The following is a 57671-nucleotide window of genomic DNA, read 5'->3' as shown; positions in this document are numbered from 1 at the left end:
TGTGATGATGTGATGATGTGATGATGTGATGATGTGATGATTAAATTTAAAATTAGCACTGAAACCTACAAAAAATTTATTTTCAGGATTTAACCTGTTAAAATTCACTAGAGTTAACAATCAGTATTTCTTATACCTTCTAGGCTATTTCACGTTCCAGGGCTAGAAAATGTGTAGTTTTGTCTGTGGCAAGCGGGATCACACTAATTTCACAATTATATGGAGTGGAATTTTTTTTATAATTCAGCAGCACTTCTTTAAATGGCAAATTACGTGATAATTGCTTTCTAATTCTTTTTAAAGCGGCTGGATCTGTATCTTTTCCCTGGAGAAATTTTGGATTTTTGTGCATCGCATAATTCTTGCTATAACCGGTCATCTCGGTAAAACCATCATTAACCCATTGTATCTCGTTTTTACTATCGGTAAGTATAAGCGCTTCAAAATCTTTATTTACAAACAGCTCATCTATCTCATTCTTCCACTGGTATTTCTTTGCAATCTCTTTAAAAGCATCAATACTATTTTGGCGTTTTTGCGCTTGTTGCAGCTCGTGAAAATTTTCAATATGAACATTCCAACTCTCTAAAGGCATTATGCTTACAGATGATGCTAAAAATTCCTTCTTCACCTTCTGGTAATTCTTCTTGCTTAAAGAATCAAGATAGATATCCAAACTCATCATCTGTGTCATATTTTTTTTCATCAAGACTACTTTAACTTTCAGATGCAAAGCTACAATAAATTAGACAGGCTGTTTTTTAGAAGAATTAATCACGTCATTTTTAACAACAAAACGGCCATTTATAGGATTATTTCAAATGAGAATAACCTTTTCTATTTGTAATATTGGCAAAAGATTAATGCGTTTAGCTCTAGTTCAGCACTGCCTTGATAATATCCTCGTTTGTCATTCAGAATCTTTCGTCTTTAGCCTTACGAAACAAAGAATCCTTATTCAAAGAGAACAGATTCCTCCTACTTCGGAATGACAGATCATTCCAGCAGTAATAGCTTGATTAAACTACAACCCTGCATTTTAATAGACCATTTTCTCTTATTCAAAATTACGCATCGCTTTTTTCCACCAACGTTTAAAATTGCGGGTAGGATTAGATTTTTCTACGTAGCCTTTTGAGTAGCGGTTGTAGCCATAGCCGTAGCCGTAGCCATAACCGTAACCATAGCCATAACCGTAACCATATTTCGCGCGGTGTACAAAGTGATTTAAGACAAAACTGATGTTTTTAATCTCACCTTTGTGGTATTTTTCATTAATAGACTCCAGCATCCCGCGTTTTGTGTAATCCTGCCTAATTAAATAAATATTGGCATCGGCATATTTTACCAGGTTCAAAGCATCGGCCACCATACCTATTGGTGGGGTATCGAGTATAATATAATCGTAGCGTTCTTTTAATTCCTCCATCAACTTATCCATTTGTTCATTAATCAATAATTCTGAAGGATTTGGTGGCACGGGACCAGCCGTAATCACGTCTAAATATGGAATTTTGCTCTCCTGAATAATCTCATCGGCATTGGCCTGAGCTATTAAATAATTCACCACGCCCAGGTCATTGTTTAGCTGAAAATCATCAAAAATCTTAGGCTTCCTTAAATCGACACCTACCAATACCGTTTTTCGCTGACTTAGCGCGAAGACTGTAGCCAGGTTCATGGCGCAAAAGGTTTTTCCTTCCCCTGAAACTGAAGAAGTGATTAAAAGCGTCTTGGATCCCGAAACTCCTTGTTTTTTGTACATAAACTGAAGACTGGAACGCAACCCTCTAAAACCTTCTGAAACTGAAGATTTAGGATTATTGTAAACCACAAGGTTAGAATCGGTTTTACTTTTTCCTATCATTCCCAGAATCGGAATTGGTGATAAACGCGTCACTTCCTGGGCGTTGTGAATATTGGTATTCAGAAAAACCAATAGAAAAACAAAAGTAAGCGGAATCATACCACCTACCATTACCGCCATCACATAATTTAACTGGGTATTTGGCCCAATTTTCCCGCCACCGGTATCTTTAGCCGAATCTATTACCATCACATCACTTACATTGGCCGCTTTAATAAGGCCTGCCTCGCTCCTTTTTTCCAGGAACATATTATAAGATTTTTCATTGAGGCTATAGCGACGTTGAATTTTAAGTAAATCCTGTTCTTCCTGTGGCAACTTACTAATTTCAGTTTCCAGCCTGGAAATTTGCCGGCTAATATCCCTTTGCTCTTCCTGCAATAAACCTTTTGAAGATTTAATATTTTCCAACAAAATAGATTTCACCGAATTTATTTGTCGGTCTATATCGTCAAAAACAGGTGAGTTTTCCTTCAGGGAATATTGATAATTACTTCTTTCTTCAGCTAAAGTAATAATTCGCGAAACCCCGCTCGCAATACTCCCTTCAGATATTCCAGCAACCGAGGGCGCGGGCACATTAGAATAATCGGTGCGGGTTTCTAAATAGGTCTGCAGCGTTTCGTAATAAGAAAGTTGCCGCCTAATCTCTTCTTTTCTTAAATCTAAAGTAGAAAGCTTATTGGACATCTGCGAACTCTCTGCCGAAATATCCATAATGGCATTTTCATTTCTAAACTGATTAAGCTCTGCTTCTACCAGTTTCAAGGCTTTAGACTGCACCGCCAAACTGGAATCTATAAACCGAATAGTCTTGGTAGCAAAAAGGTTTTTCCGCGCCAGCATATTATCGCTAAGCACTTTTACCGTGCCGTTTAAATAAGCTACAATCCGGTTTTTATTGCCGCCACTTTGATTCAGTTTTAAAACTGAAGAGCCCTGGGATTCAGGGTTCACATTAACATTCCTGTACCGACCAACAGCCGAGTCAAAATTGAGAAAACTTACGTAAAAAGGAGTTCCCGCCTGCAAAGGTTTTTCTACACGCTGAATAGTCCCGTTAAAAAAAGGAAGGTTTACAGTCGTTCCCGTTTTATAATTTTTGCTAAAATCCTTAGGAACAACCTCTTTATAAGTTTTTTCTTTTGAATTGTATTGCTGAAGCTGAAGATTTGCCGGTACCGCTGCCGATAGGTTATAAGTCGCAGAATCTATAAAACTAATCTTCATCGTTACATTAAGCGCCTGGGGCTTGCTGGTATCTGCAATTATTTTAAAGGGCGTGCTTCCATAAGCGTCCACCCGCTGATATTCTCCATCCTTTAATATTTGAATGTAAAACTGAAGCTGTTCTACCACCTCTTCATTATGCGACCGGGACTTTAAAATGGTCATCGCTGTGTTCACCTTGTCTGAAGTTCCGCCCCAATTAAAGGTCAAACTGGTATTACTGGTGAAAAACGGATTTTGATCATCTTTTATGGAAATGGAATTTCCCAGCCTGTATTCCGGTAATTTCCGCACATTATTATAGTAAGCCACTGCGAGACTTATCAAAATTGATAAGACCACCAACTTCCAGTAACTAATAACCTTAAGGATAAACCCCTTAAAATCGAAAGTGGAACCTACATCTGAAATATGATCATCTTCGTGCGCCATTAAATCCTGCTAAATAATAAAATTGTGGTGGTGACAAAAGAAAGTATGGTTACCGCGGTCCTAAAAACCTCCAGTCCCGTAGAACCAAATCCTAAAGCTTTTTGCGGCAACGCGTTTACTAAAATAAGGTCATTGGGCTGAATGTAATAGTATTCACTTTTGGTGGCATCAATACTAGTAAGATCTATCGTGTGAATTTCTTCACCATAGGGATATTGTCTAATGATTTTCACGTGTTCCATATCACCAAATTCATTTATTCCCCCGGCATTGGCTACCGCCTCCATTATGGTCACTTTTTCTTTGTAAATCACCTGGCTACCGGTGCCAATTTCCCCTAAAGTAGTATATCTAATTCCAGCCAGTTTCACGGTCACAAAAATGTTTGCTTCCTCTTTAAAATAATTTTCCAACAGAAGCTTTTCAATTTTCTCCCGCACCTCCCGTTCGGTGTAGCCTAAAACATTTACTGCGCCAAGTGTTGGCACCCTAATATTGCCGTGATCATCTACGGTAAAACCGTCAAAATATACCCTTTCTTCGGTGGTTGCGCTGCTATTTAATTCCCCCACGGGATTAAACATGCCTACCAATTCCTGGTCCAGGGCTTTTACCCTAATACTCAAAAGGTCTCCTGTTTGAATGCGATATGGTTTTTTTAATTGCTGAATTTGAATAATACTATCTAAGGTCTTGTTGTTCTCCTGCAGATAGGTAGTTTTTTTAGTAGAAATACAGGAGGAAAAACTTAGTATTCCTATCAATAGCAGTAAAATGAATTGATATTTTTTCAGCATTTTGCTCTTAATTCCAGATGTAAAGTCAATAAAATCGACGAAGACACAACTTAAACTTTTTTGCGCCCTAAATTTAGAAATATTTAACAAATATAGTTTTTGTAACGAAAACACAAAAGAATTATCACATTACCTAAAGAATTTAGAATGAATATCTATTTACCAGCCTTTGGGTGTGGAAATTTCACTCGTGGAAATCTGTATGATCTGAATTATAAACGTTGTATCTAAAACAAGTCCACAATATTACTTTAAAATGGTATAAGTCCTAAATTTCCGCTTATTTTGCAAAAAAATCAGGACTGTGAATTATTTAAGTGTAGAGAATATTGCGAAGGCATACGGGGAAAGGGTTTTGTTTAAAGAGATTTCCTTTGGTATCAATGAGGGGCAAAAAGTAGGTTTTATTGCTAAAAATGGTACAGGCAAAACTTCACTTCTCAATATCCTGGCAGGATTTGATATCCCAGATGATGGAAAGGTTGTTTACAGAAAAAATATTACCACGGCCTTTCTTCCGCAAGAACCCAACCTGGATCAACATCTCACTATTCAAGAAACTATTTTTTCTTCAGAAAATGAAACCCTGGCAATAATTAACCGCTACGAAAAAGCTTTACAAAATCCTAACGATACAGATGCTTATCAAAAAGCTTTTGAGGAAATGGAAGCTGCCCAGGCCTGGGATTTCGAAACGCAGTACAAACAAATCCTGTCTAAACTAAAACTAGAAGATCTTACTAAAGAAGTAAAATATCTTTCTGGCGGACAAAAAAAACGTTTGGCCCTGGCGGTAATGCTTTTACAAAAGCCAGACTTTATTATTATGGATGAGCCTACCAACCACCTCGATCTGGATATGATAGAGTGGCTGGAAGAGTATTTTAAGAAAGAGAACTTCACAATTTTTATGGTAACTCATGACAGGTATTTCCTGGAGAGGGTTTGCAATGAAATAGTGGAACTGGATCACGGCCAACTCTACACCTATAAAGGAAATTATGGCTACTACCTGGATAAAAAAGATGCTCGTATGGCCATGGAAGCCAGCAATACCGAAAAAGCAAAACAACTCTATAAAAAGGAGCTCGATTGGATGCGCCGACAGCCAAAGGCGCGAACCACCAAATCTAAATCGCGAATAGATGATTTTCAAGATATTAAAGACCGCGCCCATAAGCGCCGGCAGGATCACGAAGTGCAGTTGGAGCTTAATATGGAGCGGCTGGGTAGTAAAGTGGTGGAACTTCACAATATCGGAAAGTCTTATGAAGATAACCAGTTGCTGAAAAACTTTAGCTATAACTTTAAACGCGGTGAACGCATTGGCATAATTGGTAAAAACGGCACCGGTAAGTCCACCTTTTTAAATATTCTAACCGGCAGTATTAATCCCGATGCCGGGAAGGTAGTGATTGGCGAAACCATCAAGTTTGGTTACTACACCCAAAAAGGAATTACTATTAAACCCGGGCAAAAAGTTATAGAAGTAATTAGGGAGTTTGGGGATTATATTCCGCTTAAAAAAGGCCGGCAAATCTCTGCCCAACAGCTGCTGGAACGCTTTTTATTTGACCGTAAAAAACAGTATGATTTTGTTGAAAAACTAAGTGGAGGCGAGAAAAAGCGACTCTATTTATGTACCGTTCTTATCCAGAATCCTAACTTTTTAATTCTCGATGAGCCTACCAACGATCTTGATATTGTAACCCTAAACGTTCTGGAAAGTTTTCTCTTAGATTTTCCCGGTTGCCTGGTGGTAGTTTCTCACGACAGGTATTTTATGGATAAGATTGTAGATCACCTATTTGTTTTTCAGGGTAATGCTGAAGTTCAGGATTTTCCCGGCAATTATTCCGATTATCGCGAGTATGAAGAAACCCTTGCTGAAGCACCGAAAAAACCGGCCAGCCAGACTGAAACGAAAAAAGACTGGAAAAAAGACAGTACTTCGGGTAAACTGAGTTATAGCGAACAAAAAGAATTTGGCAGGTTAGAAAAAGAGATCGCGAAATTAGAAAAGAAAAAAGAAAAGCTTCAGCAAAAATTTTTAGAAGAACTAAACCCCGATGAGATTAAAGAAAACTCTATAAAATTGCAGGAAATTGAGGATGAGATAGAAAACAAAACTGAACGATGGTTTGAATTGGGAGCAGAGATGGAGTAGTGAGTTGTTTGGTGTTTGGTGTTTGGTGTTTGGTGTTTGGTGTTTGGTGTTTGGTGTTTGGTGTTTGGTGTTTGGTGTTTGGAAATCTATTATTTTTAGATTAAATAAAACAAGAAATCATGGGAAAGATTGAAAAATTCGAAGATATCGAAGCCTGGCAATTAGCTAGGATAATCTGTCAAAAAATAAATACTCTTTTCACAAACACTGCTTTAGGTAAGAACTTTGCCCTACGAGATCAAATGGAAAGAAGCTCTGGTTCTATTATGGATAATATCGCGGAAGGATTTGGTCGCGGCGGAAATAAAGAATTCCATAATTTTCTAAGTTTCTCTAAAGGCTCTACTGCTGAATTACGGTCGCAGTTATATCGTGCATTAGATAAATCTTTGATTAATGAAATTCAATTTGATGAGTTGAAATCAGAGTGTCTTAAAACGGAAAATAAAATAGGAGCATTTATGTTCTATCTTAGAAAAACTGAGATGAAAGGACAGAAATTTAAAAAACCTTAAGCTTGACTATCTTAATTTGCCAAAACAAAACGGTTTGCAGTCTCAACAACAAACAACAAACCATAAACAACGAACCGCTTTGCGCATACCACCTTACATAAAATTCCTCTTAAAATCCCAAAACCAGCACGGGTTACACTCGCCATTTGTTTACGATTTGGTGACAAAATGTTTTTATGATAAAAATTATCATCCGGAATACGAGCTTTTGGAAACTTACAGGAAAGAATTGCTTCAGAATAAACAAAAAATAAAAGTGACCGATTTTGGAGCGGGAAGTAAAGTATTTTCTTCTGATACAAGAGCGGTATCGGCGATAGCAAAACACGTGGGAATCCCTAAGAAAAGAGCCCGGTTCTTGTTTAGGCTGGTAAAATACTTAAATTGTCAAAATATTTTGGAGCTCGGCACCTCCCTGGGAATCGGCACCGCGGCTTTGGCAGCAAACAAATGGGTCAATGTTATAAGTTTGGAAGGATGCCCTCAAACAGCCAAAATCGCGCAACAACAATTAGCAAAATTCGGACTTAAAAATGCGAAAGTTAAAATAGGGGAATTCGAAAAGCTGCTTCCCTTGCAACACCAAACAACAAACCGCAAACAACAAACAACAAACAGCCACCCCAAACCCGACAACCCACAACAGAGAACAGAGAACAGACAACCGAGAACACCAAACCACAAACAACAAACCATCCACGACCTCATCTATTTTGACGGAAACCACACCAGAGAAGCAACGCTAGATTACTTTGAAAAACTTTTACCAACCTCCCATAATGACAGCGTGTTTGTATTTGACGATATCCACTGGTCTCCTGGAATGGAAGCTGCCTGGGAAGAAATTAAAGCCCATTTGCAGGTTACGGTAAGTATAGACACCTATTATCTCGGACTTATCTTCTTCAGAAAAGAACAGGCTAAACAGCATTTTAAAATCAGGTTGTAACAAAAAACAGGAACCCACGTCTTATAAGTACAAAATTATTTCTTTATGAGTAAAGTCATTGAAATTAAGCAGATCACCCGCGATTTTCCTTTGGGCAATGAGGTTGTGAAAGTATTAAAAGGAATAGACCTAAATATAGATCGCGGGGAATACGTGGCTATTATGGGACCGTCGGGCTCTGGGAAGTCAACGCTTATGAATTTGTTGGGCTGCCTGGACACTTCAACTTCCGGGAGCTACATTCTTAACGGTAAAGATGTGAGCCAAATGAGCGATGATGAACTTGCCGAAATTAGAAACAAAGAAATTGGTTTTGTATTTCAAACATTTAATCTGTTACCAAGAACTACGGCTTTAGAAAATGTCGCTTTACCCATGATCTATGCCGGCCACAGTAAAAGCGACCGTAATGAACGTGCCCGGGAAGTCCTTACCAATGTGGGATTGGGAGATCGAATGGATCATAAACCCAATCAGCTTTCTGGTGGGCAGCGTCAACGGGTAGCAGTAGGCAGAGCTTTGGTTAATAAGCCATCTATAATCCTGGCCGATGAACCTACCGGAAATCTGGATTCAAAAACTTCAGTAGAAATCATGAAGTTATTTGATGACATACACGCTGCCGGAAACACCGTTATTTTGGTAACACATGAAGAAGACATCGCAGACCATGCCCATAGAATCATTAGACTTCGCGACGGGCTAATAGAAAGCGACGAGCGTAAAGAAATGGTGAGTCGGTAATATTTATACTTCTATCGGGATTAAATAGCTATAATTCAGCTAAACAGGGTAACCTCCATCGATTAAATATATGATACAGGTTTGTCAAAGCACCTCCCCCTGAGTTGGAGAGTCAAGTTACCTAAGCTTATTGTTCTTTTTTGCCCGAATTACCCTTAGCTCGTTCAAAAACTTAATATCGCAGAAGATGTAAAAACCAGGGCTTCAACAAGCCTGTGCTGAATTTATCGAAGTACTCAGCCTAACGTGGAAGTTTCACCCATACGCCCTCCTGAGCCGAAAAGGAACTTCGTTTTCTCTATGACTATACAAAGTTAAATTGGTATTAAAAAATATTTCCTTGGTTTTACCACATTACAATACCATCATACAAACCCTCAAAATATATTTTTGGCAATTGCTTCACTCCAAAACTTTAAAAAACTTCATATTATAGCAGAAACACAAGGCTTTAGACAACAAAAGTAAGATATATTTTCGAATTTTAACATTGTCAAATTTGGCTCACAGCTACTGAAAACGAAGCAAATAGCGGGATTTCCTAAGCATTTCTTAAAAACTAAGCGCATTTTTAAAAATAAAAGCTTGTTTAATTAAGCATTTATTAGCACTTTTGGCAATGGCTAATTCAAACAAATTTTATAATGAGAACAAAGTTTAGTAGTATTCTAACACTTTTATTGGTGTTAGCAGTGCAAATTGTCTTTGCACAAGAACGCACGATTACCGGTACGGTAGTCGATGATGATGGGTTACCCCTTCCGGGCGTAACCGTTTTGGTTAAGGGAACCAATACAGGAACCCAATCAGATTTTGACGGAAATTATTCCATTGCCGCCTCACAGGGCGATGTTTTGGTATTTTCTTTCGTGGGAATGGAAACTGCAGAATATACGGTAGCAAATAACAACATTATAGATGTTACCTTAAAAACCGATTCTGCCCAATTAGACGAAGTAGTAGTGACTGCTCTTGGTATTGAAAGAGAAAAGAAATCTCTTGGTTATGCCACTCAGGAGGTAGAAGGATCTGAGGTATCAGATGTGCCTACCCAAAACTTCGTAAACTCCCTTTCGGGTAAGGTAGCAGGGCTTAAAGTTTCTTCTTCCGGTACGCTTGGTGGATCTTCTAACGTGGTAATTCGTGGTAATTCTTCTTTATCTGGAAATAACCAGGCTTTATTCGTAATAGATGGAACCCCGGTGAGCAATGCCAATAACAACCGGACTGGCCAGTCTGCTGGTAGAGGAGGTTACGATTATGGTAACGCTGCTTCAGATATCAACCCAAACGATATCAAATCTATTAACGTACTTAAAGGAGCGGCCGCAACTGCCCTTTATGGAGCAAGAGCTGCCAATGGTGCAGTTATTATTGAGACTAAGAAGGGTAGCAAAAGCAAAGGAATTGGTGTTTCTGTGAGCTCAACACTTATGACTACCAATGTGGATAACGAAACCCTACCTGAATACCAGGACCAATATGGTGCTGGATATGGCCCATACTACCAGTCAGAAGATGGATATTTCAATCTTTATGATGTAACCGGAGATGGTACCAAGGATTTAACTACACCCTTTACTGAAGATGCTTCTTTTGGTGCGAGATTTGACGGGCAACCTATTTACCAATGGAATTCTATTTATCCACAATTGGACACTTATCAACAAGCTACACCGTGGGAGGCTGCCAAACATACCCCAAATGATATTTGGGAAACAGGCTATACCGCGATTAATTCTATTGCTTTAGATGGTGGTAACGATAAAGGTTCATTCAGGTTGAGCGCAACCAATTTTAACCAACAAGGAAACTTACCAAACAGTAGGATTAAAAGGAATACCCTTAAGTTTAGTGGCTCTCAAGATTTGACTGATAAATTAACTGCGCAAGCTAATATTACTTATACCAAGACTGATGGTAAAGGACGTTATGGAACAGGTTACAGTTCTTTAAACATTATGCAACAATTTAGACAATGGTACCAAACCAACGCAGATATTTATGAGATGAGGGATGCTTATTTTGAAACAGGGGAAAATATCACCTGGAACCCAAATGGTCCAGATAACCTATCTCCTATTTACTCAGATAACCCATATTGGACGCTTTACGAGAATTACGAAACCGACACCCGTAACAGGTACTTTGGTAACGTAAACTTAAATTACGAGATAAATGACGTATTTACTGTGCTAGGACGTTTTTCATTTGATACCTTCGATGAATTACAAGAACAAAGAATTAACGTAGGTAGTGCAGACATCGCTGAGTATCAGAGATACAACAATAGATCTTCTGAATATAACTACGATCTTATTGTTAACTTTAATAAAGATCTTACACCAGATCTTAATTTAGATGGAAACGTTGGTTTTAACCTTCGTAGAAATTCAAGAAATTATATTGATGCGCAAACCAATGGCGGTTTAAATAAAGCTGGTTTTTACGCTTTGAGTAATTCCGCTTCCCCGATTAATCCACCTGATGAGTATGAAAATACGAGAATGTTAGATGGTATTTACGCCAGGGCCGGTTTTGGGTATTTAGACACCTACTATTTAGAAGGAACAATTAGAAGGGACCGTTCTTCTACACTTCCAAAAGATGATAATGTATTTTGGTATCCTTCTGTTTCTGCAAGTGTCTTGCTCTCCAATGTATTTGATGCCAGCTGGTTAAACTTCGCAAAACTTAGAGGTAATTATGCAGAGGTTGGTAATGATACCGATCCTTATCGCGTATTTAATACTTATAATATTTCTGCACCATTTGGAACTGCAGGTTGGGCAAGTAACAATTCCAATCTTAACAATCCAAACCTTGTTCCAGAGCGTATGAAGTCTTATGAAGTTGGACTGGAAGCAAATATCCTGGATAAAAGGATAGGATTTGATGTGTCTTACTATAACTCTCAAACAGAGAATCAAATCACACTTGTACCGGTATCAACCGCCACTGGTTATTCAGTTAAATTATTAAATGCCGGTACGATAGAAAATAAAGGTATTGAAGCCTCTTTAAGGTTAAACCCAATTAGAACTGAAGACTTTAATTGGAATATGACCGTTAACTGGGCAAAAAACAAAAGTGAGGTACTGGAACTTGCAGACGGTATCGATAAGCTTGAGTTAAACAGTTACCAGGGAGGAATTACTGTTAATGCAGCACCTGGGCAACCTTATGGCGCCATTAGAGGTACAGCTTATGTATATGATGATAATGGTAATAAAGTAATTACAGAAAGTGGAACATACGCCAGAACCCCAAATTCTAATTATGATATTGGAAATATCCAACCAGATTGGACCGGAGGTATTTCTAACACCTTTAGTTATAAGAACCTTAGCCTAAGCTTCTTAATTGACGTTCAGGAAGGTGGGGATGTTTTCTCATTAGACACCTGGTATGGTCGTGCTACCGGTCTTTACGAAAGTAGTGTAGGTACAAATGATCTTGGCAATCCAATTAGAAACACCTTAGAAAATGGTGGTGGTGTGATCTTAGATGGTGTACAGGGTGATATCAAATACAATACCGATGGTACTTATGAAGTAACCAATACTTCAGAAAACACTGTAAGGGCAGATGCTTCTAATTCCAACAATCCCTTTGGTTATGCAAGAGATGCTAACGAAGGGCACGTTTACGATGCTTCCTTTGTAAAGCTACGAGAGGTTAACCTTACTTATGATTTTGGAGAAAAAGTATTGGATGCCATTCCATTTACAAGGGCGTCTATCTCTTTGATAGGAAGAAACCTTTGGATTATACACAAAAACATTCCTTACTCAGATCCAGAAGCAGGACTTAGTTCAGGAAACGCTCAAGGTTACCAATCTGGTGCTTATCCGGCAGTACGTGAAATTGGTGCAAGCCTTAAGTTTAACTTTTAATAAAATTGATTATGAAGAAATATATAATAGCTTTAATGGCAGTCGCGACCTTATGGTCCTGCCAAAGCGACGAAGAATATGAGGATCTAAACAGGGATCCCAAGAATCCTACGGAAGTAGCTTCAGACTTTTTGTTTACTGCAGCTACGGTAAGCCTTTCCGATAATATGGCGACACCTAATGTAAACCAGGGTTTATATAGATTTTTAGCCCAGTATTTCACCACGACTACGTATTTGGATGAGCCTAACTATAACTTCTCTTCACGATCAAACCCAGATAGAGTTTGGTCTGAGATTTACAGGGATGTGCTACTTGATCTTCAGGATGCTAAATCAATTGTAATGGAAGAGGATTTGAGCCAGGGAGAGATAGATGCTAGGTTAGGCCAATTGGAAGTAATTGAGGTTTATGCCTGGCACGTACTTGTAGATATGTTTGGAGACATCCCCTACACTGAAGCTTTACAGGCCGAAGAATTTCCTTTACCAAAGTATGACGATGATATGGCAATTTATGAAGATTTAATTAATAGATTAAACGCCGTTGATGCTATGTTATCTGCAGGAAATGGATATACTACTGCCGATGTGGTTTACGGTGGGGATATGGCTAAATGGCAAATGTTTGCGAATTCCCTAAAATTAAGATTGGGAATGCGAATTTCTGATGTTAACCCGGGTCTATCTCAATCTACCGTAGAATCTGCGGTGACCGGTGGAGTATTTACTTCTAATGCAGACAATGCAACAGTAGAATACCAGGGGAATGATCCTTATGGTAACCCACTATGGGAGGATTTAGTACTTAGTGGACGTTCAGACTTTCTTGCATCCAACACTATCATAGATTATATGAATGAGTTAGATGATCCTAGAAGAATGGTGTATTTTGATCAAAATATTGAAGGATATGAAGGTGGAATATACGGAGCTAGTAATAACTATGGTTCTTATACTCATGTTGGGGAAATTTTAAAACAACCAACTCGGGAGGGTATTCTTTTAGATTATGCTGAAGTACGCTTCAATCAATCTAAAGCTGCCGATCTTGGGTATAGCGTAGGTGGAGACGCCGAAACTCATTACAATGCGGCTATTACAGCTTCTATGGAATACTGGGGAGTTGCAGATGGTGAAATTTCTGCTTATTTATCGCAGCCTGCCGTTGTTTACGATGGTTCTGTGGCGCAGTTTGCCAAGCAGTACTGGTTAGCGATGTATGATAATCCTTTCCAGGGATGGTCTGTATGGAGAAAGTATGATGCTCCGGAATTAAATGTTCCAGCAGATCTTGAATCAGATGTGCCATTGCGATATACTTATCCTGTAGATGAAACTAACCTAAATGAGGAAAATTATAAAGCTGCAGCGGAAGCAATTGGCGGTGATGATACTCAAACCCCGGTTTTCTGGGATGCTCAATAGTTATTATAATCATTGATTAAATTATAAATTATTAAAATGAAAAAATATATAAAACCAATAAGCCTTAGCTTAATTATTGCTTTTGGCTTTGCCTCTTGCGAAACCGATGACGACGGTTTCGACAATGACCTAAACGACCTTGGAGGATATGCAACTCTAGTTGATAATTCTATTTCACGTTTTGACAGAAGCTCCGATTTAAACATTAAGCTTTTTACAGGTGAAGGCGTAAGCGTAGAAACCGTGGAAATTGTTCAGGATGGCTCTGTAATCGGGCAAGCTACACTAACAGGAGACAATACGGCAACCTTCAATTCATCTATTCTTGGAGACTATACTTTTCCTGATGAAGACGGAGTTGACCAGGAAACTGGATCATATCCTATAGATATAAAAACAACATATTCTAATGGAAATGTCACCAGCGATGATTTTAGCGTAGCCGTAAATAAAGCAATCTCTTTAGAAGATAATCCTTCTGAAACTACGATGGATTCGCTATCTTCAGTAGAATTGGGATATGATGTTTCCACATTTTCAGCAGGAGTTGACGCAGTGACATTAGAACTTAAAAAGAATTCTGATGGCGAATATATGGATAGTGGTGCTGATCTTTCCACCGATGGTGGATCTGTAGTATTAAACGAAACCGATTATGAAGATCTAGACCTTGCGGTGAATGATACACTGTATTATAGGTTTACAGCTAACAGCGGTAGCCTTATGGATGCGGTATCTTCTCAATTGGTGATTACGCCAAAAGCTTTCCAGAACTCCAATTCTGTAACGCTTTCAAAAGATGCAGGAATGAATCAATTAAACCTTCAAACTGGAACTATTGCTGCCAATGGGACGGAAAATTCTGATATTCGTTATATGACGCCGACTGGTTTCGAAGTAATCGATGGATCTGATGCAAGTTTTGTAAAAGCCGATGATAGTTTCGATATTGAAAACGCTGATGTGCTTTCTACCAAAGCTGCTTTTGAAGATGGAAGCATAATAACCTCAGCTACCAATCTGGAAAATGGAGATGTATTTATCTTCAAAGATACCAGGGAAATTGAAGATGAAGATGGGGAAGTAGAAACCAAAACCTTCTATGGTGTGTTTAAAGTAGGAAATGTTACTTCAGTAAATGGCGATGTTGTTAGTTTTGACATCGAATATTCCGATGGATTCTAAAGTTAGAAATAACTAAAATTATTTTTTTAAAAACCACCCCTAACCGGGTGGTTTTTTATTTTTAGAAACCTGAATTTCTAAAAACAAAACCTACCTTTGCACTATGGAAGAAACCACACGTATTTTTGGGATTAGAACTGTAATAGAAGCTATTCAGGGCGGTAAGAGCATCGATAAAATTTATATTCAAAAAGGTCTTACAGGACCGTTATTTCAGGAATTAAACCGGTTGATTCAGCAAGAGAATTACAGGATTTCTTTTGTACCGGTAGAAAAGCTTAACAAACTGGCTACCGGTAATCACCAGGGCGTTGTGGCTAACATCTCTCCTATTAGTTTTGGCGAACTTGAAACTACTGTTGAAACTATTCTTCAACAAAAAGAAAAACCACTTTTTCTACTTTTAGACCAAATTAATGACGTTCGTAATTTTGGTGCTATTATAAGAACTGCAGAATGTACAGGTGTTGATGCCATCATTATTCCCGAAAAAGGCGGCGCACCTTTAAATGCTGATACTGTAAAAACTTCGGCTGGTGGGGTCTTTAACCTCCCTATCGTTAAAGTAAACCATATTAAAGACGCTGTTTACTATTTGCAATCATCGGGGGTGCAAACGCTCGCCGCTACCGAAAAATCTGATCAAAGCATTTACGAAACAGATCTTAACCGCGCCACAGCAATCATTATGGGAAATGAAGCTAAGGGAGTTTCAAATTCGGTTCTAAAAGCCGTTGATGTTCGTGCCAAACTTCCACTTTTGGGTAGTATTGCTTCTTTAAATGTTTCGGTGGCCTGTGGTGCTATACTTTATGAAACGCTAAGACAAAGAAGAAAAATAGCCACCTAACCCCCAAAAGGGGGAATAGAACTAGATGTGAATAAGGCTGTTTTCTCATTCTCCATCTCATTTCTACTACAAAATATTCATGAGACAGCTGTGAATGAAACCTACGTTATCTAAAAATATTTTGAAATATTTATGGAAATATCACTCTGCTTCCAGGTAAAACAAATCGGCAGCGATGCCGTCACTTAAAAACTTACCTTTTTCCGTGATGTGATAAACGCCATCTTCTTCCTTTATCAATTCTTCTTTTTGCAAAGGGATTACCTGCTTCTGAAAATGTTTTTCATAAGTATCGCCAAACTTCCTGGCTATCTCAACAATTCCCACCCCATATTTTGTTCTAAGTCGCGTCATTATATACTCATTGAACTTATCGGCCGTAGATAAACGCTCCATCTCCTGCGGAAGTTCTCCTTTTTCCAAAGCTTTAATATAAAGCGGATTATTCGAAATATTCCATTTTCTCGTTTCCCTATCGAAAGAATGAGCGCCGGGACCTATGCCCAAATAAGGCTTACCTAACCAATAGGCCATATTATTTTGCGAAAAATAGCCGGGTTTTCCAAAGTTGGAAAATTCATAATGTTCAAAACTATTTGCGGTTAAGGTGCTGACTAAAATTTGAAAATGTTCTTTTGCAGCTGCATCATCTACCGGTTTTATTTTTCCTTTTTCAATAAATTTATGCAAAGCAGTATTGGGTTCTACCGTGAGTGCATAACTCGATATATGCGGAACTTTAAGCTTTAAAGCTTTTGCAAGATTTTCACACCAGCGTGCTGCACTCATCCCGGGAATTCCATAAATAAGATCTATAGAAATATTATCAAAATACGCTTTCGCCAGGTTTATACTTTCTAATGCTTCCTTAGCGTTATGGGCGCGGTTCATTAACTTTAAATCCTCTTCAAAAAAAGACTGTATTCCAATACTTAATCGGTTAATTTTTGAAGCAGCCAACATCTCCACTTTTCCCGGCGTAAGATCATCGGGGTTTGCTTCCAGCGTGATTTCGGGGTTTTCAGCAATCCTATAGTGGGTATAAATTGTGTCAAATAGCTGTTTCAACTCCTCCGCATCCAATAAACTGGGAGTACCTCCCCCAAAATAAATACACTGAATTTCTTCCGCAGGTAATTCATCTTTCCGCAACACCAATTCTTTGCACAGCATACTTACCAATTGGCTCTTTTTCTTTAAGGAAGTCGAGAAATGAAAATCACAATAATGACAGGCTTGCTTACAAAAAGGGATGTGGATGTAAATAGATGCCAGCCCCTCCCGCCCCCCCCAAAGGGAAGGGGAAACAACTTGCCCTTCAGTTATTTTTTCAATATTCATGCTATTGTTCCTTTTAAAAGTCAGGGACTATTTTTTGGATTTTTTCCCTCGTAAATTTACTGAATTAACTCCCCCTTTGGGGGCTGGAGGGCCATTCTGTTTAACGAAGGCAGCCCAACCACTGTAAGATTTACCTTTAATTGGATTGCCGGAATTATAAAAATGACACACCGCCGCGGCAAGGCCATCGGTAGAATCGAGGTTTTTTGGCAAGGTTTTCAAGCCTAAAGTACTTTGCAACATTTTGGCTACCTGCTCCTTACTGGCGTTTCCATTGCCGGTTATGGCCATTTTGATTTTCTTCGGAAGGTATTCTGTGATTGGAATTTCCCGTGAAAGTCCAGCAGCCATCGCCACGCCCTGTGCCCTACCCAATTTAAGCATAGACTGCACGTTTTTACCAAAAAACGGAGCCTCAATTGCGATTTCATCGGGATGGTAGGTGTCTATGAGCTCTATAGTACGCTCAAATATAAGTTTCAGCTTTACATAATGATCTTTGTATTTATTAAGCTGAAGTTCATTAAGTTGCATAAATTGCATCTTTTTATTTTCAACTTTTATAAGTCCGAACCCCATAATTGTCGTGCCGGGATCAATTCCTAATATGATACGCTCACTTTTCAAAATAATCTATAGATTTAAAATGTATTAAATAGCTAACCCGTTGAGTTAAATTCAAGAAGCCAAACCCAGGAGTGCGAGGTATGTTTTCAAATAAACTTTTCTATTTCAAGACAAGCCCCCGGAAATTAAACCCTTGGCTATCGCCCTGCGATTAGTTTTCAATTGCAAATAAGCTAAAAAACTAATAATTTAGGTTTGACGCTGCGACAGGCTCAGCGAGACAAATTTATACCACCCCTTGTCTGGAGGATTATTTGTTGAAATTCCATTAGCTTCGCAAAGCTAAGTAATACCAAACTAACATCAAGAACTCACACTTAGATATGTGTTATTTTTATTCAGATTTCAATTTAGAAAATTCAAAAAATTGGTTTTAGAACCTTAAACTATGCTAATTTTCTACCTTATTTGCACGCTCTATGCTGTACTTATCCTTAGTCTTATCTACGGATGGAAAAGGATTCCCTATTTTTCTTCGGAAGGATTGCCATCACAGCATTATTTTTCTATCATTATTCCCTTTAGAAACGAAGCAGAAAATTTACCTGATCTTTTAAAAAGTATTGCTGAAATAAATTACCCAGCATCGAAATTTGAAATTTTAATGATAAATGACGCTTCTGAAGATACAGGAGTAGCGATCATTAAAAATTTCCAGCAGAAATATCCTGAAATTCAGTTAAAAATAATAGCCAATAAAAGGTTTACCAATTCTCCAAAAAAAGACGCTATACACACGGCAATAAACGAGGCTAAGTTTGATTATACTTTAACCACCGATGCCGATTGCCAGCTGCCTATTAAATGGTTACAGGTTTACAATGATTTTTTAATCCGTACCGAGAGCACGCTGGTGGCAGGCCAGGTTGCCTTACGCCCAACCCAAAAATTATCGCAGATTTTTGAAGAAATAGATGTTTTTAGCTTGCAAGCCACTACAGGCGGTGCTTTTGGCATTAAAAAATCTTTTTTTTGTAGCGCGGCAAATCTTTGTTATAAAAAACAGGCGTTTTTTGAAGTTTCCGGATATGAAGGTAATACTGAAATTGCCAGTGGGGACGATGTGTTTTTATTGCAAAAATTTCAGCAGAAGAACTATAAAATTTCGTTTCTTAAAAATAACGAAAGTATAGTGTACACCAAAGCACAGAAAAGTTTTAAAAACCTCATCTCACAAAGGCTACGCTGGGCTTCTAAAACACCTTCCTACACTAGTCTTTTTGCGAAATTTGCGGGTATAGTAGTTCTCTTGATGAATTTCAGTTTATTAGTTACTGTAATATTAAGTTTATTTCAGATGATTAATTTTGGTATTATTCTATTAGTTTTTATTGTAAAAATCTGCCTGGATTTTACCTTAATCTATCAATCGGCGGTAACTTTTAATAGAAAGAAAGCTCTAATCCACTATTGGTGGAGCAGTATTTTTTATCCTTTTTTTAGCAGTTTTGTGGCGATAAAAACGCTATTTTCGAGTTATTCCTGGAAGGGAAGAACATTTAACCCGCATAATTCACGTGATTAATGAGATTTGTTTTTTAAGGGGATTAATCTCGAGTGCTCGGGATAGTTGAACTTAATCGCTTTAGACCTTTCAGTAATTTCTATGAATAATTTGGATAAAAATCAACTATGAAATACTATATACTGACTTATAAAACAGGAGATAATTTTTTGGAAGAGCGTAAAAAATTCAGAAAAGAACATCTAAGCCACGCCACCGAATATTTCAATGAAGGTTACTTACAACAAGGCGGTGCTTTGGAGAATCCGGCAAACGAAGCGCTACTCATTTTTAAAGCTGATAGCGAAAAAATTATTGAAGCTTTTGTAAAAAACGATCCCTATTATAACAATGGCTTAATCAAATCCTGGACGGTGAGAAAGTGGAATGTCGCGATTGGGAGTTAAAGCATCCTTTTTTCAGCCACCAATACATGAATATTTTGTGCAAATAATATTTTGACCAGTCATTCAGAACCTTTCGTCTTTGCTCAAGACAGGCTAAGCTTGCGGAGTGAAGAATCTTTATTCTAAGGGAAAAGATTCCTCCTACGTCGCAATGACAGCTAATTACGAGTATATTAGCTTTTTTTAAACTACAACCTTTGAAAATATACTTTTAACTTCGATCTTCCAGTTTCGTGCTTCTAACTTCTAATTTTCAACCTCTAACTTCAAAACCCTATTCTGCTTTTATAACCACAGGCATTTTAAAAACGGTAGCAACCGGTACGCCGCGTTTACTGGCGGGATATATTTTTGGTAAGGAATCTATACTTTGGTTAAGCCAGGTTCTAAGCTCTGGCAGCTCATTGGTAAGCGTGGTGTCTATTTCTACCGAATCTATCCTGGGCGTTCCCTTTCTGTCAATTTGCAGAAACAAAAATAGCGTGTCGTCTATACTTTGGGTAACTACAGGTTGCTGTTTGGCAAGATAAGCATACACATTTTCTGCAACTTCCTGCTCAAAACATTGGCGCGCCGCAGAGAGTTCTGTGATTTCCTGGCAATCTTTAAAAGCGGGATACTCATCTACTTCTTTCCAGTTTAAGGTCTTAGATTCAAGTTCCAACACCTCTTCTGAAGAGATTTTCTTAGTCTCGAAGTTACAGGAGAGAAATAAAAATACAGCAATAAGGAGTAAAACTCTTTTCATTGGCAATCACGCTTGGACTTTTAGCAAAAGTAAGGAAATTTAAGAGAAGAATGTTTTGAATAATAAATGTGTTAGGCTGTAAAAATCAACAAGCTCGCCCCTGGTATACGAGGTATGCTTCAGAAAAATATCTTTTATTTCGAGGCAAGCCCCCGGGAAATTGAATCCTTGGCTATCGCCCAGCGATTAAAATTTTATATTGTTGGTTTAAAGTAGTTTAGTAATCATCTTAAAAAAAATGATCTAATTTGCTTCAACAAGTTTTGCTTCGACAGGCTGTGCTTCGACGGGCTCAGCAGGACCAGCAGAATAAAACTTCGTACTATTTTTCGGCTAAATGCATCTTTTTCTTTAGATCACTAATTCTATTTTTAGCCCTGGATAACATCCCGGCATTTCCTATATTTTCATACTTGTTAAAATAATCCTGATAATAGTTTATCGCCGCTTTATCATCCTTATAGTAGTTATCGGCAGCTACGGCTCGTTCATAAAGTGCCCGTTCATTTTCGGGATTTTCGGCCAGAGCTTTATTGAAATATTTCAAAGCCTCTTTGTGTTTTTCCTGCATTTTGTAGGTTAATGCCAAGCTTAAATATTCAGCATCTACCGACTGATTTTTTATTAGAATAGCCATAAGAAAATGAGTTTCAGACTTGTCTAAATCACCGGTTAACGCATAAAGTTTTCCCAGGGTATAGTGAGTATCTGAACTACGGTCTTCTATTTGCAATGCATTTTTATACATTTTGATGGCGTCTTTATAATTTCCCTCTCGGTAATAGGCAAAACCCAGTTTCGTATAAATAAATACAGACTCCTGCCCTAGCTGGATTAGCTTTTCATAATGCGGAATTGCTTCTTTATAAAGTTTAAGCGAAGAATATGTTTGCGCCAAAATGGAAAGTAAAGAAGGGTTTTTAGGATTTACTTCAAGCCCCATTTTACTAAAATGCTCGGCCATGGTGTATAGCCGGTTTTGTAGTTTATTTTTGGCCACTTTATACAAAGCGCCCTGGTGGCGTTCGTTTAAAGCAATGGTAAACATAAAATGATGAATCGCCGTGCTATCTTTTTGCTTCTCTTTTATTAAGCCCAGGCGATATTGAAACCTGGCATTTTTAGGATATTGCCTGGCCAAAGCTCTAAAAACACTATCTGCTCGCTTTAGTTGCCCTGCTTTCATGAAAAGTTCGCCATAAGAAACCGCAGTTAATACCCGATTCTGATTATTTTCTAAAACTTTTTTATACTGAAAAAGTGCTTCTTCGGTTTCCCGGTTCGCTGCGTAATTCTTGGCAAGTTTTAAATGGATTTTCTCTGATTTTGGACTTATTTCTTTTAGTGCTGCAATTGCTTTATCATATTCGCCTACGGCATACAAACTATCTGAAACAGCTAAAGCCGAAGTTTGAGCTTCGACTTTGCTAACAAATAACAGTAAAATTATTAGGCCAATTTTACTCATTTACCTGAAAAACTATAGGAAGTGAATACATTGTATTTACCGCTTTCCCTTGCTGTTTGCCCGGTTTCATTTTAGGAAGTTCTGAAATAATCCGCTTAGCTTCGGCTTCTAATTTAGGATTTGCCGCCCTGGATTTTATTTTTTGAATATTACCATTTTCATCTATTTTAAACTGAACAATAACACGATTTATACCGGGCTCGGCATATTTCTGCATTTCATCAGTGTTAAAATTTTTATTTACAAATTGATTGATTTCTTTAGACATACAGTCTTTCTTCTCTGCTTCAGAATTTAAATCCTCACAGCCCGGAAAAACAGGAACTTCATCGATAACTGCAAATGGAATATCATTTCCGTGATCATTTGATTTTCCATTTCTCATATTCGGTGGTAATGGCGGTGGTGGCGGAGTAGTTTGTTTTACCTGTTCCATAATTTCCAGGAATTGTCTTACCTCTTCATTATTGAGCTGTTTTCCATCTTCCAGAGCTGTTTTTATCTCTGCAAGTTGTTCTGAAATGCTTAGATCATCATTTAATTCCTCTTTATCATCTGAACAGGAAACATAAGTGAGCATTAGTAAAAGTAGTGGTAGTACTACCAAATACTTCATTTTTGCGATTGTTTTCGATTTTGATTTTTGTAACATAACTATTCGTTTTTTGATTAATGAATGATTAAAAAATTGATTGATGAATGAAATATTCTGCGTATTAAACGCGGTATTGAGCAATTGCTCATAATAAGATTTTTTTCCTACGCTCTGTAACACTTTTGCATCGGCGATGAATTCGTGCAAAGTGGCAAGCCGGGATTGGTACAGGTACATTAAGGGGTTAAACCAAAATACCAGTTTTAAAACTTCAAAAAACACGAGGTCAAAACTGTGTTTCTCCTTCACATGAACCAATTCGTGCTTTAGGATTTGTTGTCTTTCAGCATCCGCTAATTTCTCACCCAGGAAAACGGTGTTAAAAAAAGTACAGGCTAATTTAGAATCGGGTATTTCTATGATTTTTATCTTCTTATCTTCAGAAATAATACTAAACCGAAAGAGTTTTTTAAGGCTGAAGTATTTCTTTAGCAGAAGTATAAATCCGAATGTAAATCCGCTTAAATAAAGTACCAGCCACCAGTTAATTTCCGTAGCCTGTGCGGTTATATTAACAGCGGGCAATTGCTGAATTCTTTCGGGTTGAGCTCCCGCTCCCAAAATCACTTCTGGCAACCAAACCTGGGAAATTACCGCTACCGAATCGGCCGGCACTAAAGCCGCCAGACCTTCAATCTTTAATAGTGGTAATAAAAAGGATATGATTGGTGTTACTAACAAGTACCATCTATTCAAGGTGAAAAACGTTTCTTTTTTCAGCCAAAACTCATACACCAGCAAAAAGACCAGTTGAAAAATAATGACCTGTAGTATATAGTGTAACATTAGTCTTCTTTTTTATTAATTTCTTTTAAGATCGCCTCCAAATCGGCAGTATCCAGCTCATTCTTTTTCATAAAAAAAGACACCATACTTTTAAAAGACCCATTAAAATAATTATTCATGAGCTTATTAATACTTTGGTTACTGTAAGTTTCCCTGGCGAGCAACGGATAATACCAGTAGCCTTTCCCCCTCTTTTCGTGAGCCACAAAACCTTTATCTTCTAAAATCCTAACAATAGTAGAAACCGTATTATAAGCCGGTTTTGGCTTGGGCATCTCGTCGATAATTGCCGCAACATTGGCTTTTTCTAATTTCCAGAGAATTTGCATAATCTCCTCTTCTGCTTTGGTGAGCTGTTTCATAATATCTATATGTTATTTCTGTCAATTCCAGAACTTTGAACTTTAGATTACAAATATAAACTAAATGTTTAGTTTAACCTAATGATTTAGTTTAAAATATTTTCTGAAACCATTATCTTTGAAGAAATACAAGCAGCATAACTATGGATCTTATTTTATTTATTCTGGGAGCAGTATTAACAATCCTGGGGGTTTTGGGAAGTTTTTTACCGGTGTTGCCCGGGGTACCTTTTAGCTGGTTAGGGTTGTTACTACTCTATTTAGCACCATCGGTTCCCATAAATTACTGGGTTTTGGGTATTTCTTTAATTTTGGCAGTAATAATTTATGCGATGCAAATTATTATTCCTGCAATGGGCACCAAAAGATATGGCGGCAGCAAAACCGGAATGTGGGGCGCAACTATAGGCCTAATCATTGGCATTTTTCTTCCCATACCCTTAGGCATAATTATAGGCGCGTTTGTAGGTGCTTTTGTAGGGGAAATCCTGAATAAAGCAAACTCTAAAAAAGCGATGAAAGCTGCTTATGGCTCTTTTATAGGGTTATTGGCCTCTACATTTATGGAGTTTGTGGTAGCAATTGGCTTCCTTGTATTTTTTAGCTATAAAGCCTGGGAATTTAGAGCGTTTTTATTTTAAAAAAGACTGTTAAGAACATATTTCCCAACTAACGCATCTACATTCCAAACAGTCTTTTTAACAACAAAATTTAGCTGCAAAGACAGCCACTCGCTTCTTTAATCGTATTCACTTGAAGATGGTTTTCACGGCTAATTCAAACTTTCTTCTTTTTGAGGAAGCGAAACTCTACTCATAAATTCTTTCCCCAAAGATAAGCTCAACAGCCGCTGAAAAATATGACAAATGTCAGTATTTGGTTTAAAGTTTTAAGTTCAAAGTCAATGGCGTCTTTAACGTTATTATTGATTTGCTGTAAAACCATATTATCGTAGAATTCTTATAGTTTTTTGAATTAAAGGACTTAATTTTTGATTCAACTGAAATTACCGATTTTTTTCAATTAAGGAGGTCTCGACTGCGCTCGACCAGACATAAGACATTGTTTTTTAGTAATTATAATGTCACTTCGAGCGCAGTCGAGAAGTTTTTCTATGAACTTTTTAGCTTTATAATTATTTAGAACGTTATTGGTTCAAGATATTTATTTTTAAACACTATTGTCCGGTAAAGAAACAAGATCGCTTCGCTGCAAGAAAAAAGAGAAAAGACTAAACTCTAACTAACTGAGAATCCAACTTTTTTCATAAGTGATATTCTTCAATTAACTCTTTTTCGTAAAGATTTCTAATAGCAAGGTGGATAATTATGAAATCGCTTTTGGGCTTTGCTATAAAAGAGAACATGCTAATTAGTTATATTTTTATCGGACATCAATGATTTTTAAAGAAACAATTCCAGCAAATATGGAGTGATTAATGCGGTAATTATTCCATTTACGCACATAGCGAGCCCACTGTAAACTCCCGGCAGTTTACCTTCTTCAAAAGCCCTTGCAGTCCCGATTCCGTGTGAAGTTGTCCCAAGCGCAGTTCCTATTGCGATCTTACTTTTAATCCCTAATTTCTTCAGTAAAAAAGGACCAAAGGCATTGCCAAAAACCCCGGCAGCAAGCACTACCCCGGCAGTAACTTCAGGTACACCTTCAATAAGCCTGCTAATCTCTATGGCAATAGGCGTGGTGACCGATTTTGCTGCGAGGGATTTTATAAGGAAATCTGGAGCTTGTAATAAATAGAGTATCAATACTACGCTTAACACACCGCTTATTCCGCCTATAAAAACCGTGATTAGGAACACTTTTAGATTTTGTTTCACCTCTTCATATTTTTCATAAAAAAATACTCCTAAAGCAACAATAGAAGGTCCTAAAAAGAAGCTAATATACTTACCACCTCGATTGTAAGTTTCAAAATCAATATTAAAAACGAGAAGAAACCCGATGATAAAAAGGATAGCGATTAATACGGGGTTGAAAAACGGATAGTTAAATTTCTTCTGAAGCTTTTCTGCGCCCATATAAGCGCTTATACTTATTAACACTCCAAATACCGGTAATTGAAAAAATTCCTGCATCACTTACCAAATTTTTCCATAATAATTGCAGTCACATAAAGGGCAAACGCTGTACTGGCAATAATTGCTACTGATATTGGCACCCAATAATTGGCAATGATATCAAAGTGCGTCATTAAGCCCACGCCATAGGGAATAAAAAATAGGATTAAGTATTTCATCAATTTATCTGAAGCAGGTTTTACATCTTTTAATTTGATGATTTTAAAACGCAGTGCTAGAAAAATGAGGATCATGCCAAGAATATTCCCGGTAATTGGCATTTCAAAAAAATAGGTGATGGTCTCTCCTAAAAATAAAAATCCGAAAATATAAACTAAAGATTTAAGCATTAGTGATACATATCTTTAAGATCTGCTTCGTGCAATTCCTGCAGAAATTCTGCAATTAAATCGGTGGACTTTTCAAAGAAAACTTCACCTTTTTCGGCAGTTGCCGCTTTGGGATTTCCAACCCCGGTATCTTTAGTGACTTGAGTCCACTCGCGTTGTGCGCTTGCCCAACCTTCCCGTAGAGCGGTTATTTTAAATTCCTTTGCTTTACCGGTACCGGCTTCTTCAAGCGGCAGAACAAGCTGCGGCCGTAGGTGCATAATGGCGGCAGTTTCCAACTCCCCGGCGTGATCACCCGGCTCCTTAAAATAAGGTTTTGCATCTGTTGTTTGCCACCAGTTTACAGAACAGGCAAATAACTTTGGATACTCCAGGCTTAACTCCCTAATCATTTGTTTAAAGTTGTTGCCACCGTGAGCATTTAAGATCACCAACTTATTTATACCGTGTTTTTGCAAAACCTGCGCGACATCTTTTAAGATGGCATACTGGGTTGAGGGATTAAAATTCATACAAAGTTTTACATCCATTTGTCCCGTATTCACTCCAAAAGGAATACAGGGTAAAACAACGGCTTTAGCTTGTTGTTCCCAGGCCTTTCCTGCCGATCTTATGGCAGCTTCCTCGGCCAAAATATTATCTGTGGCATAAGGTAAGTGGTAATTGTGAGCTTCGGTAGCGCCCCAGGGTAAAATAGCGACACTAAACTCCTCGTCTTTTACGTGCTTCCAATTAGTATCGGCCAGCACATAAGGTTTTATCTGTTTTTCCATAATTTTTAAAATTAAGAATTTTTGCTGCATTTAATAGTTTTAAATCCTTATAAAAACGATAATTAAAGGATGCTTTACATCTAAAAAACTTCAGGAGAAATTCTTCTATCCTGTTGTATAAAGTCTGAACCCGAAATATTGACCAGATTGACCTCGTTGCTATACTGCGACTAAGTTTTACCAATATTTTTGATACTCAAAAATAGGTACAACTAAGTCGGGGTTAACCCGCGCAATTAGAAAAATTAATTAATAACCTTGAATAATGCAGGTTAACACGGTCTAAAACTCACAGAATGAACTTCTTATTTATTCAAAAAACCTATCTTTGCAAAAAAAATTGAATGTTAGATTTTGTTGTTATTGGTGCCGCCCAGGCCGGACTTTCTATGGCTTACTATCTTGATAAATTAGGAAAAAATTATCTGGTAGTCGATAAGGAGGATGAAGTTGGCGCATCCTGGTTAAACCGCTGGGATTCTTTAACACTATTTACTCCTTCAGAATTTAACAACTTACCGGGAATGGATTTTCCGGCAAAAAAAGGTTATTATCCCAATAAGGAAGAGGTTGCCAATTATTTTAAGCAATATGCAAAGCGATTTAATATTCAACTTCAGCTGAACACCTTAATTAGCAGTGTTCACAAAGAGCAGGGAATTTTTACGCTAAAACACGAAAACGGAACATTAAAAACCAGGAATTTGGTTATTGCTACCGGACCCTTCCATATACCCTACACCCCCTCTTTTTCTAAAAAGATCTCTGAAGACATTTTTCAAATTCACAGTAATTTTTATAAAAATCCGCAGCAATTACAGGAAGGTGCTGCAATGGTGGTAGGTGCCGGGGATTCCGGATTTCAAATATTAGATGAAATTTCAGATTCTGAGAGAATCACATATTTTTCAGGAGCTACAGATGTACAGGTATTACCACAGGAAATATTGGGTAAAACCCTATGGTGGTGGTTTACCAAAACCGGATTTCTAAGTTTTAGCCGAAAATCCTGGATAGGTCGTAAAATAATTAAATCGCGACAGCCGGTTATTGGCACCGATGTAAAGGGAATTCTCAAGAGGGACAATGTGAAACCCGTTGGAAATACCATAAATGCTGAAGGTAAAACCATTGTCACCGAAACCAGGGAAATTCACGATCTAAAAAACATTATTTGGGCCACCGGTTACCGACCAAACTTTTCCTGGATTGATGGCCTGGAACTCACTAAAGACGGCTATCCCAAACACGACCGGGGCATTAGTAATATAAAAGGACTTTACTTTATTGGTTTACCCTGGCTGCACACGCGTGGATCTGCCACTTTAGGCGGAATAAAAAAAGACGCCGAATATATCGCAAATTACATAAAAGAGGAAGAAGTTTCGGTTTAGGCTAGTTTTAAAGATTTTGAATTTTTTAGACTGAAAAACTCCTTTTTCTACGTCGATTTTTTGTTCTTTTATCCTTCCATAGCCCAGAAATTTCGGGACTGTACCCTCAAAAAAGCCTTCAAATAAGTAAAAACTCGCTAAATTTCACTTCAAGAGGAAAAGTTTAAATAAGTTCAACTAATAACGTCCTAAATAATTATAAAACTAAACAATTCATAGAAAAACTTCTCGACTGCGCTCGAAGTGACATTATAATTTACTAAAAAACGATGTTTTATGCCAGGTCGAGCGCAGTCAAGACCTTTCTAATTTAAAAATCGGTAATTTCAGCTGAATCAAAATGTAAATCCTAAATACAAAAAATCTATAAGAATTCTACTATATCAAGGTTTTACAACAAATCAATTATAAGGTTTTGCACGCCATTGGAGTTCAATTTTAATTATATTGCTTGTTTAGATTTTCACTTAATAAATCCTGGAGCAAATCAGCTAAAACCGTAATACTAATTGATATGATAACTATCCATATTCAAATATTAGTAGGGTTTATCCTTTATTTTTTATATACTTGGCTTTGGAATTATAGCTTATTTAATCCCCTGGTTTTTGTTGAGCTAATTGAATTTAGAAATTATCTAAAACGTATTTTGTGAAAGTAATAATATTTATTGGAAGTGTTGAAAGTGGAGCTAACTCTACAGCAAGTATAATCTCAAACTATCTATTGAAAAGATTAAAAGAAAAGAATATTGAAACTACAGTTTTTAATCTGTCACAAGAAGCTATCCCCATGTTGGATTTCTCATTTCCTGAGACACCTCAAACTGTAAAGAATATGACAGAACAATTTCTTGCAGCAGATACTCACTTTTGGCTAGCTCCTTTATATCACGGAAGCATTCCCGGTGCGATGAAAAATTGTTTGGACTGGCTGGAAACTACATCTCGATTACCAAAACCTTATCTAACAGACAAGAAAGTGGCAACAATTTGTTGGGCAGATGGTGTTCAAGCGATGAATGGAATAAATGCAATGGAAAATATTTCTAAAGCTTTAAGAGCCTGGTCATTACCATATAGTGTTCCCGTAGCTCGTAAAGAACTTATGGATACAGAGAAAGAAGGTGCAATTTCAGGGTTTTATACAGAAAAACTTGATAGACTTATTGAAACTGCTGTTTCAAGAAAAATTTTTGTCAAAGAAGTTTAAATAATGGTTTAGTTAGGTGATATTTAAAACCACTATTCCCCGGTTAAAGAAAATCCTGAGAACCAGAAATTAAGAAACTTTATTGTTGTAGAGCTTACACCAATTCAGCCAAGTAGTGGAGCATTCAAATTCGTTCTTTTTGCGCTCTATTTTCATGGAATAAAAAAGCAACTTCGTTTTCTTTGCTACTCTACAAAACTAAGTTGGTGTTATTCTTGAAATTTATGAGAATTTGAACCTAAAGCAAATTTCCCATAATTATCTACTAACCTGGGGTCACTTAAGGTTTCTTCCCGGGAAATTTGGTTTATCGCGATAGAAATATAGCCCAGATCATTTTTTACCACGCCCCGGCATTTATAAATACCTTTGCTACGTAGCGGAAATTTTGCGGCAATTTTTGAGAATTGAACGGTATCAAAAACCTCATTTTCCACATCATAAAATGTCCCAAAATACATATATTTTCCGTTTGAGGTGCCGGTTTTTTTAACGGTTATCAAATCACCATAAATCGTTATTTCCCGGTCAATATAGTTTTTCAACTCTTTGGCCCGCACCGATTTTTGAATAGGATGTTTTAATAATTTAAATTGATTGGAAAGCGAAAATCCTAAAAGCTGCATCTGGTCAAAAGCTTCCACGAGTTCAGAATATTTAAACTCGGGCAATTTAAAATCTTTTGTAGGCGTAGTAAACAATTTTTCCTGATTGGTCTCTGGTTTTGAGCCCTGTAATTTAAAATGTGCTTTCCAGATCAAATGATGTTTATCGATGCCCGTAAACCGAAAGGCATTTATTTTCAACAATAAACTCAGCTGGTCTATCGAAATATTTATTCGGTCTATAAAATCATTAAAAGACTTAAATCTCCCAAAAAACTGCCGATTTTCCAGGATATGTTGAATGGTCTTCGTTTCCAGCTCTTTAATATAACCCAGTCCTAAGTAGATATCCTTCCCATAGATCACATTGGGATGGTCACTTTTATTAATACAGGGAGGATGTACACGCCCTCCACATTTTCTTATCTCCTGAATATAAGTTTCCAAATTATAAAATCCACCGCCATTATTCAAGGCTGCAACCATAAACTCCAGCGGAAAATACCTTTTTAAATACAAGCTCTGGTAACTTTCTATAGCATAGGAAGCCGAGTGTCCCTTCGGAAAAGCATATCCTGCAAAAGAGGATATTTGTTCCCAAACCTCATCTATAATTTTCTTATCGTATTTCTTCTGAATACAATTATTTCTAAATTTTGCTTCAATTCGCTGCATTTGTCCTTTAGAAGTTTTCTTACCACTCATCCCCCGGCGCAGCACATCGGCATCCTCAAAACTGAGTCCCGCGAACTTATGGGCCACTTTCATCACATCTTCCTGGTACACCATAATCCCATAAGTATCACCCATAATCTCCAGCATCACAGGATGCCCCTGCTTTCTACGTTGTGGATCCCTGTGGCGTTTAATATACTCTTCTTTCATCCCACCGCTGGAAATCCCTGGCCTAATTATAGAACTGGCCGCTACCAGGTTTAAATAATTATCGGTTTGCAGCTTAGTAAGCAAGCCGCGCATTGCCGGGGATTCCACATAAAAAACCCCCATACAATCCCCCGTTTTTAGGAGATTATTGATTTCAGGATCATTTTTAAAGACTGAAACATTTTCAATATCTTCAAGCTTAGCCTGTGGCTGATTTTCCTTTACTAGCGCTATTGCATCGGTGATTTTTGAGAGTCCTCGTTGGGCAAGAATATCAAACTTATGAATGCCTACTTCTTCAGCAATATTCATATCTATCTGCATAGTTTGAAACCCCTTGGGCGGCAAAAAAGTAGCAGCATAATTAAAAACTGAATCATTCAGAATTAAAATTCCACCAGAATGCACACTTAAATAATTGGGAAAACCTTCAATTAACGCACTATATCTTAGCACCAATTGCTCTAGTTGATCCAATTCAGAAAAATTAAAAAAACCGGCAGAAAGTTTATCAATATTCTCTTTTGGCAGGCCAAAAACCTTTCCTAACTCCCTGGCAACCGCACGGCGTTTAAAGGTAACATAAGTTCCCATAAGCGCAGTATGTTCATAGTTTTCAAAAATAAATCGGGTTACCTCGTTGCGATCTTTCCAGGAAAAATCGATGTCAAAATCTGGTGGCGAACTCCGGTTTTCGTTAATAAAACGCTCAAAATATAGATCTAACTCAATGGGATCTACATTGGTAATCCCAATAATATAAGCAATAATCGAGTTGGCACCACTCCCCCGGCCAATAAACGGAAAGTTTTTGGAGCGGGCGTACTGCACAATATCATAATTGATTAAAAAATAGGAAACAAAACCCAGCTTGATAATCGCCTTAAGCTCTTTTTCTACCCGTTCATATACTTTTGCATCGGCTTCTGGATAGCGCGCAGGCAACCTGTCTTTACAAAGCTTTTTTAACCTGGCCACATCTTCCTGTACACTGTTTTCTACAACCTGTAGGTTTCGGTTTTGGGTTTTACCAAACTTAAATTTCACCTCGCAACTATCCACTAGCTTTTGCGTATTTTCTAAAATATAAGGATAATCCTGAAAGGCTTTTTTAATTGTTTTTAAAGGTAAAACCCTTTGAGAATAATCGCCCTGCTCTGTTTCTGGAAGTTTACTGAGCAAAGTATTATTGTCTATGGCTCTTAGCAACCGGTGCGCATTAAAATCCCGCTTATTTCTAAAGCTAAGTGTTTGCTGCAGCATCAACTTTTCTTTAAATGCTAAATATTCTGAAAACTTAAGCTTCCGAAGACTTTCTACCGAAATCCCTATAAATTCATTGGCTTTAAAGCTGGTTTTCTTATGCGCTAAAATCTGCTCAAACGGATAGATAATAAAACAGTCTGGCAATGGCGGTGCTTCAAAATTAAAAGTTTCCTTTTTATGTAATTTATAGGATAGATGTTCATTAAGCTGAAGAAATCCCTGGTTATTCTTTGCGATGCCCACATATTGTTGCTCGGCGCCATTTCTAAAATCGATACCCACCAACGGGTTTATACCAAATCCTGAAGCTATTTTTATAAAATTAAGACAGGCCGAAGTGTTATTAATATCGGTAAGCGCGAGATGTCTTACTTTAAAATCTCGGGCAAGTTCACAGAGCTTTTCTACAGAAAAAGTTCCGTAGCGCAACGAGTACCAGGTATGGGAGTTTAAATAAAACATTATTGCTTTCTATGTGCTAAAACGGTTGGTGGTTCCCCGTTAAACGGATTATCCATTCGGCCAATAGTTTTGGTGCCCAAAGTTACCGCCCGCCGTACGCTGTGTTCCCCAAACTGGTTCTTAATTTTATCTAAGGAATTATACAGATTTAGCATATCCTGAGAATCATCAAAAAGGTTGATTTGATAGTTACCGCCCACCAAACCACTAAATCTTACACCAATAAGACGAATAAGCAACCTGCGGGTGTAAAGTTTTTTAAATAATTCCTCAACCTTGGGAATAAGAATATGATCTGCACTGGTGTATGGGATTTTAACCTGCTTACTTTGAGTTTGAAAATCTGAATAACGAATTTTCACGCTCACTACCGAGGTAAGTTTCCCACCCCTGCGCAGTTGATAAGCCAGGCTATCGGCCATGGCTACCAGGGTCGCGTGCAACCTTACCATATCTATGGTATCTTTGCCAAAAGTACGCTCGGTAGAAATAGACTTTCTTTCGTGGTAGGGAATAATGGGAGTATTATCGAGCCCATGAGCACGTTTCCAAATCGTCCTGCCTGTTTTACCAAAAACGCTCTCCAACATTTCTACCGGCATCTCCTGGATGGTACTTATTTTTCGAACTCCCAAATTGATCAACTTCTGAAAGGTTTTTCCGCCTACCATAGGAATTTTACTTACACTTAAAGGAGCCAAAAAATTTCTTTCGTTTCCCTGTTGTACAATCATTTCGGCATTTGGTTTGCCTTCTCCGGTGGCTATTTTAGAAACAACCTTATTTTGTGAGAGCCCAAAAGAAATGGGAAGTCCGCTTTCTTTTATGATCTTTTGTCTAAGCTCGTGGGCAAATTTGTTGATGCCAAAAAACTTATCCATTCCGCTTAAATCGGCATAAAACTCATCTACACTGGCTTTTTCAAAACTAGGCACCTCACTTTTAATAATTTCGGTAACCGTTTGGGAGTGTTTGGTATAAGTGCCGGCATTTCCTTTTATAACCGTAGCCTGCGGACATAGCTGCCGGGCGACTTTCATGGGCATCCCAGATTGAACCCCATAAGTTCGCGTTTCATAACTGCAAGCAGCAACCACCCCACGATCGCCCAGTCCGCCCACAATTAATGGCCTATTGTTAAGCCTGCTATCCAGTTTCCTTTCTACCGACACAAAGAAAGCATCGAGATCCAGATGAATTATAGACTTTTTCATTTGCAATTGGATAATTTCCTATTATTAGTATTTTTTCCAAATTTACAAAAATTAAAAAGTTCTGTGGGTATTTATAAAAATCAAAAAAGTTAAAAATTTGATTAGGGCGAGAGTGAAGATTTAATCTGAATTATCTATGAATTCGAGATAAACCTTTAAAGTGACGAAGGCTTCACAATCCTAAATATGGGATTGTTAAATTCAGTCACAGTAGAGCAGTAAGGTCATTTCCGTGAATGTTTTGGATTATAGCACCAATTCAACAAAAACAGGAAAGTGATCTGAACCAATTTTTGGCAAGCGTTTTAACTGTTTTAAACGAAATTCTTTTGTTACAAAGACATGATCCAAAGGCCATCGCATTAAGAAATTATTTGCGTTAAAACTGTTGAAGAAACCCCTACCAATCCTAACATCGTAAAGGATATTTTGTGTTCCTGTTAGATTATCAACATACGACCAAACTACATCATTTAAATCACCAGCTACGATGGCTGGCCTCTTGTCTTCCTGAATTTGTTTTCCTATTTTTTTTAAAGCTTTTTCCTCCTGACCGGCGTTATCTGGTAGGTTTTTAAAATAAGTAGGTGGAACAGGATGAACCGAATGGAATACGAATTCTTTCTTCCCCGGCAGGGAAATAATACTTTCAAATGAGGGTACATTCTTATTATTTAAATAATCGATTTCAACGTTTTTTAATGGTAATTTACTGTATAAAACCATTCCATAAGCAAGCTCGTTAAGAGCCTGTTTGGAATAAGGATATTCTTCGTCCAAAATTTCTAGTTTTTTATTCCACCATTCATCAACTTCCATAACCAGAACTAAATCGGGTTTTTCGTTTTCAACCAAATCAATTAAAGGCTGTGTTCTATTATTAGACATTTTCACATTGGCCATTAAAAGACTGAATCGTTCCTCTGAAGGTTTTACTTTATTTATCCCCTGAACTTTCACAGGAACTATACGGGTATAATTAATTAGAAATACAGCATTAATAATCAACCCAGCTATTAATCCAATCGTTATCAAGTAATCGTACCATCTCCACTTTTTTATTAATATCCAAAGAATAAACAAGTTGATTATTATGATGATAAACATTTGAATACGAGGGAAATCGAGCATCTTTAAATATCGAATCCCGGCATTTCTAAATATAGAAAGTACAGTGAAGATTATTAACAATACTGCAATTAGGTAACAAGCTATAGAAAATATTCTAATAAGCTTTTTCATAAATTTTATTTTGTAAAGCTACTATACAAACTCAAGTTTATTGAGAATTTAGATGGCTAAGTTAAGATAAACATCCAAACTAACACTATCGCCGATTCCATTAGCCTCAACTACAGGCCCATTCTCAATTACTTTATAAATAGAAATACAAATGCATCAGCAGAATCTTTTAATGCCAAAATTAAAGCATTTAGAGCACAGTTAAGAGGAGTAAGAAAACCCGAATTTTTCTTATTTCGCCTCGAAAAATTATTTGCTTAAAAACTCAAAAACCCAGAAAATGTTCTTGATCCAAAAAGAATGTATGTAAAATATTTAGCCATAAAAAAATCCCTAAAAGCAGGTTGCTTTAGGGATTTGGAAAATAATGTGGGCGCGAAGGGATTCGAACCCCTGACCCCTTGGGTGTAAACCAAGTGCTCTGAACCAACTGAGCTACGCGCCCTATCCTGTAATTCGGATGCAAATATATGTTTGTTTTTAGTTTACACAAAGAAAAAAGTGAAAAATTTTAAATTATTTCTGCTACGGTAAATGTACTCCCTCCTATAAAGACCAAATCTTCGTCTAAAGCATTATGAAGCGCGGCTTCGTAGGCATTTGAAATAGAACTATATACCTCTCCCTTCAACCCAAAACTACCGGCTTTTTTTTGTAATATTCCTGCTTCCAGTCCGCGGGGAATATTTGGCTTTGAAAAATAATAAAATGCCGATTTTGGAAAAAGTGGCAATATGCTATCCAAATCTTTATCGTTTACGGTACCCAAAACGATATGTAATTGCCGAAATTTTTCTTTTTTAAGTTGTTCCAGCACCAATTTTAAACCTTCTACATTATGCGCTGTATCACAAACCACTCTTGGTTTTTCCTGTAAAACATCCCAGCGCCCCTGTAAACCGGTATTTAGCTTTACAGCGATCATCCCGTTTGTAAGAGACTCTTCAGAAATGTCCCAACCTAAATCCCTAAGAATATTTACCGTAGCTACTGCAGTTTGCAGGTTTTTATTCTGATATTCTCCTTTTAAATCGGTCGTATGATTTTTCGAATTTAAGTCCTGTGCAAAAATCATTTTAGAATTAGACTTTTTGGATTTCTCAGTAAACACAGCTGTAGTATCCTTTTGTTTTTCACCAATCACTACAGGAACATTGTTTTTTATGATTCCGGCTTTCTCTTTGGCAATTTCCGCCAGGGTATCTCCCAAAAAAGCAGTGTGATCTAATCCTATGTTGGTGATCACCGACACTTCAGGAGTTATGATATTGGTAGAATCCAACCTGCCGCCTAATCCTGTTTCTACAATGGCAAGCTCTACTTTTTCTTCAGCAAAGTAATTAAAAGCCATCCCTACCGTCATCTCAAAAAACGATAGTTTATGTTCGGTAAGAAAGTCTTTGTTATCTTTTATAAAAGTTGTTACTGATTTCTTCGGAATTAACTGTCCGTTTATCTTAATACGTTCTCTAAAATCCCTAAGATGCGGTGAAGTATATAAACCCACCTTATAACCGGCTTGTTGCATTACTGAAGCTAAAATATGCGCCGTAGAGCCTTTACCATTGGTACCGGCGATATGAACAGATTTAAATTGCTGCTGCGGATTACCGAGATATTCAGCGAGTTTAAGTGTTCTGCTAAGGTCTTTTTTAAAAGCCTGCGCACCTTGTCTTTGGTACATAGGCAACTGCTGAAACATCCACTCAACAGTTTCTTGATAAGCACTCAATTATTCGGAAAGTTTAAAGTTATAAATAATCGTTCCTACCTGTCTGGAAGGAGCATTATCATCGCTATTAAAACGAGTAGCCATTGCGGCTCTTTTGGCCGGTTCTGTTAAACAGGAAGCACTATTTGTAGTTCCCTTTACGCCCGGGGTAGCATTTATAACCTGCCCATCCCGGTTTACTTCAATTCGCACCACTACAATACCAGATTCATTACAATCTTGTACAAATTTTTCCTTATTTAAGGCACGTCTTCCTCCCAGGCGATAATTTCCATCACCATCCAAACCAGATCCAGTACCATAGTAGGAACTGGCATTTAAATCACCTTCCGGATCACCTTTATCTCCTGCCTGGTTATCATTACCCTCCCCAGATTCTGCTGTACCAGATTTCTCGGGCCCGTTTAAAATACTACTCATTGCATCTGTAGTAGATTTATCGGGTTTTGGTTCTGGTTCTTCTACCGGCGGTTCTTCTTCTTTAGGTTTGGGTTCCGGCTTTTTTTCAACTACCGGCTTTGGCTTTTCTTTCTTTTCAATTACCGGAGCTTCTTCCAGCTCCTGGGTCACCACCTCTTCTTCAATAATTGGTTCGGGTTCTGGTTGTGTTTGGGGTGCAGTATTTCGTTTTGGCGCCGACTTCACCGGCTCTGTAGGTTGCTCATTGCCTGAGCCAACTTCAGCAGTACCAAAATTTATAGCTATCCCACTTTCGGGTGGTGGGTCTAAATAAGTGAAACCCAACAAAAATAATAATGCAATTAACAGCACGTGTAGAATTACCGTGATGGTAAAAGATTTCTTTTCATGTTTGGTTTCTAACATACTCATTGTACTATTCGGGTTTTACCGCCAAAACAATCTTATAATTATTTTGGTTTGCGATATCCATAACTTTAACCGCTTTTTCGATAGGCACACCTTCTTCTGCCCTCAAAATTATGGTTGGTGTTTCCTTTCCAGCCAACTTTGAACGTAAATTAGTTTCTAAAGCCGACTGACTTACCCGTTCATCGTTTACATAAAATTGCAGGTCTTTGGTGATGCTTACCGCAACATTCTGCACGTTAGTGGTTTTTCCTTTAGCTTTTGGCAGAATAAGGTCTAAGGCCTCTGGTGTGATCACCGGCGAGGTTAGCATAAAAAAGATCAATAACAGAAATACAATATCTGTCATAGAGCTCATACTAAACTCTGGGCTTATTTTATTTCTTCCTCTTAAATTCATATTAAGCAGGCTCGTTTAACAGGTCTAAGAAATCTACCGCTGTAGCTTCCATTTGGTGCACCACTTTATCGGTTTTCACCACCAGGTGATTATAACCAATATAAGCGATAATTCCAACTATAAGCCCAGCAACGGTAGTGGTCATCGCAGTATAAATACCTTCTGCCAGGGCACCCATTTGCGCCTGGCCACTACTGGTAGCCAACTCATGGAATGCAAGCACCATACCAATTACAGTACCCAAAAACCCAATCATAGGTGCAGCACCGGCAATGGTAGCCAGAATGCTCACATTTTTCTCGAGTTTATAAACTTCTAACCGGCCGGCGTTTTCTATAGCCGTATTAATATCTTCCAACGGACTTCCAATTCTGGAAATTCCTTTTTCGGTTAACCTGGCTACGGGAGAATCACTTTGTGCGCAGCGCATCTTTGCCGATTCAATATTTCCATTGAGCACGTTATCTTTAATCTGCAACATAAAATTCTTATCGACCTGGCTGGCCGATTTAATAGCAAAAAGACGTTCAAAATAAATATAAACGGCTGCGAACAGCAACACGAAGAGAATAATGATAATAATTTGGCCTCCAAGACCACCACTAAGCATTAAATCGAATAAAGACAGGGTTTTTTCTTCTACTACCGGCTCTGCCTGTTGGGCGGCTTCGGCAGCTCCATCCTGCTGTAAAAAGTATAGCATAGGTTTTTATTAGGGTTTTTAATGTAACGTGATAAACCAGATTTAATTGTAATTCAAATTTAGTAAAATAATTAGCAGCACAAACTCCTTTATTCTATTTGCTGAAATTTTAATCTTTTATTTAAAAAATCCTGATAAAAGTAGAAATATGTAGTTTATAACATCAAAAAAAACATTTTGCTACTGAATTTAATAGGATAGATCCTGAAGTTTTTTCACTTCCGCTACTTAAGTTTCAACCAAGTTGTTTTAAATGAAATATTTATGCAGTAAAGCCTCGTTTTTCTAATTCAAAAATCAGTGAGGTCACTTTAGATTTGTAGAGAAATAATCCCTCTTTTTGAATGCTAACAAAATCAAGCTTATTAGTTTTTGAAATTAATGCAAACACCTATAAGCACGAAATCTTAAGTTGTTTTTTCAATAATTATTCAAAATCTTATTGTTTTATTAATTATCTAAACTCACCCAAACATTCCCTTCTGCGTGCGAAGCAACCACTTTCTCAATAAAATTCATTCCACGAGCTCCATCTTTTATACCGGGAAATTCCCCGGGATGGTATTCTTCACCTTTTATAGCTTTGGCCACACCTTTATAAATATTCCCCATAGAATCGAAAATACCCTCTGGGTGACCGGGAGGTAATTTTGTTCCATCTAAAGATAGTGCCGAATTATACCCGTGACCAGGTTTTAAAATTTTAATGGGCTGGCCTTCTTCTATTTTATACAGGTAATTAGGGCTTTCCTGTCCCCATTTTAGTCCGGCTTTTTTTCCGTAGATTTTTATTGTAAAATCATTTTCTTCTCCTGTAGCGGTTTGGCTTGCCCTAAGCACCCCTTTTACATATTCTGAAAATCTAAGCAGAACGGTGCCGTCAACATCCATTTTATTATCTGGATACATATAATTGAGATCGGCCAGGAGTTTTTCGACTCTAAGCCCCGAAACATATTCTGCCATATGAAAAGCGTGGGTACCAATATCAGCAATACAACAACTAATCCCGCTTTTCTCGGGATCCAGACGCCATATACTGTTTCTCTGTTCCTCGTTATGAATAATTGGGTTAATCCAGCCCTGGTAATATTGTATGTCTATCTTTTGAATCTCTCCAATCTCCCCGGCAGCAATCATTTCTTTCATTTGCCTTATCATAGGATACCCTGAGTAAGTATAAGTGACGGCAAAGATAGTTTTCGCATTATTTAGGGTATCTTCCAGTATTTTCGCTTCCCCATAAGTAGTGGTTAATGGTTTTTCACAAATCACGTGAAACCCGTTTTCAAGCAGCTTTTTGGCCATTGAAAAGTGAAGAAAGTTGGGTGTAAGAATTGAAACCACCTGGATACGTTCATCGGCCGGAAGTTTAGATTCTCCTTCAATGAGTTGATCCAAATCTTTATAAACCTTCTTTGAACCGATACCTAAATCTTCAGCAAATTGCCTACTTTCTTTAAAATCACGGCTAAAAACTCCTCCAACTACTTCAAACCTATCGAACATATTGGCCGCTACCCGGTGCAGAATACCAATTAAAGAGTCTTCACCACCACCAAGAATTCCTAATTTTATCTTTTTACTCATAACCACAATACTCTTTTATTCAATAATCCAGATTTATTCCAATACCTATAGGGAGCTCCGAGGCTTGAATGGAAATCAAAATAACCTTCTTTTATAATACCCCGTGGGTTTGCGCCCGAGGTTGTTTATTCCATTGTACTTCTATACTTTAGCTATTCTTTTTTTCTAAAAAAACGTGCAAATAAGTAAACGGATCCATAGACAAACTTTTGCTGATTTTCACTACTTGTAAACACGCAACTCCACTAGCCTTACTTAAGCCAAAAAGACCTATTGTTCCTCTTTTCCCTCGTCATTTAATTCTTTACCCACGCGAATTAAAAGTTCTTTTGTGGCCATAATTCCTTCCTTTGGCGAAAGATTTTCTCCTTCATACTCCACGCCAACAAAACCGGTATATCCCGCATCCTGAACAATTTTCATAATACGTTTATAGTCTAAAGTTGTCTCTGCCCCCTGCTCATTAAAATCATAAGATTTTGCACTTACCGCCTTGGCATAGGGCATCATTTCTTCGATTCCCTGATAGGTAGGATATTCTTCTATACAAGCTGCTTCCCAACGTTTCCCACCTTCTCTTTTAAGACAAAAGTTACCAAAATCGGGGAGAGTGCCACAGTTCTCCATGGCCACTTCTTTCATTACTTCTACTAAAAGTTTCGCATTAGAAGAAAGGTACCCGTGGTTCTCTACCAATATATTTATATTCTTTTCTTTAGCATATTCGCTTAGCATTTTAAGCCCAGAGACTGCAGATTTTTTCCATTCTTCACGATCCTCAGCACCAAATAAATTCACACGAATTGCATGAGCCCCAAGAAATTGAGCTGCATCTACCCATTTCTTATGATTTTCTACCGCTTGTTCGCGCTCTTCTCTATCGGCAGAAGCCAACTCTCCTTCTCCATCTACCATGATTAGAACATTTTCTACTTCAAACTCCTCACTTTTCGCTTTTAAACTATCCAGGGTTTCCTGCATAGCTTTTTCGGGATCTTCAGCATTTTTTATTTTTTCAGCATAAAAAGTACTCACATACTCTATCCCCTCAAAGCCCATTTCGTTGGCTTTTTCAGCAAAATCCATAGGATCTAACTTTCCATCGAAAATAGGTTTATGCAGGGACCACTGCGCGAGGGAAAGTTTAAAAAACGGCTCGACCTGTCGTTCCGCTTCAGCTTTAAGATTTTTATTCTCTTTGTTTTTACCATCTTGATTTTTACAGGATAGTATGGTTAAAGGAAATAGAGCTAAGAATAGTAGTCTGTAAAAATAAATTGATTTAATTTTCATAAAATAGTTGGGTTAAATAAAACTGTTTTCAAACACACACTCTAAATAATACATTTAAAAGGTATTTGAAAACAGTTTTGTGTTTTTGAAGTTAGAAATCAACAACCTCGTCACAAAGGTGCGAGGTATGCTTCCGAAAAAATCTCTTTTAGCTGTTTTAGACAGGAAATCTGAAATTAATTTGTCTCCGGTCTAAAAGCTAACTACAACTCTTTAATTTTTATATTCCGAAACCAAACATCATCTCCGTGATCCTGAAGTCCTATATAGCCTTTGTGATCTTCGCCCCCGGCATTTATAAAATCTTCCCAACCAGCGAACTTACTTTCGGCGATCATGTTCTTCCAATCATCTGTCCATAAATGGTATTCCACAACATTTTCACCATTCATACTGTGAACTACGGTACCTCGATACACCATAATGGAAACGGTATTCCATTCTCCGGCTGGTTTAGCATTTTGAGGATCGGCGGGAATCAAGTCATACAGAGAACCGGCTTTTCGGTTTCCGTCTTTGCCTAATTTAGCATCGGGATGTTTTTCATTGTCCAAAATTTGCATTTCAGGAGCAGATTTCCATATTGGCTGACCTTCGATCTCCTGGGCCAAATACAAAATACCACTATTACCTCCTTCTGAAATCTTCCATTCCAGGCTAAGTTCAAAATCTTTAAATTGCCCATCATAAATAATATCGCCGGCTCCACCCGCTTCCCCGGCTCCAGAGCCATTAAGCTTAAGGGTACCATTTTCTACAACCCAACCGCGGTCTGGAAAATCATCTTTGCCGTAACCACGCCAGCCGTCTGTAGATTCCCCGTCAAAAAGAAGTTTCCAACCATCTTCTTTTTCTTTTTCTGAAAGCTCGTTGTTAGCCGAAGTTGTGCTTGCTTCTTTCATCTCTTTACTCTCTTCCTGGTTATCTTCATTAGCTTTCTTTTTATTTTCACCGCAGCTATTAAGGCTGAAAAATAAAACGAGAACTAACGGCATCATAATAGTTTTACTGAAGGTTTTCATAAGTACTTTTTTCATATTTATAATTTAATCTGCTTTTAAAATCTTACTCGATCAGGATAATTCCCAACCGTCCCTGTAGGTATGTTTAATATATTCTTCTGCAGCATTTTTAGCATTCATAGTTTCAAATTGGGTATCAAACTTTGGATCTCCGTTTACTACCGTAAAGCTGTCTGATGTAACTACTTTAATTTCTTCATTCGCCCCAATATTGGTAATTTCCATTTTTTCTGAATCCCAATCTAACCGCTTCTTTAAATCCTGAAGACGTACAGCCAGGTTCCCCATAACCACAACCTCGTTAAAAGGCCCTGAATATCCAAAGTGAGCACTAGCTTCTTTTCTACTGTTCTTAGGTTCTTTACAAGCGCGAACCCAATCCATCTCATGACTGGTTTCCACACGTGGATAGATTTTCTCTGTCTTTGGCGGATTGTCCTCACGGCCAATTATATAAGGATCACGACCATAAGTACTACAAATGATAGTACCTTTAGTCCCCACTACCATGGAGCCTCCACCTCCATCACCCATAATTTTCCCTGGTTTTATACCTTCGGGGCGATCTGGAAGCAAACCTCCATCATACCAGGTCATTTTTATAGGATCAAATTTAACTTTTCCCAGTTTTTTATTCTCCGGGAAATAATAAGAGACTTTTTCTGAGATAGGAGCGCTCTCGGTATTCACCTGGGAAGAGCTTCCTTCAAAACCGGTAGGATGTCCTAAATTTAACGCAAAATATATGGGGTCTATAATATGGCAACCCATATCTCCTAAAGCTCCGGTTCCAAAGTCCCACCAGGCACGCCAGTTCCACGGAGTGTAGGCGGGATTATATGGTCTATATTTCGCAGGGCCCAGGAATAGGTCCCAATCTAGAGTATCTGGAACTTCAGGTTTATTTTCCGGTCTCTCAAGACCTTGTGGCCAGATAGGTCTATTGGTCCAGCAATGGGCTTCTAGAGGATCTCCAATTTCACCGTTCTGAATCCATTCAGCAAACAACCTGGTTCCATCCCCGGAATGTCCCTGGTTCCCCATTTGTGTGGCTACCCCAGTCTCTTCAGCCAATTTTGTGAGATACCTGGATTCATAAATAGAATGTGTCAAGGGCTTTTGAAGGTACACGTGTTTCCCACGGGTCATACTTTCTCCCGCAGAAATTGCATGGGTATGATCTGGGGTTGCAATAACTACCGCATCAATATCATCTCCCATTTTATCGAACATCACACGATAATCCTTAAACTTTTTAGCATCGGGATAATCGGTAAAGGTCTTTTGGGCATATCGCCAATCTACATCACAAAGTGCAACAATTCTCTCGCTGTTCATAGCCTTGAGATTAGACCTTCCCATGCCACCTACACCAATCCCGGCAATGTTAAGTGTGTCACTGGGAGCTGTAAAACCAACACCTCCTAAAACATGACGAGGCACTATTGAAATTCCCGCAGCCACAGCGGCAGTATTAGTAATAAATTTTCGACGGGACAATCCGTTATTTTTATTCTTATTTTTCTTCATAATACCGTTTTTAATATTGGTTGCAGTTATAGAACTCATTTAAATTTTCTCTATTGGCTAAAATCCCTCTTTTACATCTATTTTTTATCTTTTTTCTCCTTCCATAGCGCAACTATGCCAGTCAAAAAGAACCTTTAAATGAACAGTAAACTCTTGATTTTGTTGCAACGTCTAAATGAGTTCATATTAGTGTTTTCAATTGTGTCAACATCTCTGTGCAGTTCTCTCTAACACAGATTTTATTTTTAAATATAAGTAGAATTTCTTCCTAAGCTATAAAACCAAATTGATAATTTAAAGTATCACTTCTACAACAGATTTTTCAGCAAACTAAAAAATCAATTAGCCCCTTCTTCAATTTGCATAAGAGTCCAGTAAGTTAGTAATACTAATTATTTTAACAGTTTTAGTCTTTTAAAGTTCTTTCAGCTTAATATTTCTCCAATAAACTTTAATACCACCGCCATCGTGTATTTGCAGGGCGATTTTACCATTGGCAGCACCAATTTTTTCATCGGAAAAATCAACCATCTCCACGCCGTTTAACCAGCTGGTTACCTGGTCGCCCTGCACTTTTATCTTCAATGTATTCCACGCTCCATACTTAAGTACATCTTCTTTTTCGGGAGCAGGTTTAATAAGCCAACCGCGGCCATAAGATTCATAAATCCCCCCGGTATGCAGATTTGGCGGGGCTACTTCTACTTGCCAACCAGCAATCTTTGTACCGTCAATTTCAGAACGTATAAACACCCCAGAGTTGCCATCGGCCTCCTGTTTAAATTCTAAACTGAGTTCAAAATTCTTATAATTATCTTCGGTAGCCAGGTACCCATACTTTGCATCGGGACCGCTTTCAGAGATTAACAATCCATCTTCAACATACCATTTCTCGGTACCATGAATGGTCCATCCGTCAAGGTTTTTTCCGTTAAAAAGCTTTTTTCCAGATTGGCAACCGGTAAAGGCAATACTCAATACAATGGCAATCAAACTAAGTTTTTTCATTTTTGTCTTCTTCTTTAAAATTTTATCCGCCCAAATAATAACTGGGCGGATAAGTTTATAGTTTCTTAATTTTTATATTTCTAAACCAAATAGGACTGGCGTGATCCTGCAGGCCAATGTACCCGCTCTTAAATTTAGCGTAATCTGGGCTCCCTTTCCATTTGCCGGAGTTCTTTTTCTTTTTCCAATCTTCAGATTGGGGGTTAAAAGAAACTACCTTTTCTCCATTGAGCCAGTGTTCTACTTTCTCTGGGGTGTACACAATTTTACTGGTATTCCACTCGCCTACCGGATTTAAGTTTTTCTTCTCCTCATTGGGCGCATACATAGAATAATCTGCCGCTGTTCTGTTCAATGGCTTTAATTCGGAAAGATTCTCGGTATGACCAAGGCTTTTGTTATAGCCGGTAAGATCATGGATGTTCTCGTAATTTTCATCATCAATGAGCTGGTATTCCGGAGCTACTTTAGACGGATTGGCATAACCTTCTTTGACGTGGTAAAAAATACCGCTGTTACCGCCTTTGGGAAGTTTCCACTCCAAATACAATTCAAAATTATCAAACTCTTCAGCCCCATAAATAATATCGCGACCGCCCTGGTAATCTTCCTCTTTACCAAGTTCAGTCTTATAGGTTAATTCATCACCTTCTATTACCCAACCCGGTGGCATTTCCTCTTCGCCATAACCGCGCCAGCCGTCAAGGCTGCTTCCGTCGAACAAATACTGCCATTCTTCCTCATTTTCTGCAGCATCAGCACTATTCTCCTGGCTTAGATTATTTTCTTCCGTTTGTTCCTTCTTGTCATTCGAATTCTTACAGGCTATTGTAGAAACTGCCAATAGCAAGCAGATTAGTGTTTTTTTCATTTTTAGTTTTTAAAAAATTTAAACCTTTTTCATTTTCTTTGGATCCCATCCTATAAATTCGTTCTTTCTATAACTTTCATTACACAGCAAAGCGGGTGCTGCCGCCCGGAACCCAAAAACAGGATCTTCCGCTACCGATCCATTCTCTCGAATAGCGGTAAAGAAATTGGCAAAATGATCATAATGAGCTCCTTTGTATCCACTTTGGGCGTTGTAAACGGTTTCTAAAGGTGCCACCATTTTTTTACGATCTGCGCGACTCGATCCTTCTTTTGCTTTTTCGGCTAAGAAGGGATCATCACTTTCACCACCAGCATTTCGCTTAAGGGTTAGACTATTCCAGGCGACATCCATAGAACCTTTGCTGCCCACAAGTTTTAGAAAAGTACCTCCGCTGGTGCCATCTACAAAATTACAGCGCAAAGAAAGGTTGAACCCGGGATGCTCTTTGGTTTCCGGGTAATCAAACATTCCTAATTGCACATCGGGAACCTCACGCCCGTCTTTCCAATGCCGCAAGCCTCCTGTGGAAGAAATTCTGTTGGGTCCTATTGAATTCGTGATGAAGTGCAGACTCGAGAACAGGTGTACAAAAAGGTCACCAGCCATTCCTGTTCCATAATCCAGATAATTTCGCCATCTAAAGAATCTTAAGGGATCAAATGGACGGTCTTTGGTTATGGATAAGTATTCTTTCCAATCTACCGTTTGGGTAGAGGCATCGTTGGGAATGGGGTATTGCCAGGCACCAAGTGCAGAGTTCCTCGCCCAAAAACCTTCGGCATAGTTCAACTCCCCAATGGCCCCTGCAGCCAATAATTCTTTTGCTTTTTCGTTACCCAGGGAAGACATCCCCTGGCTGCCTACCATATAGATTTTCCCAGATTTCTTCCAGGCTTTAATAATCTCATGGCCTTCATCTACACTGTGCACCATAGGTTTCTCACAATATACGTGCTTCCCGGCATTTAGGGCATCTACACTAATTTTCTTGTGCCAAAAATCTGGGGTGCCTATAATTACCGCATCAATATCGCTGCGTTTTAGAACGTCCTGATAGTCTTTGGTTAAAAACAAATCGCTCCCCCATTTATTCCTGGCATCGTCCAGGCGACCGTCGTACAAATCACAAACGGCAACCAACTCTATGTTTTTATGTCTTAGTGCTGTATTGGTATCTGCACTACCCATGCCACCGGCACCTATTAGGGCGATTTTTAGGGGTTTGGCTTCTCCAAATAATTCTCCCCTATTTAAAAGGTTCACATGTTTGGTCTCTGCGGTAAGTGTGGAAGGAAGTATGGCTGCAGTAGCCCCTGCAATTCCTAAATTTTTTATAAAGGAACGTCTGTCTTTTTTCATCATGATTAAATACTTGTTTTCAAAAATGGATTATTAAGTTGTGTTTATTAGTCTAGATCACGCGTTTTACAATAGTTACGTGTTAATTTCCCGAAATTTACTTATTAATTGAATAAACTAAAAACTTAAATCTAAAATTTTCATAAAGTTAGGTCACTTATAATGATTTTTGTTAAAAATACAATTCCTGAAGAAATAAATGAATTAAATTGAGTTGGTGTAACTGCACCAACAGGTGTCTTTATTACAGAATAATTCGACAACATCCTTTAGAACGGGGTAAAATATTTGAAATTTCGGCCTTTTCCTTTTTCCTAACCCGAAAGAGAGAAGAAAAGCTCGAAAAATTATGCAGTGCTACCTTGGCGTTTCATCCTATATTCTAATGTGTTTAGGCTGAAGTTTTTAATCCAAAAAGTGTTAGATATTTCTAGAAAAAACAACAGACCAATAACATCCCTGTTACTGGCTGTTGCTAAATTTCCTAATTAAATGATCATAAAACTAGTATCCGGGATTTTGGGTTAAAGTAGGTTCCCCTGCACTATTCAAACTTAGATCTATTTGAGCTTGTGGAATAGGGTAGTATTCGCTTTTACCTGAAATAAATTTACCTCCCCTAACATCGGTAGTAATATCTCCCTGATACTCAAAATACTCGTTTAAGGTCTCTTCGGCAATACCCCAACGTACCAGGTCAAAAAAGCGATGTCCTTCCATGGCTAATTCAAGTTTACGCTCAAAGTAAATAGCCTCCAGCGCGTTTTCTTTTGAAGAAAATTCTGAAGCAGTGTATAATCCAATATTATAATTGGCAGCATTTTCAGACTCATCAAAACCGGTTAGCGGACTATTCTCATCAATGTATGCTTTTAAAAATCCTTGCGGATTTGAAGCTCTCTCACGCACACGGTTAACATAATCCATGGCCAGACCCAGGTTTCCTGTTTGTGCTTCGGCTTCAGCAGCCATTAAGAGCACATCGGCAAAACGAATAATATGCACATTAATCGCGGTACCTGGCGCCCATGAACTTTGATCACTATACAAGTCTTGAGTGGCTTGCCAATAAATATTCTTTTTTGGAGCATAAGGACCTCCATAAGATTGATCCCTTATCCAGGCTGCACCGGGATGTTTCCCCCAATCGTGATATGGAATCCCTCGACGTCCTACTGTCCAATCTAAACGTGGATCTACCGGCCCTGTATAAGGAGTAAATGCTTCATCTGCACCCACGCCCATATCATTTTTTACAGGATCCTGATTATAGTTATCCAGGAATGGAAGGCCGCTACCCGATTTTGTTTTGTACGAATTCACTAAATCCTGGGTAGGCTGATAAAACCCACAACATCTAAAAGGACTGTTGTAGGGAAAATTGAGCATCCCGCCCTGATTAGAATTTGCAATAGAACTGGTACCATCATTTGCGACCATTTGTACATCAAAAACAGTTTCAGCATTATTTTCTGTTTCAGCATCAAAATTATCTTCAAATTGAGCTACAAGATCATACTTTTCTCCGGCTGAATTTGTACCAGATTCAATAACCTGTGTAAATATAGTAGAGGCTTCAGAAAATTTATGTTGGTATAAATATGTTTTTCCCAAATAAGCTCCTGCTGCCCATTTATTGGCACGTCCGAATTCTGATTGTGTTCCCGGAAGATTATCAAAAGCAAATTGAAAATCGGCTTCAATATTAGGCCAGATATCGGTATCGTTTGGCTGTTTGGGGTCCTCGGTGTTTTCATCTACCCAGGGCACCATATTGAACATTTTCTTTAATTCAAAATAATAATGTCCTCGCAAAAACCTGGCCTGCCCAGCAAGATTACTTCTTTCTTCTTCACTTATATCCTCTACATTAGCAAGTAGGCTCAACACATTATTGGTGCGAGCAATCCCTTCATAGGCCGCTATCCATTTACTATTATAAAAACCATTGGAAGGGTTGGAAATAAATTTCACAATTTGATCTATAGCCGGCTGGTCACCGCCAAAACTACCTTTACTGGCAACTCCACCGGCAACTGAACCATACACCCAATTATCTGATGCCGATTCCCAGGCACCTCCTCCTCCAAGCCCCTGACCGTCTAAAGCTGCATAGGCGCCAATTAATAATTTTTCTACACCAATTTTATTGGCCACTACATCTTCACTTAAAGAGCCTAATGCGGGTTGGTCTAAGAAATCGTCACTACAAGACCCCATGCTTAGCGAAACTGTTGCCGCTAAAAATAAAATCCTTAAAAATTTATATTTTTTCATAATCATTGTTTTTATCATTATAAACTTGCGTTAAGTCCAAATATCAATTGTCTTTGGTTAGGGTATGCTCCTTCATCAATCCCAAAATTTACCGATCCTCCAGAAATTTCCGGATCAATACCAGAATAGGAGGTGATAGTAAATGCATTGGCCATTTGTACATAAACTCTTAGCTTAGAAATATGAATAGCATCTAAAACAGAGGTAGGTAAAGAGTATCCTAACTGGATTTGCTTTGCCCTAAGATAAGACCCATCTTCCACGAAATAAGAATTTGGAACATCTGCCAAACTAAAAGATCCTACAGTTTGTTGAATTGGTGCGCTTGCATTCATGTTCTCTGGTGTCCAGGAGTCATAAAGTGCGGTTGCACTCTTAGCCCCGTTAAACGAGCTATAAAAATCTGTGTACCATTTCACATTGTTCCAAATATCATTTCCTTGTGAACCGTATAAAAACATACTAAAGTCCCAGTTTTTATACATAAGTTCCAGGTTTAGACCGTAAGTAAAGTCTGGATTGGGATTACCAATAAAAGTACGATCATCTGCAGTAATTCGGTTATCACCATTCACATCGGCATAACGAAAACGACCTACAGCAACATCAGATTGGTAAGTAGTATTCTCATTACCGGTACTCTCCCGGGCTGCGGCATTTGCCTGGTCTATTTCATCTTGCGAATCCCAGAAGCCATCTACTTTATACCCAAAGAACTGACTAACAGAGCCACCCTCGGCATTTCGAATTATCGAGCTCCCATTAAAACGACGTGTTTCCAAATCGAAATAATTTAAGCCATCGGCAATCTTTACAATTTCATTACTATAACTGGTAAAAGTAACAGTAGTATTGAATTGTAAATCTTCAGCAAGAGTAAAATAAGTTGAAAGATCTATATCTATCCCGCTATTAGTCATTTTCCCCACGTTTACATAAGGCACTGTGGCAGAACCCACTGTTGCCGGTAGATTGGGATTATACAAAAGATCGTTTACATCTTTACGGTAGTAATCGGCAGTAATTTGCACACTATTATTGAATAAGGTGGCATCTATCCCAAAGTTGGCGTTAATATTCTTTTCCCATTTTGCATCGGGATTTCCAATTCTGGATTGCTGAAAACCTTCACTGGTAGAAGAGTTACTTCCTGAGATAGCGTAAAAAGAGGTTTGATTATTTCCGCCAAAAGTGGTAAATGAATTGGCAGGATCTACATTAATTTGGTTCCCCATTACTCCGTATCCAGCCCGTACTTTTAAATCATCTATCCAATTTGATTCAAAAAAAGCTTCGTTGCTTACATTCCAACCTGCACTGGCGGCAGGGAACCAACCGTATTGTTCATTTAAAAATCGAGAAGAACCATCTCTTCTTATAGTTGCACCAAATAAATATCGGTCATCGAAATTATAGTCTATTCTTCCAAAAATGGATGAAAGCGCATCGGCATACTTAAAGCTGTAATTGGTTTGCGTACCCGAACCGGTATCCAGGGTTACATAATCTGGATCGAAACTGAAATAAGACTGTGTGGTACCACCTACTTCACGTCCTTTATTTTGATAAGCCTCTGTTCCTAAAACCACTGTAAGATTATGCAAATCGGCAATAGTATTTTTATAGGTTAGAGTGTTAGCCCATGTCCAGTTAAAATTAGTCTGCGCTCCTTCAGTATAAGAGTTTACTGAATTATTTTCGGCGTTTTCATATTCAGGAAAAGCAAATGAATTAAAAGTGTTGGAGAAATATTTACCTCCAAAATTTGTTCTAATGGTGAAGTGTTCCAGGAAATCTATTTCAGCAAAAATATTTCCAAAAAGCTTATTAGATACGCCACGATTATTCTTCAACCTCTCCAATATGGCTACTGGATTCCTGGCATTACCAAGCCCCTGCCCAAAAGAGCCGGCAAAATTTCCATTAATATCCCGAACCGGAATAATTGGTTGTTGCCTAAAAGCCATACCCACGGCACTACCCTCTGTGAGATCGCCTAGTTGGGGGTTCTCACGAATAGCAAAACTTAGGTTTTCACCAACCCTAATATTATCTGAAATATTAAACACGCTATTCACACGCATAGTATAACGTTTTAAATAGGTATTATCTAATGTTCCTTTTTGATCGAAATAATTAAGGGAGAATAAGAAACTTCCCTGTTCACCACCATTACTTACCGAAAGATTGTGACTGGTGATGGGTGCCGAATTAAAAATTTCCTGAAACCAGTTAGTTCCTTGTTTATTAGCTTCTACAATACGATAAAAATCGTTAAGTTGTGAAGGATCTGTATAGTATGGATCTACATTATAAAGAGACTCATCTACCGTATTAGCACCTACAGGAGCAATATAATTTGGTAAAACCGGCTCTGCACCATCACCGTATTGTGAATGACTAATAGGATCTCCGGGATTTGTATTTCTAATAGCTCTAAAGGTAAGATCTGCCATTTCCTGGGAGGATAAAATATCCCACGGATTTCCACTTTGAACCATTTGCGTGCCGTAATAAGCATCATAATTTACAGAGAGTTTACCTTTACCGCTTTTAGTGGTAATAATAATCACCCCATTTGCTGCACGAGAACCATAAATAGAAGCAGAAGCAGCGTCTTTAAGCACCTGCATAGTTTCTATATCATTTGGATTGATATTCTCTATGCTTTCAGTAGGAATTCCATCTACTACATACAAAGGCGTGTTATTCCCAAACGTATTAGAACCGCGAATTTTCACCTGTGGCGCCTGACCTGGTTGACCACCACCGGTAATACTTACCCCAGAGACCCTACCTTGCAATTGATTTGTTACCTGGGCATTGGGTTGTTGCACCATTTCTTCAGTTTTTACTACAGATACAGCACCGGTTAAATCCTGCTTACGTTGAGTTCCATATCCCACGACAACAACTTCATCTAATGCCGCAGCATCCTGTTCTAAAACGATATCGATTTCGTTACGACCATTTACTTCAACCTCCTGGGTAGCGTAACCATATAGCTCACCTTAAGAACAGCATCTTCTGGCACATCAATTTGATAATTTCCGTCGAAATCACTCATTGTTCCATTCTCAGCATTTTTTTCCAGGATATTTACACCCGGAATAGGCATTCCTGTCCCAGCTTCTGTAATTGTTCCCGTGACTGTAATTGTCTCTTGACTTTCTTTCTGGCTTGTCAATTTAGATGGCTTCGAAACCTGTTTTATTACAACCTGTTTATCTGAAATTTTATAAGCAAGTCCAGTATTCTCAAGAGCGCTCTTTAAGACTTGTTCTATAGATGCCCGTTCAAAATTTACAGTAATTCTCGCTTTATTCTTTAATACATCATCTTTATAAAAAAATACAAAATCTGAATTTGACTGGATTTCTTTAAAAAATTCAATTAGACTCGCGTCTTTAATGGCAATGTTAATTTTAGGCTGGCTATAGGAAGAATTCGCATAGGAAGAACCGAGCCCAAGCCCTATCAGGATTATTAGAACACGCATAATCTTTAATACATTTCGCGTAAAGTTATTTAAATCACAACATGACCTAAATCTTTCATTTTTATTCATAATTTTGGTTTTCGTTAGTTAATATTGCTCTGCATAAGTAATTTAGCTGACTAATTCACAAGATGTTAGCGCATCTCGTGGCTTTTTTGTTTTTATCATTCCATATTTTTTGTTTTATTAATTAATATTGATCCGTTTTGGTTTCGTTTATATTGAAAATTTGCCGCTTCCTGCAGTGTTTTCAAAACATGATCTATAGAATCTTTTAGATCTAGGTATCCCGAATAAGTTTCATTTTTTGTTGCAACTTCGTGAAGCTTTATATCTACATTATAATATCGCCCCAATTTTTTCATAATGTATTCCAAATTATTATTCTTAAAAATCAACACACCATTTCGCCAGGAAAAGTACTGCTCTACATCTACAGATTTTGTTTTAACATTTGGGCTGTTTTTACTATAAACAGCCATTGTGCCCGGTGTAATTTTTTTTCTTTCCCGAGATTTGAAAAAGGAGTCTGATTGATAACTAATTTCAACACTACCACTTTTAAGCACGGTTTTAATATTATCCTCATCTGGGTAATTACTCACATTAAATACTGTCCCAAGAACCTCAATAACCTGGCCTTTGGAGCGTACTCTAAAAGGATGATTAATATCGTGTGAAACATCAAATATTGCTTCACCTTCAAGAACCACCTCCCTGGTTTTCCCTCTGAACGTTACCGGATAAATTAGTTTTGAGCCAGAATTTAACCATACTATGGTACCGTCTGACAAGACAATCTTAGATCTTTTTCCATAAGGAACCATAAGAGTATTAAAGGTGTTTGAATCTTTAAGAAGCACTTTCTGTCCCCTACCCACAGAATCAATTATATTTAGCTCATTCCCGTTGCTTTGATAGGCTAAACTCGAATTTTCTTTTTCTATGGCCAATCTTTTATTTCTATTTAAAAATAACTGAACGTCATTCATATTTTCCAACTTCAGGTTTTCTGAAGATCTGGCATATTCCATTAATGGGGAAGACGAAGAATCATATTTGTATAATCCTATTGCTAATATTACAACCACCGAAGCTGCGGCCGAAAGGGCATAAAATAATCGCTTTCTTCTATTCTTATGACTATAAGCAGAGGCTATAATCCTGGCTCTTAATTCATTTTTTTCGTTTTCCCTCATTAGATAAAAATTAACCTGACTGTTTTAATAGGTTATAACCAGATATTTGGCCTATCTATATACATAAGCACGAGTCTTATGGTTTATAGACAAGAAAATTATTTTTTTTATAATAAAATTTTAAAAATCAATAAAGTGAAGGGCAAACAGTGCTTTCTAAGTGCCGATAATGCACGGTACACCAGGGTTCTGGAAGTGGCGATACTAATATTCATGGTTTCCGCGATTTCGTCGTAAGGTCGGTTTTCGGTATATCTTAAATGTATAGCCTTTTGTTGTCTCTTAGTTAAAAACACTAAAGCAGCTTTTAATTTATCTTTTTTTTCTTTTGAATATTCAGCTTCAATTATCTGCTCTTCACAAGTTAGGGAGGTCTCATCATTTTTAGTTTCCAGAAAATGTTCTTTCAGCTTCACATGTCTCTTGAAAAGTGCTTTTTTAAATATTTTTCGCTTTAAAGATCTCAATAAATAATATTTAACATTGGAAGGAGCTACTATGTTGGTACGGTATTTATAAAGATCAACAAAAAGGTCATGAATGGCATCCATAACCTTATTCTTATTTTGATTTTTCTCCATCCCATAAGCATAAAGCTCTTCTATGTATAAATCATATAGCTCACCTAAAGACTCAACATTACCCCCTTTTAATTCTCCCCAAATCCTTGCCGCCAATTTTTCCTTTAATTCAGCGTTTTGCCAAACTATGGAAGACTTTGAGTTTTCTTTGTGACTTAACTCGGCTGTTTCATGCTTTTCTGATTGGTCAAGTCTGTCAAAATGCCCATTAAACTCATCTTTTGATGTTATCCTAATTGCCATATTATTTTTGAAGTATGCCATTTGATATCAATCTTTTTCAAACATCTTTTCTGCTCTTAGAAGAAGCTTTTAATTTATTTTGATTAAACCCAACTTACCGAAATTAACAATATTTTTCATATTACGCATAACATCGCTCGTATATCAAAAATTTTTTAACATCTCAATCAATGTAATTCACAATTCATTTGGTATAAATTTGCTGAATATTGAGCTGAAATACTATAAGGTTGACCTAGTGTCATTAGGTGACACTAGCATTTGAAATTTAGAGGCTTCAACAGTTTTTGGTATAAGCATACCCACACCCGAACTATGTGAGATTATTAAAAATTGAAAAATATTAAGTATAAAAAAGTGAAGTAGAACCTCTTAAAGTTATTTCCGGACTAAAATAGCGAAGTTTTATAAATACAAAAAAGCGCAATCTCTTTATAAACAAGTGATTGCGCTTAATATCTGTAATTGTATTGTGACCTTGCCAGGAGGAAGTTTATACAAATTAAGACAAGGACTAAAAGCGCTATTTACTTTGAAGTATCCTTATAAAATCAATGATTACAGTATATTAGACTTCGACAAATAGTGAAATGCAATAGAGTTAAATGTGATGTTATTGCATAATTGTGGACTAGATGTGGACTAGAAATTGTATCTTAGTATTTCCTTTATTTAAGTCCACAGATTATGGCCATTTCTTTTTTTATACAATCCAGTAAAAATCCAGCACCAATTTACGTACGCGTTCGGGAAGGTCGGGAGGTGGATGCTAAAAGCAAAACAAAAAAGACCATAGACCCAAAATTATTTAGCAAGGGAAAAGTAAAACTTCGAAAAATTCCCACCGGAGCCGATGCACAGGAAAAGCAGTGGATCCAAAGGGCAAACAATCAACTTATCATCCTTCAAAAAGATCTAGATCACTTAAAAGTGCTTCTTACCGACAGGCTCAATAATCGTACAGATGGACAAATAATCAATAGCAGATGGCTTAATAAGGTCATTACCCCCCGAAAAACAACCGAACTCTCTAAAGCCCTGCTCTCCTATTTTGATTACTTCCTTGAGTCCAAAAAAACAAGTTTAAACGCCAACACCATTAAAAAGATCAAAGTATTCAAACATCGGTTGGAGCGTTATGAAGACACCCATGGTACCGTTTATATCAATGAAGTGGACAAACGTTTTGCCCTCTCCCTGCAACGCTGGTGCGATCGGGAGAATTATGCACACAACACTAAGGTGAAAACCTTAAAGGTATTATTGACCGTTTGTAACCACGCCAAAGAAAACGGGCTCCCCACCAGCACCCAACTACCCTATATTACCCGGGGGCTGAAATACCAAAAGACCAGTCACGTCCATTTAGATTTTGAAGAACTAAAAACAATTGCCGCAACTCCAATGCCCGACCGTCGCACGGAGATTGCCAGGGATTGGCTAATCATTAGTTGCTTTACCGCCCAGCGGGTTTCCGATTTCCTGCGCTTTTCCAAAGATAAACTGGTGGAAATGGAAGGAATGCTGTTTTTGGACATCAGCCAAAAAAAGACCGGAAAGCCGCTCTATATTCCGCTAACCAAGGAAGTAACGGATATATTGGACAAACGCGGTGGGGAATTCCCGCCTGCTTTTTCCAACCATCCAGAGGGTAACAAAACAATTTACAACTCCCTCATCAAAGACGTGTGCCGTATTGCCAAAATCCACAGCAAGGTTACTGCGCATAGGAAGAACCCGAAAACCAACAGGTATGAATTTATGGAAGTACCCAAATATAAGGCGGTCAGCACCCATATCGGGCGAAGGTCTTTTGCTACAAATTATTACGGAAAAATAAATACAGCCCTATTGATAAACGCCACTGGACATTCCTCTGAAGCTCAATTCTTAAAATATGTAGGAAAAGATGGGAACCAACAAGCGTTAACCCTGGCCAAGGCCATGAAATCTTTTGCAGAGCAAGGTGCGTAATAATCCTTTTTTCAAAAACTATGAACCCTAAAAATCGCGAATACAACCAATTGCAGCAACCCGCTTTAAGGGAATGCACATTGAAGGCTTTTTTGAAGGTGGACATCAATAGTTCTTTTTA

General features: G+C 37.9%; 45 protein-coding genes, 1 tRNA gene and 1 pseudogene. 15 read left to right on the top strand and 32 right to left on the bottom strand.

Annotated features, from left to right (window positions below):
* Window positions 1-139: 139 nt before the first annotated feature.
* From BUA71_RS14015 to BUA71_RS14005, 3 genes are all read right to left on the bottom strand, one after another.
* Complete coding sequence (locus tag BUA71_RS14015) at window positions 140-706, bottom strand: PAS domain-containing protein (RefSeq protein ID WP_072880848.1); 567 nt, start codon at window positions 704-706, stop codon at window positions 140-142.
* Window positions 707-1057: 351 nt separating this feature from the next.
* The gene (locus BUA71_RS14010) at window positions 1058-3529 is read right to left on the bottom strand and encodes a polysaccharide biosynthesis tyrosine autokinase (RefSeq protein WP_072880846.1); all 2472 of its coding nucleotides are present in this window, start codon (window positions 3527-3529) and stop codon (window positions 1058-1060) included.
* Window positions 3529-4326: a polysaccharide biosynthesis/export family protein gene (locus BUA71_RS14005; protein ID WP_072880902.1), complete on the bottom strand. Its 798-nt coding sequence runs from the start codon at window positions 4324-4326 to the stop codon at window positions 3529-3531. The genes BUA71_RS14010 and BUA71_RS14005 overlap by 1 nt, the downstream gene beginning before the upstream one ends.
* Before the next feature lie 304 nt (window positions 4327-4630).
* Here BUA71_RS14005 and BUA71_RS14000 point away from each other — a divergent pair, with 304 nt between their 5' ends.
* From BUA71_RS14000 to rlmB, 8 genes are all read left to right on the top strand, one after another.
* Entirely contained in the window at window positions 4631-6493 is a 1863-nt protein-coding gene (locus BUA71_RS14000; protein ID WP_072880844.1) for an ABC-F family ATP-binding cassette domain-containing protein, read from the top strand.
* Between the two features lie 119 nt (window positions 6494-6612).
* Window positions 6613-7008 (top strand): four helix bundle protein, encoded by a 396-nt coding sequence (locus BUA71_RS13990; protein ID WP_072880842.1) that lies wholly within the window; start codon window positions 6613-6615, stop codon window positions 7006-7008.
* 34 nt (window positions 7009-7042) lie between these two features.
* Window positions 7043-7957, top strand: a complete 915-nt coding sequence (locus BUA71_RS13985; protein WP_245812598.1) for an O-methyltransferase — start codon at window positions 7043-7045, stop codon at window positions 7955-7957.
* A gap of 45 nt (window positions 7958-8002) precedes the next feature.
* Window positions 8003-8701: an ABC transporter ATP-binding protein gene (locus BUA71_RS13980; protein WP_072880840.1), complete on the top strand. Its 699-nt coding sequence runs from the start codon at window positions 8003-8005 to the stop codon at window positions 8699-8701.
* A gap of 644 nt (window positions 8702-9345) precedes the next feature.
* Window positions 9346-12597: a SusC/RagA family TonB-linked outer membrane protein gene (locus BUA71_RS13975; protein WP_072880838.1), complete on the top strand. Its 3252-nt coding sequence runs from the start codon at window positions 9346-9348 to the stop codon at window positions 12595-12597.
* An 11-nt stretch (window positions 12598-12608) separates the two neighbouring features.
* Entirely contained in the window at window positions 12609-14024 is a 1416-nt protein-coding gene (locus BUA71_RS13970) for a SusD/RagB family nutrient-binding outer membrane lipoprotein (RefSeq protein WP_072880836.1), read from the top strand.
* A gap of 36 nt (window positions 14025-14060) precedes the next feature.
* The gene (locus BUA71_RS13965) at window positions 14061-15209 is read left to right on the top strand and encodes a hypothetical protein (RefSeq protein WP_072880834.1); all 1149 of its coding nucleotides are present in this window, start codon (window positions 14061-14063) and stop codon (window positions 15207-15209) included.
* A 103-nt stretch (window positions 15210-15312) separates the two neighbouring features.
* Complete coding sequence (rlmB, locus tag BUA71_RS13960) at window positions 15313-16059, top strand: 23S rRNA (guanosine(2251)-2'-O)-methyltransferase RlmB (protein ID WP_072880832.1); 747 nt, start codon at window positions 15313-15315, stop codon at window positions 16057-16059.
* A 141-nt stretch (window positions 16060-16200) separates the two neighbouring features.
* Here rlmB and hemW read toward each other — a convergent pair whose 3' ends face one another.
* Together hemW and ruvC are read right to left on the bottom strand one after the other, a co-directional pair.
* Window positions 16201-17334, bottom strand: coding sequence for a radical SAM family heme chaperone HemW (hemW, locus tag BUA71_RS13955; RefSeq protein ID WP_072880898.1), 1134 nt, complete (start codon window positions 17332-17334; stop codon window positions 16201-16203).
* Between the two features lie 93 nt (window positions 17335-17427).
* Window positions 17428-18027 (bottom strand): crossover junction endodeoxyribonuclease RuvC, encoded by a 600-nt coding sequence (gene ruvC / locus BUA71_RS13950; RefSeq protein WP_072880830.1) that lies wholly within the window; start codon window positions 18025-18027, stop codon window positions 17428-17430.
* A 388-nt stretch (window positions 18028-18415) separates the two neighbouring features.
* Here ruvC and BUA71_RS13945 point away from each other — a divergent pair, with 388 nt between their 5' ends.
* Both BUA71_RS13945 and BUA71_RS13940 read left to right on the top strand, forming a co-directional pair.
* Entirely contained in the window at window positions 18416-19552 is a 1137-nt protein-coding gene (locus BUA71_RS13945; RefSeq protein WP_072880828.1) for a glycosyltransferase, read from the top strand.
* A gap of 107 nt (window positions 19553-19659) precedes the next feature.
* Complete coding sequence (locus BUA71_RS13940; RefSeq protein WP_072880826.1) at window positions 19660-19938, top strand: YciI family protein; 279 nt, start codon at window positions 19660-19662, stop codon at window positions 19936-19938.
* Window positions 19939-20212: 274 nt separating this feature from the next.
* Here the strand turns inward: BUA71_RS13940 and BUA71_RS13935 are convergent, their stop codons facing one another.
* The 4 genes from BUA71_RS13935 to BUA71_RS13920 all read right to left on the bottom strand — a co-directional run bounded on the left by BUA71_RS13935 (window position 20213) and on the right by BUA71_RS13920 (window position 23957).
* Window positions 20213-20686 (bottom strand): hypothetical protein, encoded by a 474-nt coding sequence (locus tag BUA71_RS13935; protein WP_072880824.1) that lies wholly within the window; start codon window positions 20684-20686, stop codon window positions 20213-20215.
* 322 nt (window positions 20687-21008) lie between these two features.
* A complete protein-coding gene (locus tag BUA71_RS13930) occupies window positions 21009-22154 on the bottom strand; it encodes a tetratricopeptide repeat protein (protein WP_072880822.1) in 1146 nt (381 codons plus the stop codon).
* On the bottom strand, window positions 22147-23595 hold the full coding sequence (locus BUA71_RS13925) for a M56 family metallopeptidase (protein ID WP_072880820.1): 1449 nt from the start codon (window positions 23593-23595) through the stop codon (window positions 22147-22149). Before BUA71_RS13925 ends, BUA71_RS13930 begins: the two co-directional genes overlap by 8 nt.
* Window positions 23595-23957, bottom strand: coding sequence for a BlaI/MecI/CopY family transcriptional regulator (locus BUA71_RS13920; RefSeq protein WP_072880818.1), 363 nt, complete (start codon window positions 23955-23957; stop codon window positions 23595-23597). The genes BUA71_RS13925 and BUA71_RS13920 overlap by 1 nt, the downstream gene beginning before the upstream one ends.
* Before the next feature lie 143 nt (window positions 23958-24100).
* On the opposite strand from BUA71_RS13920, the gene BUA71_RS13915 reads away from it, so the two are divergent.
* On the top strand, window positions 24101-24598 hold the full coding sequence (locus BUA71_RS13915) for a DUF456 domain-containing protein (protein WP_072880816.1): 498 nt from the start codon (window positions 24101-24103) through the stop codon (window positions 24596-24598).
* A gap of 762 nt (window positions 24599-25360) precedes the next feature.
* Here BUA71_RS13915 and BUA71_RS13910 read toward each other — a convergent pair.
* From BUA71_RS13910 to BUA71_RS13900, 3 genes are read right to left on the bottom strand one after another with little or no spacing between them, the layout of a single operon-like run.
* Window positions 25361-26053 carry an LrgB family protein gene (locus BUA71_RS13910; protein ID WP_072880814.1) on the bottom strand — a complete coding sequence of 231 codons (693 nt, stop codon included), beginning with the start codon at window positions 26051-26053 and terminating at the stop codon, window positions 25361-25363.
* Window positions 26053-26385: a CidA/LrgA family protein gene (locus tag BUA71_RS13905; RefSeq protein ID WP_072880812.1), complete on the bottom strand. Its 333-nt coding sequence runs from the start codon at window positions 26383-26385 to the stop codon at window positions 26053-26055. The genes BUA71_RS13910 and BUA71_RS13905 overlap by 1 nt, the downstream gene beginning before the upstream one ends.
* Entirely contained in the window at window positions 26385-27158 is a 774-nt protein-coding gene (locus BUA71_RS13900) for a creatininase family protein (protein WP_072880896.1), read from the bottom strand. The genes BUA71_RS13905 and BUA71_RS13900 overlap by 1 nt, the downstream gene beginning before the upstream one ends.
* A gap of 344 nt (window positions 27159-27502) precedes the next feature.
* Between BUA71_RS13900 and BUA71_RS13895 the strand changes: the two genes are divergently transcribed.
* Window positions 27503-28552 carry a flavin-containing monooxygenase gene (locus tag BUA71_RS13895; protein ID WP_072880810.1) on the top strand — a complete coding sequence of 350 codons (1050 nt, stop codon included), beginning with the start codon at window positions 27503-27505 and terminating at the stop codon, window positions 28550-28552.
* 651 nt (window positions 28553-29203) lie between these two features.
* On the top strand, window positions 29204-29764 hold the full coding sequence (locus BUA71_RS13890) for an NADPH-dependent FMN reductase (protein ID WP_072880808.1): 561 nt from the start codon (window positions 29204-29206) through the stop codon (window positions 29762-29764).
* 209 nt (window positions 29765-29973) lie between these two features.
* Here the strand turns inward: BUA71_RS13890 and BUA71_RS13885 are convergent, their stop codons facing one another.
* The 3 genes from BUA71_RS13885 to BUA71_RS13875 all read right to left on the bottom strand — a co-directional run bounded on the left by BUA71_RS13885 (window position 29974) and on the right by BUA71_RS13875 (window position 35438).
* Window positions 29974-32982 (bottom strand): DNA polymerase III subunit alpha, encoded by a 3009-nt coding sequence (locus tag BUA71_RS13885; protein WP_072880806.1) that lies wholly within the window; start codon window positions 32980-32982, stop codon window positions 29974-29976.
* Window positions 32982-34196: a DNA polymerase IV gene (gene dinB / locus BUA71_RS13880; RefSeq protein WP_072880804.1), complete on the bottom strand. Its 1215-nt coding sequence runs from the start codon at window positions 34194-34196 to the stop codon at window positions 32982-32984. The genes BUA71_RS13885 and dinB overlap by 1 nt, the downstream gene beginning before the upstream one ends.
* Before the next feature lie 246 nt (window positions 34197-34442).
* Window positions 34443-35438 (bottom strand): endonuclease/exonuclease/phosphatase family protein, encoded by a 996-nt coding sequence (locus tag BUA71_RS13875; RefSeq protein ID WP_072880802.1) that lies wholly within the window; start codon window positions 35436-35438, stop codon window positions 34443-34445.
* Between the two features lie 81 nt (window positions 35439-35519).
* On the opposite strand from BUA71_RS13875, the pseudogene BUA71_RS17865 reads away from it, so the two are divergent.
* Window positions 35520-35699: pseudogene (locus tag BUA71_RS17865) on the top strand (transposase); the annotation flags it as partial.
* Between the two features lie 109 nt (window positions 35700-35808).
* On the opposite strand, the gene BUA71_RS13865 reads toward BUA71_RS17865, so the two are convergent.
* The 17 genes from BUA71_RS13865 to BUA71_RS13790 form a co-directional block, all read right to left on the bottom strand.
* A tRNA-Val gene (locus BUA71_RS13865) sits at window positions 35809-35883 on the bottom strand.
* A 66-nt stretch (window positions 35884-35949) separates the two neighbouring features.
* Complete coding sequence (locus tag BUA71_RS13860) at window positions 35950-37170, bottom strand: bifunctional folylpolyglutamate synthase/dihydrofolate synthase (RefSeq protein ID WP_245812597.1); 1221 nt, start codon at window positions 37168-37170, stop codon at window positions 35950-35952.
* Window positions 37171-38001: an energy transducer TonB gene (locus BUA71_RS13855; protein WP_072880800.1), complete on the bottom strand. Its 831-nt coding sequence runs from the start codon at window positions 37999-38001 to the stop codon at window positions 37171-37173.
* Between the two features lie 4 nt (window positions 38002-38005).
* Window positions 38006-38398 (bottom strand): ExbD/TolR family protein, encoded by a 393-nt coding sequence (locus BUA71_RS13850; RefSeq protein WP_072880798.1) that lies wholly within the window; start codon window positions 38396-38398, stop codon window positions 38006-38008.
* A 1-nt stretch (window position 38399) separates the two neighbouring features.
* The gene (locus BUA71_RS13845) at window positions 38400-39101 is read right to left on the bottom strand and encodes a MotA/TolQ/ExbB proton channel family protein (RefSeq protein WP_072880797.1); all 702 of its coding nucleotides are present in this window, start codon (window positions 39099-39101) and stop codon (window positions 38400-38402) included.
* Between the two features lie 450 nt (window positions 39102-39551).
* On the bottom strand, window positions 39552-40691 hold the full coding sequence (locus BUA71_RS13840) for a Gfo/Idh/MocA family protein (protein WP_072880795.1): 1140 nt from the start codon (window positions 40689-40691) through the stop codon (window positions 39552-39554).
* 270 nt (window positions 40692-40961) lie between these two features.
* Entirely contained in the window at window positions 40962-41984 is a 1023-nt protein-coding gene (locus tag BUA71_RS13835) for a sugar phosphate isomerase/epimerase family protein (protein ID WP_072880794.1), read from the bottom strand.
* A gap of 203 nt (window positions 41985-42187) precedes the next feature.
* The gene (locus BUA71_RS13830; protein ID WP_245812596.1) at window positions 42188-43021 is read right to left on the bottom strand and encodes a 3-keto-disaccharide hydrolase; all 834 of its coding nucleotides are present in this window, start codon (window positions 43019-43021) and stop codon (window positions 42188-42190) included.
* A 36-nt stretch (window positions 43022-43057) separates the two neighbouring features.
* Window positions 43058-44536 (bottom strand): Gfo/Idh/MocA family protein, encoded by a 1479-nt coding sequence (locus tag BUA71_RS13825; protein ID WP_072880888.1) that lies wholly within the window; start codon window positions 44534-44536, stop codon window positions 43058-43060.
* A gap of 414 nt (window positions 44537-44950) precedes the next feature.
* A complete protein-coding gene (locus tag BUA71_RS13820) occupies window positions 44951-45544 on the bottom strand; it encodes a 3-keto-disaccharide hydrolase (protein ID WP_072880792.1) in 594 nt (197 codons plus the stop codon).
* A gap of 55 nt (window positions 45545-45599) precedes the next feature.
* Window positions 45600-46415: a 3-keto-disaccharide hydrolase gene (locus BUA71_RS13815; protein ID WP_072880790.1), complete on the bottom strand. Its 816-nt coding sequence runs from the start codon at window positions 46413-46415 to the stop codon at window positions 45600-45602.
* Between the two features lie 18 nt (window positions 46416-46433).
* Window positions 46434-47780, bottom strand: coding sequence for a Gfo/Idh/MocA family protein (locus BUA71_RS13810; protein ID WP_217653622.1), 1347 nt, complete (start codon window positions 47778-47780; stop codon window positions 46434-46436).
* Between the two features lie 501 nt (window positions 47781-48281).
* Window positions 48282-50054 carry a RagB/SusD family nutrient uptake outer membrane protein gene (locus BUA71_RS13805; RefSeq protein WP_072880786.1) on the bottom strand — a complete coding sequence of 591 codons (1773 nt, stop codon included), beginning with the start codon at window positions 50052-50054 and terminating at the stop codon, window positions 48282-48284.
* Window positions 50055-50071: 17 nt separating this feature from the next.
* The gene (locus tag BUA71_RS13800; RefSeq protein WP_245812603.1) at window positions 50072-53005 is read right to left on the bottom strand and encodes a SusC/RagA family TonB-linked outer membrane protein; all 2934 of its coding nucleotides are present in this window, start codon (window positions 53003-53005) and stop codon (window positions 50072-50074) included.
* Window positions 53006-53025: 20 nt separating this feature from the next.
* Window positions 53026-53553, bottom strand: coding sequence for an STN domain-containing protein (locus tag BUA71_RS17860; protein ID WP_245812595.1), 528 nt, complete (start codon window positions 53551-53553; stop codon window positions 53026-53028).
* A 164-nt stretch (window positions 53554-53717) separates the two neighbouring features.
* Complete coding sequence (locus tag BUA71_RS13795) at window positions 53718-54752, bottom strand: FecR family protein (protein ID WP_072880785.1); 1035 nt, start codon at window positions 54750-54752, stop codon at window positions 53718-53720.
* Window positions 54753-54859: 107 nt separating this feature from the next.
* Window positions 54860-55597 carry an RNA polymerase sigma factor gene (locus BUA71_RS13790; RefSeq protein ID WP_083572109.1) on the bottom strand — a complete coding sequence of 246 codons (738 nt, stop codon included), beginning with the start codon at window positions 55595-55597 and terminating at the stop codon, window positions 54860-54862.
* 666 nt (window positions 55598-56263) lie between these two features.
* On the opposite strand from BUA71_RS13790, the gene BUA71_RS13785 reads away from it, so the two are divergent.
* Window positions 56264-57550, top strand: a complete 1287-nt coding sequence (locus BUA71_RS13785; RefSeq protein ID WP_072880781.1) for a phage integrase SAM-like domain-containing protein — start codon at window positions 56264-56266, stop codon at window positions 57548-57550.
* Window positions 57551-57671: the final 121 nt, after the last annotated feature.

Source organism: Salegentibacter echinorum, from assembly GCF_900129445.1.
Taxonomy (GTDB): domain Bacteria; phylum Bacteroidota; class Bacteroidia; order Flavobacteriales; family Flavobacteriaceae; genus Salegentibacter; species Salegentibacter echinorum.
This window is presented reverse-complemented; position numbering and strand designations above follow the sequence as displayed.

Bases quoted from the DNA above. Each gene is read 5' to 3' on its own strand.
- BUA71_RS14015 (WP_072880848.1), bottom strand. From the start codon at position 706: ATGAAAAAAAATATGACACAGATGATGAGTTTGGATATCTATCTTGAT.
- BUA71_RS14010 (WP_072880846.1), bottom strand. From the start codon at position 3,529: ATGGCGCACGAAGATGATCATATTTCAGATGTAGGTTCCACTTTCGAT.
- BUA71_RS14005 (WP_072880902.1), bottom strand. From the start codon at position 4,326: ATGCTGAAAAAATATCAATTCATTTTACTGCTATTGATAGGAATACTA.
- BUA71_RS13990 (WP_072880842.1), top strand. From the start codon at position 6,613: ATGGGAAAGATTGAAAAATTCGAAGATATCGAAGCCTGGCAATTAGCT.
- BUA71_RS13980 (WP_072880840.1), top strand. From the start codon at position 8,003: ATGAGTAAAGTCATTGAAATTAAGCAGATCACCCGCGATTTTCCTTTG.
- BUA71_RS13975 (WP_072880838.1), top strand. From the start codon at position 9,346: ATGAGAACAAAGTTTAGTAGTATTCTAACACTTTTATTGGTGTTAGCA.
- BUA71_RS13970 (WP_072880836.1), top strand. From the start codon at position 12,609: ATGAAGAAATATATAATAGCTTTAATGGCAGTCGCGACCTTATGGTCC.
- BUA71_RS13965 (WP_072880834.1), top strand. From the start codon at position 14,061: ATGAAAAAATATATAAAACCAATAAGCCTTAGCTTAATTATTGCTTTT.
- rlmB (WP_072880832.1), top strand. From the start codon at position 15,313: ATGGAAGAAACCACACGTATTTTTGGGATTAGAACTGTAATAGAAGCT.
- BUA71_RS13945 (WP_072880828.1), top strand. From the start codon at position 18,416: ATGCTAATTTTCTACCTTATTTGCACGCTCTATGCTGTACTTATCCTT.
- BUA71_RS13940 (WP_072880826.1), top strand. From the start codon at position 19,660: ATGAAATACTATATACTGACTTATAAAACAGGAGATAATTTTTTGGAA.
- BUA71_RS13935 (WP_072880824.1), bottom strand. From the start codon at position 20,686: ATGAAAAGAGTTTTACTCCTTATTGCTGTATTTTTATTTCTCTCCTGT.
- BUA71_RS13930 (WP_072880822.1), bottom strand. From the start codon at position 22,154: ATGAGTAAAATTGGCCTAATAATTTTACTGTTATTTGTTAGCAAAGTC.
- BUA71_RS13925 (WP_072880820.1), bottom strand. From the start codon at position 23,595: ATGTTACACTATATACTACAGGTCATTATTTTTCAACTGGTCTTTTTG.
- BUA71_RS13920 (WP_072880818.1), bottom strand. From the start codon at position 23,957: ATGAAACAGCTCACCAAAGCAGAAGAGGAGATTATGCAAATTCTCTGG.
- BUA71_RS13915 (WP_072880816.1), top strand. From the start codon at position 24,101: ATGGATCTTATTTTATTTATTCTGGGAGCAGTATTAACAATCCTGGGG.
- BUA71_RS13910 (WP_072880814.1), bottom strand. From the start codon at position 26,053: ATGCAGGAATTTTTTCAATTACCGGTATTTGGAGTGTTAATAAGTATA.
- BUA71_RS13905 (WP_072880812.1), bottom strand. From the start codon at position 26,385: ATGCTTAAATCTTTAGTTTATATTTTCGGATTTTTATTTTTAGGAGAG.
- BUA71_RS13900 (WP_072880896.1), bottom strand. From the start codon at position 27,158: ATGGAAAAACAGATAAAACCTTATGTGCTGGCCGATACTAATTGGAAG.
- BUA71_RS13895 (WP_072880810.1), top strand. From the start codon at position 27,503: ATGTTAGATTTTGTTGTTATTGGTGCCGCCCAGGCCGGACTTTCTATG.
- BUA71_RS13885 (WP_072880806.1), bottom strand. From the start codon at position 32,982: ATGTTTTATTTAAACTCCCATACCTGGTACTCGTTGCGCTACGGAACT.
- dinB (WP_072880804.1), bottom strand. From the start codon at position 34,196: ATGAAAAAGTCTATAATTCATCTGGATCTCGATGCTTTCTTTGTGTCG.
- BUA71_RS13875 (WP_072880802.1), bottom strand. From the start codon at position 35,438: ATGAAAAAGCTTATTAGAATATTTTCTATAGCTTGTTACCTAATTGCA.
- BUA71_RS13855 (WP_072880800.1), bottom strand. From the start codon at position 38,001: ATGAGTATGTTAGAAACCAAACATGAAAAGAAATCTTTTACCATCACG.
- BUA71_RS13850 (WP_072880798.1), bottom strand. From the start codon at position 38,398: ATGAATTTAAGAGGAAGAAATAAAATAAGCCCAGAGTTTAGTATGAGC.
- BUA71_RS13845 (WP_072880797.1), bottom strand. From the start codon at position 39,101: ATGCTATACTTTTTACAGCAGGATGGAGCTGCCGAAGCCGCCCAACAG.
- BUA71_RS13840 (WP_072880795.1), bottom strand. From the start codon at position 40,691: ATGAGTAAAAAGATAAAATTAGGAATTCTTGGTGGTGGTGAAGACTCT.
- BUA71_RS13835 (WP_072880794.1), bottom strand. From the start codon at position 41,984: ATGAAAATTAAATCAATTTATTTTTACAGACTACTATTCTTAGCTCTA.
- BUA71_RS13830 (WP_245812596.1), bottom strand. From the start codon at position 43,021: ATGAAAAAAGTACTTATGAAAACCTTCAGTAAAACTATTATGATGCCG.
- BUA71_RS13825 (WP_072880888.1), bottom strand. From the start codon at position 44,536: ATGAAGAAAAATAAGAATAAAAATAACGGATTGTCCCGTCGAAAATTT.
- BUA71_RS13820 (WP_072880792.1), bottom strand. From the start codon at position 45,544: ATGAAAAAACTTAGTTTGATTGCCATTGTATTGAGTATTGCCTTTACC.
- BUA71_RS13815 (WP_072880790.1), bottom strand. From the start codon at position 46,415: ATGAAAAAAACACTAATCTGCTTGCTATTGGCAGTTTCTACAATAGCC.
- BUA71_RS13810 (WP_217653622.1), bottom strand. From the start codon at position 47,780: ATGATGAAAAAAGACAGACGTTCCTTTATAAAAAATTTAGGAATTGCA.
- BUA71_RS13805 (WP_072880786.1), bottom strand. From the start codon at position 50,054: ATGAAAAAATATAAATTTTTAAGGATTTTATTTTTAGCGGCAACAGTT.
- BUA71_RS17860 (WP_245812595.1), bottom strand. From the start codon at position 53,553: ATGCGTGTTCTAATAATCCTGATAGGGCTTGGGCTCGGTTCTTCCTAT.
- BUA71_RS13795 (WP_072880785.1), bottom strand. From the start codon at position 54,752: ATGAGGGAAAACGAAAAAAATGAATTAAGAGCCAGGATTATAGCCTCT.
- BUA71_RS13790 (WP_083572109.1), bottom strand. From the start codon at position 55,597: ATGGCATACTTCAAAAATAATATGGCAATTAGGATAACATCAAAAGAT.
- BUA71_RS13785 (WP_072880781.1), top strand. From the start codon at position 56,264: ATGGCCATTTCTTTTTTTATACAATCCAGTAAAAATCCAGCACCAATT.